Here is a 56,347-nt window from a genome sequence, read left to right as displayed (position 1 = left end):
GTCGCGCCAGTGCAGGCGGATGGTGTCGCATTGTTCGCGGAAGCCGGGATTCTCGTCGCCGCCCAGGGCGGTGAGTAGTCGCGTACCGGTCAGGGGACGCCACAGCGCCGGGCTCAGCGCCGCCGCGCTGCGCGGCGTGAAGCGCGTGGCGTCCATCACCGACGGCACGTCGAGCAGCGGGCGCAGGTCGTACAACGCGCTGATGCAGACGGCGGCTTTCACCTCGGGTTCGGTGGCCAGCAGCATCGCCGCCAGGTGCCCGCCGGCCGAATGGCCGCAGGCGAACAGGCGTCCGGGTGGTGCGTCCCACTGCGCGTGGTGCGCGGCGAGCCAGGCTGCCGCGCTGCGCATCTGCGCGACGATGGTCTCCACGCTCACTGCGGGGCACAGCGCATAGTTGACCACCGCCACCGCGTAGCCGGCGGCAGTGAAGGGCGGTGCGACCAGCGAGGCGTCGTGCTTGTCGAGCGAGCGCCAGTAGCCGCCATGGATGTACATCAGCGTGCCGCGTGGGCGGCCCTCGGGCAGGAACAGGTCGAGGCGCTCGGCCGTGTGCGGCCCGTAGGCGATGTCGAGCCGCGCGCGGGTGCGCTCGCGCACCGCGGCGGACGCGCGTGCCCAGCCGTCGAAGATGTCCTGGTAGTGCGGGACGGCCAGGCGCGCGTTGTAGCGGCGCTCGCCGTCGCCGGCTGCGGGGTTCGGCGGCATGGCGGGTTACGCGCTGGCGCCGATGCGCTCGACCACGGCCCGCAGGTCGGCGCGCACCTTCTCCGGCAGCGCGGCGACCGGCGGGCGCGTCGGCCCGGCGCTGCGGCCCGCGAGCGTCATCGCTTCCTTGATGACGACCGGGAACGAGCCCCAGGCCCAGGCCGCGCGCAGCGGCGCGAAGATGTTCGACACACGCAGCGCCTCGTCGTGGCGGCCGGCGCGCAGCGCGTCGTACATGCGCACCATGAGCTCGGGGAACACGTTGGCGGCGGGCGAGATGGTGCCCTGCGCGCCGTGGAACATCATCGACAGCGCGATGGTGTCGCGGCCCGAGAACAGCAGCGCGGGGCGCGGCGCGGTCAGCAGGTACTCGATGGACTGCGTGAGGTCGCCGCCCGAGTCCTTCATGCCCACGATGTTGTCGGCTGCCTGCATGCAGCGCGCGAGCGTGGCGGGCAGCACATTGACGGCGGTGCGCGGCGGGTTGTTGTAGAGCATCACCGGCAGCCTCGTCGCGCGCGCCACGGCGGTGTAGTGGGCCACCAGCTCGTCCTGCGTGGGCTGCACGAAGTACGGCGTGATCACCAGCGCCAGGTCGGCGCCCAGGGCTTCGGCGGCCTGCGTGAGCGCGATGGCGTCGCGCGTGGTGGCGCCGCCGGTGCCGGCGTACAGCGGCACGCGGCCGTCGATGGCGCGCATCGACAGCTCCAGCAGGCGGATGTGCTCGTCGCGCTCCAGGGCGAAGAACTCGCCCTGGCTGCCGGCGACGGAAATGCCGTGCACGCCGGCGTGGATGTAGCTGTCGATCAGCTCGCCGACGCGGGCTTCGTCGAGCCGGTGGTCGGCGGTGAAAGGCGTGGCCATGGCGGGCACCACGCCGTGGAATTTCGAGAGGTTCAAAGAGAGCTCCGGAAGAAGAACGAAGAGGGGGCGACGGGCGGCGTCAGTCGACGCCCATCAGGTGGCCCAGCTGCACCACGTAGTGGCCGAAGGCGGCCGCTTCCTTGGTGGTGCGCGGGTCGCGCGGGCGCGGCAGGTCGATGCGGATGTCCTCGACGATGCGCCCCGGCCGCTCGGACATCACGAGCACGCGGTCCGAGAGAAAGACGGCCTCCGAGATGCTGTGGGTGATGAGGATCACCGTCTGGCGCATCTCCTGCCACAGGCGCAGCAGCTCGACGTTGAGCTGGTCGCGCGTGAGTGCGTCGAGCGCGCCGAAGGGCTCGTCCAGCAGCAGCACCTGGGGTCGCATCACGAGGATCTGCCCCAGCGCCGCGCGCTGGCGCATGCCGCCCGAGAGTTCGTGCGGGTAGTTGCGGCGGAACTTCTCCAGCTTGAGGATCGGCAGCAGCGCTTCCACGCGTTCGTCGATGTCCTTCTTCGGCAGCTTGCGCACCTCGGCCGCGAGGCGGATGTTGGCTTCCACGGTTTCCCACGGCAGCATGTTGTGGGTCTGAAACACCACGCCCACGTCGTCGGACATCCGCGTCTGCTGGTGGCCGAGCACGCGCACCTCGCCGCCCGCGTCGGGCTGGATCAGCCCGGCCACGATGCGCAGCAGGGTGCTCTTGCCGCAGCCACTGGGCCCGAGGATCGAGACGAACTCGCCGCGCTGCACCGTGAAGTCGACCTGCTCCAGCGCGCGCACGCTGTGGCGCGTGTCGAAGGTCTTGGCGACGCGGCTGACGCCGATCGCTGTGTCGATGGCTCCGGGGGCGCGCACCGTCGCCTCGCCGGTGGCCACAGTCCCAGGCTTCACTTGCGGGCCCCCACCCAGCCGCCTTCGGAGATGTCGAAGACCACGCCGTCGAGGTCGCGGAATTTCATCTCGTAGTACAGGCTCTTCTTGTCGTGCGGCAGGTCCATGAAGAAGGTGCCGCCGTGGTCTTCGATGGCCTTGCGCTGTGCATCGAGGTCGTCGACCCAGAAGCCGAAGTGGTGCGTGCCGATCCAGTCCTTGCCCTTCTCAAGGCCTGCGGCCTCGTCGGTCTTGTAGTTCAGCAGCGCCAGGCAGATGGTGCCGTCCGTGAGGTACACGCCGTCGGCGATGGGCGAGTGCGTGGGTTCGACGATGGTGAGGTCGAAGACCTCGCTGTAGAACTTGGCCGCCTTTTGGGGATCGGGAACGGCAAGGGCGATGTGACGCAGTTTGGCCATGGGGATGTCTCCTGAGTTGAAATCTTTGAAAGGACGAAAGAGAAAGAGGGGTGAAGGCTCAGAGCCCGCGCCACCAGACGCGTTGGGCGGCCAGTTCGACCAGCAGGTACAGCAGGCCGGCGACCACCGAGATCACCACCAGCGCAGCGAACAGGTAGTCGGTGCGCGCGTTGGCATTGGCCTCGAGGATGAGGTGGCCGAGCCCGCGCTCGGAGCCGACGAACTCGCCCACGATCGCGCCGATCACGGCCAGCGGCATGGCCGAGCGCAGCCCGTCCATGATCGACGGCAGGGCCGAAGGCACGTAGAGGCGGCGGAAGGTGGTCCACGACGAGGCGCGGATGGCGCGAAAGTGCTCCACCAGGTGCGCCGGCGTGCCCGCCAGTCCGCCCATCGTGGCGATCACCACCGGGAAGAAGGCGAAGAGAAAGGCCATCAGCACCTTGGAGGTGTCGCCGTAGCCGAACCAGATCACCATGAGCGGCGCCAGCGCGATCTTGGGCAGGCCCTGGAACACCACGATGAGCGGATACAGCGCGCGCCGCACCACCGGGATGGCGTGGATCGCGAGCCCGAGCAGCACGCCGCCGACGGCCGCCAGCGCGAAGCCGGCCAGCACCTCCTGCGTCGTGACCCACGACTGCACGAGCAGGGCCATGCGGTTGGTCCACAGGCTGTCGAGCACCTGCGACAGCGGCGGCAGCAGGTAGCGCTTGATGCCGAACACGTCGACTGATTTTTCCCACAGCAGGCCCAGTGCGAGGAACAGCAGGGCGGGGTCGGTGAAGCGGCGCCACGATTCGGCGCGCGAGGAAGGGGCGGGGTGCATGTGTCTTGTCTCCGGATCTTTTTTATGTGTCGTGTCTTGTCGCGTGGTGGGCGTTCAGCGCTTCGGGTCGTCGCTGTCTTCGCCTTTGGTGTCCTGTGCCGTGCGCGGCCCCCACTCGGGCGGCGGCACCACGAACCGGTCGAAGTGCCATTGGTCGAAGGCCGCGAGGTCGTTCTTCCAGACGCGGGGCGTGTAGGGCTGCGCGGGCGTGATCTGCACCATCTCCGCGTAGAACTCGCAGTAGTTGCCGTCGGGGTCCTTGAACACGAGGAACAGGTTCTCGCCGGGCCCGTGCTTGCCGATGCCGCGCACGATGTCGATGCCCTGCGCCTGCAGGTAGCGCGCGGCGTCCTCGATCTCGACCAGCGAGCCGAGCTGGTAGGCGAAGTGCTCCAGCCCGGGCCGCCCCGGCGTGTAGGTGGCCGCATGCTGCGGGTCGCCGAGCGCAATCTGCGCCAGCGCCAGGTCGTGGTGGTCGTTCCCGCAGCGCAGGAAGGCCATCTGGTCCTCGATGTAGTCGGACACTTCCAGCCCGACGATCTCGGTGTAGAAGCGCACGGAGGCCTTGAGGTCGCGCACGTTGAGCACGACGTGCCCGAGGCGCTGGGGACGGGGGCGTTGAACCATCGGTGTTGCTCCCGCGCTCATGGTGCGAGCAGGTCGTTGGTGTAGGCGTCCTGCGGCTGCACCTTGCCGCCGAGGCCGAAGGCCTTGTCGACGAACTGCACGGTGGCGCGCATGCGGTCATCGCGCAGATGGCCCAGCCCCTTGGCCTTGGCCGCCGGGTCGACCAGCAGGTCGTTCATGTCCTTGATCTGCGCCAGCGCCACGGCGCGGTCGGTGGTGGGAAACATCTTCACCATGAGATCGGCCGCCTGCTCGGGGTTGGCCATGGCGAATTCGAAGCCGCGGTACGACGCACGCAGGAACTTCTTCACCACCTCCGGCCGCTTTTTGATCAGGTCTTCGCTGGCCGCGAAGCCGCTGCCGTAGGCGTCCAGGCCGAAGTCGCTGTACTCGATCCAGCCGAGCGTCACGCCCGCGGCGTTGGCCTGCTTCTGGGTGACAGCGCGGTTGCTTCCGCGCCAGCATTCGGCCAGGTCGACCTTGCCTTCGATCAGCGAGGCGTCGACCACGGCGGGGTCCATGCGCAGCAGGCGGATGCTGTCCTTGGGCTGGCGGTTCAGCTCCAGCCAGGCGGGCACGACGTTGTGCACCGGCGAGGCCGAGCCGCCACCCAGGCGCAGGCCCTTCATGTCGGCCGGCGTCTTGGGCTGGTGGCGCTTGGTGTCGAAGCAGATGCCCGCGGGCCAGCGCGTGTTGATGGCGCCGATCATGCGGATCTTGCCGCCGTTGGCGCGGTTGAGCACCAGGCTGATCGGGTCGACGTAGCCGATTTCGAACTGCCCCTGGTCCAGCTCGTTGGCGGTGCGGTTGCCGCCGTAGCCGCGCACGATGGCGGTGTCCAGGCCCAGCTCGCGGAAGTAGCCCTGCGCCTGCGCGACGATCACGCCCACCGAGCTGCCCTGCGGCAGCCAGGCCATGTTGTAGGTGACCTTCTCCTGGGCGAGCGCGGGCGCCGCGGGCAGCAGCAGCGCGCTGCAACAGGCGATGCCGGTCAGCGCGCGCGCGAGTGCGGCCAATCCTCTGCGGGTGGGTTGCATGTCTTTGTCTCCATACCTTGTTGTTCGTGATTCGAAAGAACGGGGCCGTGGCCCCGCCGTGCGGACGCTCAGACGCGCTCTGCCTGCACTTGATTGGAAAGCCGTCCGATGCCCTCGATGCTCGCCACCAGCCGGTCGCCCGCCTTCAGGTAGATACCCCGACCCATGCCCACGCCGGTCGGCGTGCCGGTGGCGATCACGTCGCCGGGCTCCAGCGTGACGATGGTCGACAGGTAGGCGATCTGCTCGCGCACCGTCCAGATCATGTTGGCCGTGCTGTCCTGCTGCATCGGCTCGTCGTTCACGTCCAGGCGCATCTGCACGGCCTGCGGGTCGGGGATCTGCCAGGCGGGCACCAGCCACGGGCCGATGGGCGCGAAGGTGTCGTGGCACTTGCCCTGGAACCAGTCGTGCTTGAACGGGTAGTCGCCGCGGATGTTGAGGTCGCGCGCCGAGATGTCGTTGACGATCGTGTAGCAGGCCACGGCGTCGAGTGCGTCCTCGACCGACACGCGGCGGCAGCGCTTGCCGATCACGGCGGCGAGTTCGACCTCCCAGTCGAGCTTGCTGGTCTCGGGCGGCATCTGGATCGTCTCGCCGTTGCCGATCACCGTGTTCGAGAGCTTCAGGAACATGTACGGCTTGCTCTGCGACTTGGCCGCCAGCACGGTGCCCATTTCGTTGGCGTGCGAGGCGTAGTTCGAGGCGGCGCAGAAGATGCGGCTCGGCACGAAGGGCGCAGCCACGGCCGCGGCGCCGTCGGCCACCGGCCGGATCGCGCCCGAGGCGGCCAGCGCGGCGGCGATGGGCGTGGCGTCGCGCAGCCAGGCCTGGGCGTTCGCCCAGTCGCGCAGCATGGCTTCGACGCCTTGCGTGACCCAGGTTTCGGGCAGCGGCGGCAGGCCGGCCGCGCGGGCCGCCTCCAGGTCGTACAGCTGGCTGTCGATCACCAGGGCGGGGGCAAGCCCGCCGGCGCGGCGGTAAGTGGCGAGCGCGATCCAAGACATTCGATTGACTCCTCTTTTGTAGGTGGGTTGGAATCCGCGACGGGTGTTTTGCATTCAGTGTCTGCGAATTGTGTGCAATTTTATGTTTTGGTGTTCACGAACGTCAAGGGTTTGTCGCGACATGCCTGAAACGGGCGTACGGACGCATGCCGCGGCCGGCCTGCGCCGGGAGCGGCGGGCCGGGGCGGGCCAGCGGAAACGGGAGGGAGGGAGAGGGCGCGGCAGCCGCGTCAGGCGGCGGCGCTGGAAGACGGGGTGCGGGAGGCGCTGCCGTCGAAGTGCTGCAGCACGTTCATCGCCGAGTTGGCCGCATGGCTGTGCATGGCGGCGGCGGCGGCGTCACCGTCGTGCGCCAGCAGGGCGGCAACGAGGGCTTCGTGCTCGACATGGGAATGCTGCAGGCGGTTTTCCGTCGTGAAGAAGCCTTGCGAGCGGAAGGGGGCGAGGCGCTGGCGCAGGCTCAGTGCGAGGTCCTGCAGCGTCTTGTTGCGGGCGCCGGCGTAGATCAGCGCGTGGAATTCCTCGTTCAGCGCGGCGTACGCTTTCGCGTCGCCCTCGGCCGCGGCGCGTCCGGCTTGCTGATGAACGAACTCGATGCGCTTGCGCTCCGACGGCGCGGCGCGCAGCGCGCACAGCTTGGCGCACAGGGCTTCCAGTTCGCCGGAGGCTTCGAACAGGCCGTCGAGGTCGGCGGGCGCCATCGTCGCCACCGAGAAGCCGCGGCGCGGCAGGTGCTCGATCAGCCGGGTCGAGGCCAGCTGCCGCAGCGCATCGCGCACCGGGCTGCGCGAGACGCCGAAGCGCGTCGCGATCGTCTGTTCGTCCAGGCGTTCGCCCGGTTGGAAACGGCGCAGCACGATTTCCTCGGCCAGGCGGTCCGAGATGGTCTGGGACAGCGTTTTTCCAGGCTCGTTTTCCATGGTTTGCTTCTTCGGGGGCGTGCCGCCCGCGTGGCGTGGGACGACATATTGTCGACAAAATTTAATTGTCGCATGCAATAACGCCGACCCAAACGCCCCAGGCGGGCGTGCGCCTCAGACCCCCAGCGGCAGGCGCGCGCTGCTCTTGACCTCTTCCATCACCGCATAGGTCCGCGTCTCGCGCACGCCGGGCAGCTGCCACAGCACGGTGCCGGCGAACTCGCGGTAGGCGGCCATGTCGGCCATGCGGGTCTTGAGGAGGTAGTCGAAGCCGCCGGCGACCATGTGGCATTCCATGATCTCGTCGCGCACCTGCACGGCGGCCTTGAACTGGTCGAAGACGTTGGCGGTGGTGCGGTCGAGCAGGACCTCGACGAACACGGTGAAGCCGCGCCCCAGCTTGTAGGGGTCGAGGCGGGCCTCGTAGCCCAGGATGAAGCCGTCGCGCGTGAGGCGCTGCACGCGCGCCAGCACGGCGGTGGGGGACAGCGCGACCGCCTCCGCCAGCTTGAGGTTGGTGATGCGGCCGTCTTCCTGAAGGATCTTCAGCAGGCGCAGATCGATGCGGTCCAGATCAAGCATTCGAGGATTATCCGGCGCGCACATCGATCGGCTGCAAGAAATGCGGCCTATTTGCCACGGCCATAGGAGATAGAACCAAGGAAATGCCGTTGAACTACCCTTTTGCAGTCGTTTGAACTACCGAAAGCCGTGGGTTAGCGCATTCAACGCACCGTGGTCGAGCCCGGTGCGGCAGCCTGGCGGCCCGAGAGCTGGTCGACCAGCGCGCCGTAGGCCGGGCCTTCGCGCAGCTTGGTGTACGCAGCCTGGGCTTCGCGGTAGCCGGGGCGCGACGTGTCGGCGCCGGCTTCGCCCGACTGCTGGGCGGCCAGGCCCGAGCGGATCCACAGCTGCGTGTCGGCGGCCACGGCGGCGCGGCTGTTGGCCGAGACCACGACCGGCTCCTGGCCCATGTTCTCGTTGTAGCCCTGGGTGGGCGCGGTCTTCAGCCACTGCTGGGCATCGGCCGTCACGGCGGCGCGCGTCGTCGACGACGCGAAGGGCGCGGGACGCGGGTCGCCTTCGGCGTAGTTGCCGGCAAAGCTCGGTGCGGCGGCCAGGCCCAGCAGGGCGGCGACGGCGGCGGTGTTCAGAAGGCGGGTGGTGGCAGACAGCTTCATGTTCGTTCACTCCTTGAGGTGGTTGCTTGGTTGGTGAGAACGACTGTACGAAGCGCACCCACGCGACCGATAACGTCTGGATGACGGTTTTGTCATGTGCGTATCCACCTGCATCGGGCCGCGCCGAGAGGGACCGCAAGGGGCCTTCCAACTTCTCTTGCATAACCGCCATCGCGGCATGCATAAGCCATGGCGCGCGGCCCTCAGTCGGAATATCGTTGCGCCCATCCATTCCAACCAAGGGAATCTTCCATGAACGAGAAACTCTCCTTCGTCAATCCGACGGCCAACAGCCCCTGGGGCACCTACCTGTCGCAGGTCGATCGCGTCGTGCCGTACCTCGGCCCGCTGGCGCGCTGGGTCGAAACCCTCAAGCGCCCCAAGCGCGCGCTGATCGTCGACGTGCCGATCGAGATGGACAACGGCACCATCGCCCACTTCGAGGGCTACCGCGTGCAGCACAACATGAGCCGCGGCCCAGGCAAGGGCGGCGTGCGCTTCCACCCCGACGTCACGCTGGAAGAAGTGATGGCGCTGTCGGCCTGGATGACCATCAAGACCGCTGCCGTCAACCTGCCGTACGGCGGTGCCAAGGGCGGCATCCGCGTCGACCCGAAGAAGCTGTCGCTGCAAGAACTCGAGAAGGTCACGCGCCGCTACACCAGCGAGATCGGCATCATCATCGGCCCGCACACCGACATCCCCGCGCCCGACGTGAACACCAACGCGCAGATCATGGCGTGGATGATGGACACCTACTCGATGAACGTCGGCGGCACCGCCACCGGCGTGGTCACCGGCAAGCCGCTGCACCTGGGCGGATCGCTGGGCCGCGTGAAGGCCACCGGCCGCGGCGTGTTCGTCACCGGCCGTGAAGCGGCCCGCCGCCTGGGCATGGACCTGCGCGGCGCGCGCATCGCGGTGCAGGGCTTCGGCAACGTGGGCTCGGTCGCGGCCGAACTCTTCGTCGAGGCGGGCGCCAAGATCGTCGCGGTGCAGGACCACACCGGCACCATCGTGAACACCAACGGCCTCGATCTGACCCAGCTGGTGCCCATCTCGCGCACCGACGGCGTGGTCGGCTTCAAGGCCGGCGGCGACATCGTGCCGAATGAAGACTTCTGGGACGTGGCCTGCGACATCCTGATCCCGGCCGCCCTCGAAGGCCAGCTCACGGCCGAACGCGCCAAGAAGACCACCGCCAAGCTGGTGCTCGAAGGCGCCAACGGCCCGACGGTGCCCGAGGCCGACGACATCCTGGCCGAGCGCGGCGTGCTGGTCGTGCCCGACGTGATCTGCAACGCCGGCGGCGTGACGGTCTCGTACTTCGAATGGGTGCAGGACTTCTCGTCCTTCTTCTGGGACGAGGACGAGATCAACGTGCGCCTCGACCGCATCATGATGAACGCGCTCAACCAGATCTGGGACACGGCCGACAAGCACAAGATCCCGCTGCGCACTGCCACCTACGCGGTGGCCTGCGAGCGCATCCTGATGGCGCGCCAGGAACGCGGTCTGTACCCCTGACGCGATCTCCGGGGCTTGCAGGGCCTTTCGGGAACCCCCGGCCTGCCGGGGGCTCGAAGCGAAGCCGCCGGTTGGTTAGCATCCGGTGTCCTTCCCGCCCTGCCATGCCCCAGACCTCTTCTGCCGCTTTATTCGCTTCGCCGGCCCGCGTGCCGGCGTTTCTGTTCCCGGGCCTGCTGTCGGCCCTGTTGCTGGCCGGCTGCGGCAGCTTCGGCACGCGCCAGACCTACGAGCCCGAAGACTTCGACTCGACCACCACCCACACGCGCAACTACGCCGCCAGCGAGGCCCAGACCTGCGAGGCGGCGCGCCGTGCGCTGCTGAGCCAGGGCTACATGGTCACGGCCGCCAACGCCGACCTGGTGACCGCGCGCAAGAGCTTCCAGCCCGCGGCCGAGACGCACGTCGAGGTCGAGTTCCGCGTGGTCTGCGCGCGGGAAGGGGGCGCGGGCAGCGCCTCGGCCGGCCGCAGCACCGTGGCCTTCGCGACCGCGCTGCAGGACCGCTACGGCCTGAAGAAGGGCAGCAACTCGGCCAGCCTGGGCGTGGGCGCCATCGGCTCGCTCTCGCTGCCCTTCGGCGGCAGCAACGAAGCGATGGTCAAGGTGGCGAGCCAGACGCTCACCGACGAGCGTTTCTACGACCGCTTCTTCACGCTGGTCGAGCGCTTCCTGCAGGGCGGCGGCCCCGACATGCCGGCCGATGCTGAGGACGCACCGAAGCCCGCCACGCGCCCCGCCGCCACCACCTTCCCGGTGGCGCCGTCGCCGAACCGCGGCTGAACAGGCTCGGCAGTCAGCGCACCAGCGTCGACTTGCCGAACAGGCTCTCGATCAGCTCCACCGCCACCTCGGCCGTCTGGTTGCGCACGTCGAGCGCGGGGTTGAGTTCCACCACGTCGACCGAGCCGAGCCGGCCGGTGTCGGCGATCATTTCCATGCACAGCTGCATCTCGCGGTAGGTCGGCCCGCCGCGCACGCCCGTGCCCACGCCGGGCGCGTCGGCCGGGTCGAGGCAATCGAGGTCGAAGCTCACGTGCAGGTGGGTGTCTTCGTCCACGTCCTGCAGCGCTTCGGTCATGGTGGTGCGCATGCCGTTCTCGTCGATGTGGCGCATGTCGAACACGTGCAGGGCGAGCGTGCGGATCGCTTCCTTCTCGTCGGCATCGACGCTGCGGATGCCGATGAAGCGGATGGCGTCGTGCGCCAGCGCCGCGGGCTCGCCGCTCCAGCCCGTGAGGTCCGCCGGCCCGTGGCCCAGCAGGCACGACACCGGCATGCCGTGCAGGTTGCCGCTGGGGCTCGTGGTCTCGGTGTTGACGTCGGAGTGCGCGTCGAGCCACAGCACGCGCAGCTTCTTGCCGCGTTTTCGCGCATGCCAGGCCACGGCGCTGATGGAGCCGATCGCCAGGCAGTGGTCACCGCCCAGCATCACCGGCACGTGGCCGGCGCCCAGCGCGGTGTCGACGGCGGCGTAGACCGAACGGTTCCACGCGATCACCTCGGTGAGGTGGCGCAGCCCGTTGGCCGGTGGTGCCCACGGCGTGGCCGGGCCCGCGAGGTTGCCGCGGTCGAGCACCGTGAAGCCCTGGCCCGCCAGCGCCTCGGCCAGGCCGGCCACGCGCAGCGCGTCGGGGCCCATGCCCGCGCCGCGCACGCTGGCGCCGATGTCGGTCGGCGCGCCGATCAGTTCGAGGGTGGTAGCGGCGGTGCTGCTGCTGTTCATGTCGGTCTCCCGATGTGGTGCCAGAGGTAGGCGTAGCCGAGCGCATCCATGAAGGCGGACGCCTTGTTGTCCGCGGCGGCGCTGTGGCCGCCTTCCATGTTCTCGTAGAAGCTGCTGTCGTGCCCCTGCGCGAGCAGCTTCGCGTGCATCTTGCGCGCATGCACCGGCCCCACGCGGTCGTCGCGCGTGGAGGTGGTGAAAAGGGCGGGCGGGTAGGGCGTGCCGGCCTGTGCGTTCTCGTAGGGCGAGAAGGTCCGGATGAACTCCCACTCGTCGGGCAGTTCCGGGTCGCCGTACTCCGCGATCCAAGAGGCGCCGGCCGACAGCTGCGTGTAGCGCTTCATGTCGAGCAGCGCCACCTCGCTCACGATGGCGCCGTACAGCTGCGGGTACAGCGTGAGCATGTTGCCCATGAGCAGGCCGCCGTTGCTGCCGCCCATGGCGCCCAGGTGCGCGGGCGAGGTGATGCCGCGCGCGAACAGGTCCTGCGACACGGCCGCGAAGTCTTCGCAGGTGCGCAGCCGGTTCTCCTGCAGCGCGGCCTGGTGCCAGCGCGGGCCGTACTCGCCGCCGCCGCGGATGTTCGCCACCACGTACACGCCGCCGCGTTCGAGCCAGGCGCGGCCGATGCCGCCGCTGTAGCTTGGCTCCAGCGAGATCTCGAAGCCGCCGTAGGCGTACTGCAGCGTGGGGTTGGTGCCGTCGGCCACGAGGTCTTTCGCGGCGATCTCGAAGTAGGGCACGCGCGTGCCGTCCGCCGAGGTCGCGAAATGCTGGCTCACGCGAAAGCGCGAGGCGTCGAAGAAGCCGGGGCTGTGCTTCAGCGGCTGCGGCTCGCCCTGGCCGAGGGTGCCGATGTACAGCGTGGTCGGCTGCAGGAAGCCGCTCACGGTCAGGAAGTAGTCGTCGCTCTCGGTCTCGTCGATGCCGCCGGCCGCCACGCACGAGAGCGCGGGCGCGCCGCCCAGGCTGTCGCGCGCCCAGTCGCCCAGGCCGTCCGCCGGCGGCGTGAGCACCTCCAGCCGGTTCACCACGTCGTGCATCACGTTGAGGATGAGGTGGTGGCGCGTCCACGAGTAGTCGTCGAGCGCGGTGGTGTCGTCGGGCTCGAACAGCAGCGTGAGCTCGCGCGCGCCGGCCATGTAGTCGTCGAAGCGCGCGGCCAGCAGCGAGCCGGCGGTGTAGGTGCGGCCGGCCACGGTCCAGTCTTCGCGCGGCTCGATCAGCAGCCACTCGCGCGTGACGCCGGTGTTGGCGTCGTCGGGCACGTCGATCTTGGCCAGCGTGCCGTCGGGCGCGCGCAGCCAGGTCTCGCTGTCGTAGAAGTCGATCTGGCGCGAGACGAAGTCGCGCTCGAAGCCGGGCGTGTGGTCGCTCCAGGCGCTCACCGACATGTCTTCGTGCGCACCTTCGTACACGGTGACGGCTTCGGCCAGCGGCGTGCCGCGTTGCCACTCCTTCACCAGGCGCGGGTAGCTCGAGCTGGTCATGGAGCCGGGGCCGAAATCGGTGCCCACGTACAGGTGATCGATGTCTTTCCAGGTGACGTAGTTCTTCGCCTCGGGCAGCGCGAAGCCGCCTTCGACGAACGTCATGCTCACGAGGTCGAACTCGCGCACCACGTCGGCATCGGCGCCGCCGCGCGACAGCGAGATCAGGCAGCGTTCGTACGCGGGCTCCAGGCAGTCGGCGCCGTGCCAAACCCAGTTCTCGCCGTCCTGCGCGGCCAGCGCGTCGAGGTCGAGCACGGTCTCCCACGCGGGCTCGGGCGTGCGGTACTGGTCGAGCGTGGTGCGGCGCCACAGGCCCTTGGGGTGCGCCTTGTCGCGCCAGAAGTTGTAGTACAGCGCACCGATCTTGCTGACCATCGGAATGCGCGCGTCCGAGTCGAGCACCTCCAGCAGGCCCTGCTCGATCGACTGGAAGGCCGGCGACTGCGCATAGGTGTGAACGGCATGTGCATTCTGCTGGCGAGCCCAGTCCAGAGCGGCTTCGCCGTCGATGTCTTCGAGCCAGAGATGGGGGTCTTCGTTGTGCGCAGAGGTCATGCGGCACAGTGTACGAAGCCCCCGTGAATGCGGCGGCCTGTGAGCAGTTGTTGCTGCATTCGAGGCGCGTCGATTTTTTCATTACATGTGGATGCGCGCCCCGGCCATCCTTGGGGCAAACCCCTGTCCCGGGCGTGCCTTCCCCCGGTGGAAACACTGAAGAAGCGAAGGCCCACGAACGCGATGCCCACGGTATCCTGCCGGACGGCGCATGCCCCAACGAGGAGAACCACACATGAAACACCTGAGCGGTCTTGATGCCACCTTCCTGCACCTGGAAACCCCCGAGATGCCGATGCACGTGGGCTCCCTCAACGTGCTGGACCTGCCCAAGGGCTACAAGGGCGACTTCTACGAAGACGCCAAGGCCTTCATGGCCAGCCGCATCCACCTGGCCGACGTGTTCACGCGCAAGCTCGCGCTGATGCCCTTCGACATGACCAATCCGGTGTGGGTCGAGGACGACGACATCGACCTCGACTACCACGTGCGCCACATCACGCTGCCCAAGCCCGGCACCAACCGCCAGCTGCAGCAGTACGTGGCACGGCTGCACTCCACGCTCATGGACCGCAGCCGGCCGATGTGGGAGTTCTTCATCATCGACGGCCTCAAGAGCGGCCAGGTGGCGCTGTACACCAAGGTGCACCACGCGGGCATCGACGGGCAGGCCGGCGTCGAGCTGGGCAAGGCCATCTTCGACCTCGAGGCCACGGGCCGCGTGATCAAGCCGCCGCGTGCGCGCCCGCGCAGCAACGGCTACCAGCTGGGCATGGCCGAGCTCGCCACGGCGGCGCTGCGCAACACGGCGCAGCAGTACGTGAAGCTCTTCAAGATGGCGCCGGCCATCGCGCGCGCCATCGGCGGCCTGGCCCAGCCCGACGAGAAGGCGGCCGACAAGGCCGCCGCCACCGCGCCGAAGAAGTTCAACCTCTTCGCGCCGCGCACCTCGCTGAACGTGTCGATCACCAACCAGCGCACCTTCGCCGGGCGCACCATCTCGCTGGCCGAGACCAAGTACATCGCCAAGCACTTCGGCGTGTCGCTCAACGACGTGGTGCTGGCCACCGTGGCCGGCGCGCTGCGCCACTACCTGGCCGACAACAACGAGCTGCCGGCCAAGCCGCTGGTGGCCGGCGTGCCCGTGAGCCTGCGCGAGGCCGGCGACCAGACGGCCAACAACCAGGCCAGCATGATCCTCGTGAGCCTGGCCACCGACATCACCGATCCGCTGCAGCGGCTGAAGGCGATCAACGCCTCGTCGAATTCCTCGAAGTCGACGATGAACCGCTTCAAGGCCGTGATCCTGGACGACTTCCCGACCTTCGCCGCGCCCTGGCTGGTGTCGGGCATCGCGTCGATGGTGGGGCGCTCGGGCATCGTCAACCTGCTGCCGCCGGCGGCCAACGTGGCTGTCTCGAACGTGGCGGGCGCGCCGTTCCCGATGTACTTCGCGGGGGCGCTGGTCACCTGCTACTACCCGGTGTCGATCGCCAGCCACGGCACCGCGCTCAACGTCACCGTGCAAAGCTACAACGGCCGCATGGACTACGGCCTGATCGCCTGCCGCCGCGCCGTGCCCGACATCACCGAGATCGGCGACTACCTGCTGGCCGAGCACAAGCTGCTGATGGAGCTGACACAGAAGCACCCGGCCGTCTCCGGCGCGCCGGCCACACCGCCCAAGCCCGTGGCCGCCCCCGCGCCGGAAGCGGACGAAGAGGCCCAGGCCGCTGCACCGGCCCGCAAGCCGGCCGCGCGCAAGAAGGCGCCGGTGAAGGCCGTCGCCGCCAAGAAGACGGCGCAGAAGGCCCCGGCCAAGGCCGCGCCGGTCAAGGCGGCAGCGAAGAAAGCCCCTGCGAAGAAGGCTGCGGCGAAGAAGGCCGCACCCCGGCCCGCGGCCCGCAAGGCCGCCGCATCGCCGCGCGCCGCTGCGGCATGATCGACAGGGCCGGCCCGGCCTGGACAAAAAATTGGGGCAGTTGGACTAGTTTTCCGACCGTTCTAGTTTTTCAGGCCTAGGCCCTGCGGAAGATGATTGGCCCATCGCGATTCCCCGCGAGCCATTCAACTTCAAGGAAATCTCACATGTCCACGCAAACCAACATCGCTTCCGCCGCCATCCACGTCGTCGGCCAGTACAACGACGCCGGCAAGACCCTGGTCGGTGCCTACCGCACCGGCGTGCAACGCCTGCTGGGCGGTGCCGCTTCGCGCTACAGCGAGTTCCTGGGCAACCGCCAGATCCCGCTGGTGAGCGAGCAGATCAAGGCCAACCTGATCGGCGCGCAAGAGAAGGTGCATGGTTTCCTGTCGAACCGCCTGGACATCGACACCAGCCGCATCGTGAACGTGATGGACCGCGTCGCCGCCGGCACCACCAGCGGCATCGAAACCGTCGCCAACCGCGTCGCCCAGATCGAATCGCCCGCTGCCACCACTGTGCTGAACGCTCTGTCGGCCGTGAACCAGCCCTTCGCCACCGTGTCGGTGCAGATCGCTGACCGCATCGTCGCCGGCACCAAGCAGATCGAAGCCCGTGTGAGCGGCACCGAAGAAGCCGCCCCCGTGCGCACCGTGAAGGCCAAGGTCGCTGCGGCCAAGAAGCCGGTTCGCCGCGCTGCCCGCAAGGCGGCCTGATCCCGGGGCGCTGAGCGCGCCCTTTTCATTCCTTACGCCCCTGGAGCACCCACCGCATGGCGACCCGTCCCGATGACACTGCAAAGTTGAAGAAGAGGGCGGCGCCTGCCAAGAAGGCTCCGGCGGCGAAGAAGAAGGCCGCGCCCCGCAAGGCGGCGCCGGCTGCGAAAGCACCGCCCGCAGACACCGCTGCGGCCGGCACCAACAAGGCCGAAGCGCTGCTGCGCGCCGGCCTCAAGGCGCTGGACAACGTGCGCAACGATGTCGCCAAGCGCCAGGCCAACGTGATCGAAGGCCTGCTCGGCATCGGGCACGGCAAGGCCGACGTGGCCGGTGCCAAGGCCGCGCTGACGCGCGGCTTTCCCAGCCTGGACACCTTCGGCATCCGCAAGTTCGAGGACGTGTTCGACCAGCGTGTCGCCACCGCCCTGCAACGCCTGGGCATGCCCAGCGCCGACGAGGTGCAGGCCCTGCGCGACGAGGTGGCGCAGTTGCGCGAACGCCTCGCCAGACTCGAGAAACCGTCCAGTTCAAGTGGCTCCGGCGGCAAGCGCTGAGCGGCACACAACGCACGCAACACGCCGCTTGTGGCCAGCTCCAACACCACGCGCGATCGTATCCTGCAGACCAGCCTTGCGCTGTTCAACGCGGAAGGTCTTCCGGCCGTGTCCACGCACAAGATCGCGGCCGAGCTCGGCATGAGCCCGGGCAACCTGCACTACCACTTCAAGGCCAAGCAGCTGATCGTCGAATGGCTGTTCCGGCGCTTCGAGCAGCGGCTCGAGGTGCTCAACGGCTCGTCGGCCTCCATCACCGCCATCGACGACCTGTGGCTGGCGCTGCACCTGCGCTTCGAGGCCATCGACGAGTACCGCTTCATCTATCGCGACATGGCCTTCCTGGCCAGCGAGTACCCGGCCCTGGGGCAGCGCGCCCAGGCCATGACCGCGCAGAACCTGCTGGCGGCCCAGACGCTGTGCGAAGGGCTGGTGGCTTCGGGCGTGATCGAGACCAGCGCCGAGCAGGCGCGCATCCTCGCGCTGCAGATGGTCTTCACCACCACCTGCTGGCTCTCGTTCGAGCGGCTGGTGCCGGGGCGCGACGCGCTGGCGCAGGCCGACCCCGGTTTGGCGGCTTTCTACACACTCACGCTGGTTTCTCCGTATGTTTCCAGCGAATCGAGGGCTTATCTTGATTACCTGAGGGGCAAATACCTCGGATAAATGAAGTTGTCGTCCGACGGGGCATGCAACTTCGCACCCCCATCGTCGTCCTACAGAAGAAAGAAACAGAAAGGAAGCCGCCATCATGACCACCGCCACCCACGAACCCATCGCTCCGCCGTCGCGCCTGCTCTTGCTGGCCGAAGCGCGCGCCCTCTGGGAAACCGGCGCCGGCCTCGCCATGTGGCCGCTGCTGCAGCTCGCGCCGCGCGGCGACGGGCACCCCGTGCTCGTGCTGCCGGGCCTGGTGGCCAGCGACATGTCCACGCTGCTGCTGCGCCGCTACCTGTGCAGCCGTGGCTACGACGCGCACGGCTGGGGCCAGGGCCGCAACCTGGGCCCACGCGCCGGCGTCGAGGACGGCATGGTCGACCTGCTCAAGACCCTGGCCGACAAGAGCGGCCAGAAGGTCAGCGTGATCGGCTGGAGCCTGGGCGGCGTGTATGCGCGGCTGCTGGCCTCGGCGCAGAAGGACCTCATCCGCAACGTGATCACGCTCGGCAGCCCGTTCTCGGGCAGCCCGCGCGCCACCAACGCCTGGCGCGTGTACGAAGGCGTGAGCGGCCAGAGCTCGCACGACCCGCGCCGCATGAAGTTCGTCGAACCCACGCCGCCCGTGCCCACGACCTCGATCTTCAGCCGCACCGACGGTGTCGTGGCGTGGCGTTGCAGCCTCGAGAAGACCGGCCCGCAGTCCGAGAACATCGAGGTGGTGGCAAGCCACCTGGGGCTCGGCGCGCACCCGGCCGTGCTCTATGCGGTGGCCGACCGGCTGGCGCAGCCCGAGGGCGAATGGAAGCCGTTCAACCGCGGCATGCTCGGGCCGCTGGTGTACCCGGACCCGGATCGCAACGTCTGACCTGAGGCGAACACTCCCAACAAAAAAAGACCGGCGAATGCCGGTCTTCTTCTTTGGGGCTACAGACTGGGTTCTTCAGGCCCCGGCCCACACGTCGAGCACATAGCGCTGCTCGGCAATCATCTTGTCCATCCACGCCGCGCTGTCCTGCCCGTGCTCGCGCGCGAGGTCGCTGAGCGTGCGCCGCACGTCGGGCTCCATGCGCGAGCCGTCGCCGCACACGTACACCACGGCACCGGCTTCGAGCAGCTTCCACACGGCCGCGCCCTGTTCGCGGATCAGGTCCTGCACGTAGACCTTGCGGTCGCCGGCGCGCGAGAAGGCCGTGTGCAGCTTCATCAGGCCGCGGTGCGACCAGGCCTGCAGCTCTTCGGCGTAGATGAAGTCCTGCTCGGGATGGCGGCAGCCGAAGAACAGCATCGCCTCGCCCAGCGCGTCGCCGCGTTCGACCTGCGCCGCGCGCGCCTGCAGGAAGCCGCGGAACGGTGCCAGGCCGGTGCCCGGGCCGATCATGATGAGCGGCCGGTTTGCGTCCTCCGGCAGGCGGAAGCCCTCGGCCGTGGTCTCGCGGATCACGCCGTGCACCGTGTCGCCGGCCTCGGCGCGCGCCAGGAAGTTGGAGCACACGCCCTCGAAGGTGCCGTTGCCCGACAGCGCGGGCGCGCTCACCACGCCCACCGTCACGCTGCAGCGCCCCGGCGTCATCGTCGGCGACGAGGAGATCGAGTAGTAGCGCGGCGACAGCGGCGACAGCATTTCCAGGAACACCGCGAACGGCACCTGGCAGGCACGGTGCTCCTCGAGCAGCTCCAGCAGCGACTTGCGCTTGTGCAGAACCTCGGCCTTGTACGCGGCCTGCGAGGCCTCGTCGCTGCCCGACAGCGCCTGCAGCTTGGGCTTGGTGAAGGGGCACTCGGTGTGCGCCGCGAGCGTGGCGATCTGCTTGCGCGTGGCCACGTCCTGCAGCTCGACGTAGTCGCCCAGCAGGCGATCGACCGCGATGACCTGGTCGACCGGCAGCGCCGCCTTGCGGCCCGGCACGGCCGACAGGCGCACGTGCGCCGAGCGGTCGAAGCCGAAGCGCGCCATCGCGCGCTCGACCTGCGCCGGGCTGTTGCGCGGCACCACGCTCAGGTGGTCGCCGGGCACGTAGTTCACGCCCTCGGGCAGCATCAGCTCGACGTGGCGCGTGGAGCGTCCGGCCTCTCCGTTGGCGCCGGCGCTTTGCAGTTCGCGGTTCTCGATCACGCGCAGCGGCACGGCGCCCAGCGCATCGACCAGTGCGTTCTTCTGCGGCGGCGGCAGCTCTTCGAGCGTGTACAGCGGCTCGGCCTCGGCCGGCGTGTCGGCGCCGTTCTTGATGTCGAAGGTCTTCACCAGCGCGGGCCACAGCGCGTCGCTCCAGTCCTGGAAGGCGCCGTCCATGTCCTCGCGCGCATCGCCTTCGCCGCGCGCGTGCACGCGCGCGGCGCCCAAGGCTTCCAACCGTTCGTCGATGCGGCGCGGCACCGCCTGGTAGGTGGCGGCCCAGTCGGTGTTGCCGCAGCCGAAGACACTGAAGCGCACGCCGTTGAGCGAGTCGTCGGCCTTGTCGAGCCAGCGGTGGAACTCCGCCGCGTTGTCGGGCGCCACGCCGTTGTAAGAGGCGCAGACGATGGCCACCGCGCCGCTGGCCGGCAGCCGCTCGGCATAGTCGTCGAGCGAGGCCAGCTGGGTCGAGAAGCCGCGCAGCTCGCCGGCCTCGGCCAGCTGGCGCGCCAGGTCTTCGGCGGTGCCGAGGTTGGAGCCCTGCAGCACCAGCAGCGAGGTGCCGTGGCGCGCCGCCTGCGGCTTGCGCGCGGCGGGCTTGGCCGGCGTGTCGGGCGTGGCCGCCGCTTCCACGGTGCCGCGCGGGCGCGAGGCCGGGTCGCGCAGCAGCGCCTTGATCTTGAAGTTCTCGGGCTTGATCGTCAGCGCTTCCTTGATCTTGAGCTTGTAGCCCGTGTGATCGACGAGGTTGAAGCGCTGCAGGATCATGCCCAGCGTGAGCACCGCTTCCTGCAGGGCGAACTGCCGCCCGATGCAGGCGCGCTGGCCGTTGCCGAAGGGCTTGAAGGCGTTCACCGGACGCTCGCGCTCGGCTTCGCGGCTGAAGTGGTCGGGGTTGAACTGGTCGGCGTCCTCGCCCCAGATGCCCTTGTCACGGTGCAGCGCGAGCGCATGCATGATGACCATGTTGTTCTTCTTGATCGTGTACTGGCCGCCGATCTTGGTGTCTTCCTTCGCGCGCATCGAGATCGCGGGCGCGGTCGGGTACAGGCGCAGCGACTCCTTCAGCACCTGCATCACGTACTGCAGGCGGTTGACCTGCGCGTAGGTGGGCTTTTGCGTGGTGTCGCCGCCGAACACGCTGTCGACCTCGGCCTGCGCCTTGGCCATCGCCTCGGGGTTGTTCAGCAGGAAGTAGATGGCGAACGAGAGCAGGCCGCTGGTGGTCTCGTGGCCCGCGATAAGGAATTCGATGCACTCGTCGCGGATCATCTTGTCGGTGAGCTTCTCGCCGCTCTTCTTGTCCACGCCCGCGATCATGTAGCTCAGGAGGTCGGGCTTGGTGGCGATGTCGGCACCGCTCGCGCGCCGCTCCTCGATGATGTCTTCCACCATCTTGTGCATGTAGCGGATGTCCTTGCGCTGCTGTGCCAGCTCCTTCTTGAGCATCAGCTCCTCGAGCGGAATGCCGCGCCGGTTCTGCACCGTCTCCAGCGTGCGCACCATCGCATCGACGAAAGGATGGAAGCCCTCGCGGTAGAACGAGTTGAAGCGGTAGCCGAAGCCGCACAGGCCGATGGTGTCGAGCGTGAGCGCGGTCATGTCGCGCACCACGTCCACCTCTTCATCGAAGTTGAGGCGCTCCCACTTGGTGACCAGCTGCCCCGCGATGTCCAGCATCATCGGGTGGTAGGCCTGCATCGCGCGCTGGCTGAAGTTGGCCAAGAGGATGTTGTGCGGCTTCGACCACGTCTCCTCGTGCGTGTCGGACGTGAACAGGCCGTGCGACGCGGCGCGCAGCCGGCGCAGCGCGCCGCGCGTGCTCTTGTCGAAGCGCGGCTCTTCGCACAGTTCGTCGACCAGCGCGGGCGACGACACCACGATCACCGGCATGCCCGGCATGTCGAGCCAGTAGATGCCGCCGAGGTCCTGCGCGATCTTCCACATGTCGAGCACCGGCGAGTCGGAGCCGATGGACAGCAGATTGCCGACGAAGGGTTTCTTCGCCGGATGGGGGATCGGATGGAGCGAGTTCTTTCCTGCCATGGTGTACCTTGTTGTGCCTTCGGTATGGACCCGCTTCGGATGTCCGGGATGCGAATCCGGAGTATCCCGATGGCACAGGGGGTGGGCAGGACGGGGTTTCCCTAGGAAACAATTGCGCGGCGCAGGGGGCGATCACGCCGTCAGCGTGATCGCTATTCACAGTGGCCCGGGCAGGTCCCCCGAAAGAACTCAGTCAGGGTCGGACCATCTTGCAGTCGGTGCCTTGCGCCAGCTCGTTCCCGGTATAGACCGCATCGGTGCGGAAGCCGTAGTTGGTGCCTTCCCAGCCCGTCTTCACCGCCTTGCCGTCCACCGGCGCGATGGTGTTCACCACCTGCGGCAGCAGCAGCTGGTGGTCTTCGCCGCGCATGCGCACCGGGCCCACCACCGAGTCGAAGCTCAGGTCTTCGAGGGCGCGCGCCACCTTCACCGTGTCGGCGCTGCCGGCCTTGGCGATGGCGGCGGCCAGCAGGCGCGGCGTCAGGTCGATGCGAGGCGCAAGGAAGTCCTTGCCGGTCTTGGCCTTGTAGGCCTTGGCCAGCGCGTCGACCTTCGGCGTGTCGGCCTGGCCCGGGTGCCATTCGGCCACCCAGGTGAGTTGCCCCGTCTTGGCCTGCGACACGGCGGTGACGGTGCCCGGCACCGAGCCCGCGCTGTGGTTGAAGTAGCGCAGGTTGTAGCCCGCGTCGCCCGCGGCCTTCTGCAGCAGCGTCATGTCCTGGCCCCAGTTGCCGGTGATGACCGAGTCGGCGCCGCTTTGCTTGATGTTGGCGATGTAGGGCGCGAAGTCCTTCACGCGGCCGATCGGGTGCAGCGTCTCGCCGACGAACTGGATGTCGGGGCGCGCCAGGCCCACCAGCTGGCGGCCGTAGCTGGCCCACTGCTTGCCGTGGGCATAGTCTTGGTTCAGCAGGTAGACCTTCTTCACGTCCGGCGTCTTCTTGATGTAGTTGGCCAGCGCCTTCATCTTCATCGCCGTGTTGGCCTCGGTCTGGAAGTGCCAGAAGCTGCAGCCCTTGCCCGTCATCTCGGGGTCGATCGACGAGTGGTTCAGCACGATCAGCTCCTTGCCCGGGTTGCGCTGATTCCAGCGCGCCACCGCGAGCACCAGCGCCGTGACCACCGACGAGCCCGAGCCGCCCGTGACGATCGCCTTGGCGCCCTGGTCGATCGCCGCCTGCAGCGCGCTCTGGCTTTCCTGCGCCGAGAGCTTGCTGTCGAACTGCAGCAGCTGCAGCTTCATGCCGCCGAGCACGCCGCCCTTGGCGTTGATGTCCTCGATGGCGTACTGCGTGTGCATGAGCATCAGCTCGCCCACGTTGGCGAACGGCCCCGACAGCGGATCGATGTAGGCGATCTTGTAGGTCGGCTGCGGGGCCTGCGCCTGCGCCGCGGTGCCGGCGATGGCAAACAAAGAGGCAAGGGCGATCCGCGCCAGGGGCGCATGCGTGAGCTTCATGGGTGTCTCCGGAGGGTGTGTGAAAGGCGGAATCAGTTCTTCGCGCGCAGCCCGATCACGCGGCTGGCCAGCTTCGTGAGCTGCTCCACCACCTCGTCGGGCGAGAGACGCCCGTTGGGGCGGTACCAGCTGTAGAGAAAGCCCGGCAGGCTGCAGGCCGCGAGCGCGGTGATCTTGGTCTCGTCGAAGTCGAGGTCGCCGTCGCGCCGGGCTTCTTCGAGCAGCGGGCACAGCAGGTCATAGAAGTGATGTGCGAGCTTCTTCTGCGCTTCGAGGTATTCGGGGCGGTACACCTGCGGCTCGCGGTACGCGAAGAAGGCCACCGGGTGGTGCGCGATGGTGGCGCGGATCAGCCCCTCGATGCCTTCCATCACCTTCTCGCTCGCGCGGCGCGGGTCGGTGGCGGCGAAGTCGAGCGCGGTGAAACAGTCGACCGCGGGGCGCCACGACAGCGTCTCGAAGATCTCCTGCTTGTCGCGGAAGTAGTAGTACACGAAGGGCTTGGTCACGCCCAGCTCGCGCACGATCTGCGCCATGGTCGTGTTGGCGTAGCCCTGCGCAGCAAACAGCTGCGCCGCCGCCTGCAGGATGCGCTCGCGCTGCAGGTCGGTGCCCTGCGTGGCCGCGCGCTGGCGGCCCGTGCCCTGCGGCAGGTGCGGCTGTGCCGTGTGCGTGGCAGAGGGTTTGTTCGGTGTCGCGGAAGTTATACCCATGGGTAGGATTGTTCGTGCACCATGCCGCATTGGCAAGCGCCGGCCCTGCGCAGGCGGCTATCGATAACCCTGAGAAAGTGACGCCATGGAGACAACGCCCGCCACCCCCACACGTCTGAAAGAGCTGCCGCCGCGCGTGCAGCAGCCCCTGCACGCCTACCTGCGCGACCACGCACGCACGCGCGGCGACGCCACCGCCTGCCTCTGGTACGGCCAGGCCCTGAGCTGGGCCGAGCTCGACCGCGCGAGCGACGCCTTCGCCGCGCGCCTGCAGGCCCTGGGCGTGGCCAAGGGCGAACCCGTGGTGCTGTTCCTCAACAACTGCCCGCAGTACCTGGTGGCGCACTTCGGCATCCAGAAGATCGGCGCCATCGTCTGCCCGAGCGGGCCGCTCAACAAGGAGCACGAGCTGGCCTACCAGGTCAACGACCTGAAGGCGCGCGTGATCGTCGCGGCCGCGCCGCTCGTGCCGGTGGTGCGCAAGGTGCAGGCCGAGAGTGCGCTCGCGCATGTGTTCGTGGTGCACTACGCCGACCTGCTGCCCGCCGAGCCCACGCTCGACCTGCCGGCCGAACTGGCCGCCGAGCGCAGGGCCGAACGCACCGTGCCCGAAGGCTGCGAAGACTTCCTTGCCGTGATGCGCAGCGGCGCCACGCCGCAGCCCGTCGCCATCGACATGGACGACATCGCGCTCATGACCTACACCTCGGGCACCACCGGGCTGCCCAAGGGGGCGATGCTCAGCTACGGCAACGCGCTCTTCAAGACGCGCGCCGCGGCCGACTGCAACGGCGTGGGGCCTGGCGACGTGCTGCTGTCGATCGCACCGCTGTACCACATCGCCGGCATGCTCATGGGCGTCAACGTGCCCGTGCTCAGCGGCGCGGCCTCGGTGCTGATGCACCGCTTCGATCCGCGCGCCGTGCTGCAGGCCATCGACCGCTACCACGTCAGCTGGTGGTACAGCATCGCGCCGATGAACGTGGCCTGCATGCAGGTGCCTGACATCGCCCGCTTCGACCTGTCGAGCCTGAAGATGAACCCGGTGACCAGCTTCGGCATCGCCTTCACCGAGCCGCTGGCCGCGCAGTGGCGCTCGCACGCCAACCACTGCAGCTCGTTCGAGGCCGCCTACGGCCTGAGCGAAACCCACACCTGCGACACCTACACGCCGCACGTGGCGCCGCGCTGGGGCACGCAGGGCGTGCCGGTGCCGGGCGTGACCATCCGCATCATCGACACCGAGACCCAGGCCGACATGCCCACGGGCGAGGTCGGCGAGATCGTGCTCACCAGCGCCGGCTCGTTCAAGGGCTACTGGAACAAGCCCGAGGCCACGGCCGCCACGCTGCGCAACGGCTGGGTGCACACGGGCGACATGGGCAAGCTCGACGCCGACGGCTACCTCACCTTCATCGGCCGCTTCAAGGAAATGATCAAGGTCTCGGGCTACAGCGTGTTCCCCGAAGAGGTCGAGACCATCCTCATCAAGCACCCGGCGGTGGCGCAGGCGGCGGTCATCGCGCAGCCTGACCCCGAGAAGGGCGAGGTCGTGAAGGCCTTCATCGTGCGCAAGCCCGGCGCCGCGCTCGAAGCCGACGCGCTCGTGGCCTGGGCGCGCGAGAACATGGCGAGCTACAAGGCGCCGCGCGCCGTGAGCTTCATCGATGCATTGCCGACCACCGGCGCGGGCAAGGTGCTGCGCCGCCTGCTCAAAGACAAGACCTGAAAGGCTTCTTCGCGTGTTTTCCAAAGTTCTGATTGCCAACCGCGGCGAGATCGCCGTGCGCCTGGTGCGCGCGCTGCGCGACCTGGGCATCGCCAGCGTGGCGGTGCACGCGCGCGACGATGCCGCTGCGCTGCATGTGCAGCTGGCCGATGTGGCGGTGGCGCTCGACGCGACCGGCCCTTCGGCCTACCTCGACGTGGCTGCGTTGATCGCGGTGGCGAAGGCGCAAGGCTGCGATGCGGTGCATCCCGGCTACGGCTTCCTCAGCGAGCGCGCCGACTTCGCACAGGCCTGCGCCGACGCGGGCCTGGTCTTCATCGGTCCCACGCCCGAGCAGCTGGGCCTGTTCGGCGACAAGGCCCGCGCCCGCGAACTGGCCGCGCAATGCGACGTGCCCGTGATGCCCGGCAGCGCCGGCGCGGTGACGCTCGCGCAGGCCCAGGCCTTCTTCGCCGAGCAGCACGCGCAGGGCGCGGGCGTGATGGTGAAAGCCATCGGCGGCGGCGGCGGGCGTGGCATGCGTGCGGTGCTGAACGCCGACGAGTTGCCCGAGGCGCATGCGCGCTGCATGTCCGAAGCCAAGGCGGCGTTCGGCATCGAGGGTGTGTACGTCGAGCGCCTGATGCGCAATGCGCGGCACATCGAGGTGCAGGTGCTCGGCGACGGCAGCGCCGTGGCCAGCCTCGGCGAGCGCGAGTGCACGCTGCAGCGCCGCTTCCAGAAGCTGGTCGAAATCGCGCCCAGCCCCTCGCTGCCCGAGCCGCTGCGCGCGCAGGTCACGCAGGCCGCGCTGCGCATGGCCAAGGCCGTGGGCTATCGCGGTCTCGGCACCTTTGAATTCCTGGTCGATGCCGCATCGACCACCTTGCCTTTCGTCTTCATCGAAGCGAACCCGCGCCTGCAGGTCGAGCACACGGTGACCGAGGCCGTGACGGGGCTGGACCTCGTGCAGCTGCAGATCGCCGTCGCGTCGGGCGACACGCTGGACGCGCTCGGCGTGGAGGCTGGCCGCACGGCACCGCAGCGCGGCTTCGCGGTGCAGTGGCGCATCAACGCCGAGACGCTCGACGCGCAAGGTAACGCACGCCCCGCGGGCGGCACGCTCGCGCGCTTCGACCTGCCCGCCGGCCCCGGCGTGCGCGTCGACACGCACGGCTACGCGGGCCTGGCGCCTTCGCCGCACTACGACACGCTGCTGGCCAAGCTCATCGTGCATTCGCCGTCGTCGCGTTTCGCGGACGTGCTGCGCCGCTCGCTGCGCGCGCTCGATGAATGCCACATCGACGGCATCGCCACCAACCTGCCGCTGCTGTGCGCCATTGCCGCGCGGCCCGAGTTCGCGACGCAGGCCGTGCACACGCGTTTCGTGGAAGCGCACCTGGGCGATCTGCTCGCCGACGCGAAGGCGTTCGAGAAGCACACGAAGAAGGTGACCGCGCCCGCCGCCGCGAGCGCGCCGGTGCCGGACGAGGCAGACGACGACGGCCTCACCGTCAAGGCGCCGATGCCCGCGAAGCTGGTCCAGTTCGAGGTCGCGGTGGGCGACGTGCTGCCCGCCGGCGCACAGCTCGGCGTGCTCGAGGCCATGAAGATGGAGCACCTGCTGCACGCGCCCGTGGCCGGCCGTGTGCTGGCGCTGCTGGCTGCGCCCGGCGACTACCTCGTCGAAGGCCAGTCGCTGGTGCGGCTGGAGGCCGTCGACGCGCAGGGCGTCGAAGCGCAGGCGCGCGTCGCGCACGACCTCGACGCGATCCGCCCCGACCTGCAGAAGGTCATCGACCGTCATGCGCCCACGCTCGATGCGAACCGCAAGGCGGCCGTCGACAAGCGGCATGCGCAGGGCGGTCGCACCGCGCGCGAGAACATCGCCGACCTGTGCGACATGGCCGGCGACCCGGGCAACTTCATCGAGTACGGCGCACTCGCCATCGCCGCGCAGACGCGCCGCCGCACGCTCGAAGACCTCATCGCCAACACGCCGGCCGACGGCATGGTGACCGGCCTGGGCAGCGTCAACGCGAAGCAGTTCGGCCCCGAGAAATCGCGCTGCGCCGTGCTCGCGTACGACTACACCGTGCTGGCCGGCACGCAGGGCATGCGCAACCACCACAAGACCGACCGGCTGCTCGCGGTGGCGCACCAGCTCAAGCTGCCGGTGGTGCTGTTCGCCGAAGGCGGGGGCGGGCGGCCGGGCGACACTGACATGCCGATCGTCGCGGGCCTGAACAACCACACCTTCAGCCAGTTCGCAGCGCTGTCGGGCAAGGTGCCGGTGGTCGGCATCGTGCATGGCCGCTGCTTCGCGGGCAACGCGGCGCTGCTGGGCTGCGCCGACGTGATCATTGCGACCAAGGGCAGCAACATCGGCATGAGCGGCCCCGCGATGATCGAAGGCGGCGGCCTGGGCACCTTCGCGCCCGAGCAGATCGGGCCGAGCAGCGTGCAGTCGCGCAACGGCGTGATCGACATCCTGGTGGAAGACGAAGCCGCGGCCGTGGCGGCTGCGAAGCAGTACCTGTCGTACTTCCAGGGTCCGGTGAGCGACTGGCAGTGCGCCGATCCGCGCACGCTGCGCCATGTGGTGCCCGAGAACCGCCTGCGCGTGTACGACGTGCGCGCCGCGATGCGCGGCGTGGCCGACACCGGCTCGTTGCTCGAACTGCGCGCGGGCTTCGGCGCGGGCATCGTCACGGCGCTGGCGCGCATCGAGGGCAAGCCGGTTGGCCTGATGGCGAACAACCCGCACCACCTGGGCGGCGCGATCGACGTGGAGGCGGCCGACAAATCCGCACGCTTCATGCAACTGTGCAATGCCCACGGGTTACCGATCGTGTCGTTGTGCGACACGCCCGGCTTCATGGTCGGGCCCGAGGTCGAGGCGCAGGCGCAGGTGCGCCACGTGTGCCGCATGTTCATGGTGGCCTCGCATCTGCGCGTGCCTTTCTTTGCGGTGGTGCTGCGCAAGGGCTACGGCCTGGGCGCGCAGGCCATGACCGCCGGCGGCTTCGATGCGCCCGTGTTCACCGTGGCCTGGCCCACCGGCGAGTTCGGCGCGATGGGCCTCGAAGGCGCGGTGCGACTGGGTTTTCGCAAGGAGCTCGCGGCCGCGCCCGAGGGCGCGGAACGCGACGCGCTCTTCAAGCAGCTGGTGGCGCAGCAGTACGCGAACGGCGAGGCGATCCACATGGCGCAGACGCTGGAGATCGACGCGGTGATCGACCCGGCCGACACGCGCACCTGGCTGGTGCGCGGCTTGGCCTCGGCGACGCGGCCGGCCGAGGCGGTCTCGGCGTACGTCGACACTTGGTAACGCAGGCTTAGACCTCGTCACCTGCGCGGGCAAGGCGGCTCCGTACACTGGGCCGCTTTTGCACGCATGAAGCTTCCTGCCCGCTGGCGCGTCCGTTTGCGCGACGCCGCCTTTTCCCCTGCACACTGGATGGCCGTTCTCGGCCTTGCGGTGCTGCTCGTGGGCGTGCAGGCGGTGTGGGCGGAGAAGGTCGAGCAGGCGGCACGCCAGCCGGCCGAAGCGCGCTGGGTGGCGAGCTGGGCCGTGGCGGTGCTCGACTTCGCCGAGCTGGACGCGAACCCCGCCACGGCCGCCATCGGCGGACCGGGCGACCATGTGTTCCGCGGCCAGACCTTGCGCCAGATGATGCGCCCGACGATCGACGGCGAGCGCATCCGCGTGCGGGTGTCGAACCGCTTCGGCAAGACGCCGCTGCGCATCGCCGCGGCCACCGTGGCACTGGGCACGGGCGGCGACGCCATCTCGCCGGCCTCGTTGCGCACGCTGCGTTTCGGAGGCCGCGCCACCGTCACCGTGGCGCCGGGCGCGGAAGCATGGAGCGACGGCGTGGCGCTGAACGTTGCGGCGGGCCAGGCCGTGGCCGTGAGCCTTTTTCTCGACCGCGCGACACCGTTCGCCACGATGTACCTGCTGTCCAGCGACACGGGCTGGCTGGCGCAAGGCAACGCCGTCTCGGCGCCCCGGCTGTCGAAGGCGGTGGCGCTGCCGATGAGCCACATCGTGACCGGGCTCGACGTGCTCACCGCCAGGCCGGTGCGCACCGTGGTGGCCTTCGGCGATTCGATCACCGCGGGCGGCGGCGAGTCGGGCGATGGCGCCTACCCCGACATGCTCGCCACGCGGTTGCGTGACAGTCCGCAGGCCGCGCACGCGGTGTCGGTGATCAACGCCGGCATCGGCGGCAATCGGCTGCTGGTGAACGGCATCGGCCCCGACGGCCTGTCGCGCTTTGCGCGCGACGCGCTGGGCCAGAGCGGCGTGACGCACGTCATCGTGCTGCTGGGCACCAACGACATCGGCCGCGCCATCTTCGCGGGCATCCCCGGCCTGAAGGTGCCGCCGCACGACGTGCCCACGGCCGAGCGTGTCACCGAGGGCCTGGGGCAGCTCGTCAAGCAGGCGCGCGCCAAGGGCGTGAAGGTGCTGCTGGGCACCGTGCCGCCCTTCGGCAACACGATCTACGGCACCGACGCCAACGAGGCCATGCGCGAGGCCGTGAACCGCTGGGTGCGCAGCCGCCAGGACGTCGATGGCGTGGTCGACTTCGATGCCGTGCTGCGCGACCCGGCCGCGCCGCGTCAGCTGAATCCGACATTCGACAGCGGCGATCACCTGCATCCCAACCGCGCCGGCCACGCGGCCATGGCCGCGGCCATCGACCTGCGCGAATTGCAGGAGTAAAGCGCGTCCGCGGCAGCGAAACAGCTCTACACAAGATTTCGCGCAGCGCTTACAGGCGCTTCACACGGTCCCGGCAGCATGAAGGCTCCTCCAACAACCATGGGGCTTTCTCATGAAAACACTCGCAGTCGCTCTTTCCATCGGTGCCGCTTCGCTGCTGTCGGTGGGCGCCCTGACCGTTCCCACGGCCGCGCAGGCGCAGGCGGTGATCACCATCCAGGGGCCGCCGCCCCCGCCGCGCTACGAGCGCATGCCGCCGCCGCGTCGCGGCTATGTGTGGTCGCCGGGTCACTATGAGTGGCGTGGCGGTCGCCATGTGTGGGTGCGCGGCATGTACGTGCGTGCCCGCCCGGGCTATGCCTACCGCGCGCCGGAATGGCGCGAGAACAATGGCCGCTGGGAATACAACCGCGGCCGCTGGGACCGCGACGGCGACGGCGTGCCGAACCGCCAGGACCGGCGTCCGGACAACCCGTATCGCAATTGATCGATAGAGAGCGCGCGGCGCGCGCCCGGGGCTAGCGGATGCTCACCAGCTCGAGCACTTCGCTGACCTGGAACGCGCCGCCGCTCGCACCGCCGCGCGTCTGCACTTCGAAGCGGACGACGCGGCCCAGCTCCGGCGAGAACCACACGCTGGCGCGGTAGGTCCCGTACTGGTTGCCACTCCAGGCGCCCGCGTTCGCGAAGCGCTGGGTGTGGCCGCGGTAGTCGATCTTCACCACCTTCATCTCGCGGCCGTTGACCGGCAGCATGGCGGCGTCGTCCACCACGTGGGCGCGCAGGTCCATCTTGATGCGCGTGCCGCCCATGGTGGCGTCGTATTCCGTGGCCCAGGCGGCGTCCTGTTCCAGGGTCGGCCGGGCCCAGCCGCCCGGCGGCATGACGCTGTCGAACTCGCCGGCCACGGCCGTCGTGACGCCGATCACCTCGCCGCCCGGCTTCTCGATCCAGCCTCCGTTGTTGAAGCTGAGCCGTTCGTCCGAGGTGGTGGCCGTGTCTGCGCGGTAGATCACCTTGCGGTAGGTGTTGGTGAGCCGGTCGTGCAGCTGGTACTCCACGATGCTCGGGCGCTGCAGCGACACGCTGGCCGGCGCGGGCTGCGAGGCCAGGCGCTCAATGGCCCGCTGGCCGCGCGTCGGCAGTTCCGCGATCCATGCGGCCGGCATGGCGAGGGTGGCCGGGGCCGATCCGGCGACCAGTCCCACCAAGCGGCCTTGCGCATCGAACAGGCCGGCACCGGCCAGGCCCGCCTCGGTCGGCGTGGCCAGTTGCAGCGACTCGAGCGCGCCCGCGGCGTTGCGGCGCACGCCGCCGAGCATGGAAATGCCGAGCGTGAGTTCGCGCCCGCGCGGCGATCCGATGACGTACAGCGGCATCCCGACCTGCAACGCCCCCGCGGGCACGACGCCCAGCGTCGGCGACACGAGGTTGGCGATGCGCAGCTGGCACAGGTCGCGTTCGACGTCCGGGTGCTCCAGCACGGCGCCGTAGCTCACGTTGTCGCGGCGCAGCGCCACGGCGCTGGCCTTGGCCAGCAGCTTGCAGCTGGTGACGGCCGTGCCCGGGCCGGTGGCGACCGCGCTGCCGGTGGCCAGGACCTTGCCCTGGGCGTCGCTGGCCTGCACCACCCAGACGCTGGGCGAGACGCGCGCGAACAGCGCGTCGGGCGCCAGCGGGGCGCTGCCGGCGCGGGCGTCCTGGGCGAAGGTGGCGGGCGCTGCCAGAGCGGCAGCAAGGGCGAAAAGCGGAAGCTGCAGGCGCATCTGGGAGCGGCGATGGAGTGGGTTAGCGGAACACGACCGTGCGGTGGCCGTTCAGCAGCACGCGGTGTTCGCTGTGCCATTTCACGGCGCGGGCCAGCACCTGGCTTTCGGTGTCGCGGCCGCGGGCCGTGAGGTCTTCGACCGTGTCGGTGTGGTCGGCGCGGGCCACGTCCTGCTCGATGATCGGGCCTTCGTCGAGGTCGGCCGTCACGTAGTGGGCGGTGGCGCCGATCAGCTTCACGCCGCGGTCATGTGCCTGGTAGTAAGGCTTGGCGCCCTTGAAGCTGGGCAGGAACGAGTGGTGGATGTTGATCGCGCGGCCGGCCAGGCTCTTGCACAGGTCGTTGCTCAGGATCTGCATGTAGCGCGCGAGCACCACGAGTTCGGCGCCTTCGGCCTCGATGATCTCCAGCTGCTTCGCCTCGGCCTGCGCCTTGGTCGCGGCCGTCACCGGGATGTGGTGGAAGGGCACGTTGTAGCTGGCGGCCAGCTGGTAGAAGTCGCGGTGGTTCGAGATGATGGCGCGCACGTCGATCGACAGCAGGCCGCTCTTCCAGCGGAACAGCAGGTCGTTCAGGCAGTGGCCTTCCTTGCTGACCAGGATCACGGTCTTCATCGGGTCGGCGGCGGCGTGCAGCTGCAGGCTCATGCCGAAACCGGTGGCGAAGGCCTTCAGCTCCTCGCGCAGCACGGCTTCGCTGTGGTCACCGCAGGCGAAGCGCACGCGCATGAAGAACAGGCCGGTGCCGTGGTCGTTGTATTGGGCGGCCTCTTCGATGTTGGCGCCGCGCTCGAGCAGGAAGCCCGACACGGCGTGCACGATGCCCGTCCGGTCGGGACAGGAGAGGTTCAGGATGTAGGCAGGCGTAGTGGTCGTCATCAGGGGCAGGATTGTGGCAGGGGTGCCAGAATCGCGATTTTCCCTCCCCACATAACCGCAGGAGCGAGACATGGCCTTCCAGGACTTCAACATGGACAACCAGTGGTTGCCCTTCACGCCCAACCGCCATTTCAAGAAGGACCCGCGGGTGTTCGTGGCGGCGGACGGCATGACGTTCACCACGCACGACGGCAAGAAGGTGGTCGACGGCATCTCCTCGCTGTGGTGCGTGGGCGCGGGCCACAACCGCAAGCCGATCAACGAGGCGATCAAGAAGCAGCTGGACACGCTGGACTACGCCACCGCCTTCCAGGTCAGCAACGACAAGGCCTTCAAGGCGGCCGAGATGATCGCCGCGCTGGCTCCGGGCGACCTGAACAAGGTGCTGTTCTGCAACTCGGGCTCCGAGGCCGCCGACACCTCGATGAAGGTGGCGCTGGCCTACCACCGCGCGCGCGGCGAAGGCCACCGCAACGTGTTCATCGGCCGCGAGAAGGGCTATCACGGCGTGGGCTTCGGCGGCATGTCGGTGGGCGGCATCCCGGGCAACCGCAAGGTGTTCGGCTCGGCCTTTTTGCCGCGCGTGGACCACATGCGCTTCATCCACGACCCGGTGAACCACGCCTACATCCACAACCAGGAGCCGGTGTGGACCGAAGACCCGCTGGTCGAGCTCGAAACCCGCATCCTGCCGCTGCACGACCCGAGCAACGTGGCCGCGATCATCGTGGAGCCGGTGGCCGGTTCGGCCGGCTGGTACCTGCCGCCGCAGGGCTACCTGAAGCGCCTGCGCGAGATCTGCGACAAGCACGGCATCCTGCTGATCTTCGACGAGGTCATCACCGGCTTCGGGCGCATGGGCACCAACTTCGCGTCGGACTATTTCGGCGTCGTGCCCGACATGCTGAACTTCGCCAAGTGCGTGACCAACGGCGTGATTCCGCTGGGTGGCGTGATCTGCCGCGACAAGCTCTACGACGCGATGATGAAGACCGACGCGCCCGAGCACGTGGTCGAGTTCTTCCACGGCTACACCTACTCGGGCCACCCGGTGGCCTGCGCCGCCGCCATTGCCACGCTCGACCTGTTCAAGGAAGAAAACCTGTTCGCGCGCGCCGGCGAAATGGGCAAGGTGCTGGGCGATGCCTTCCACAGCACCTTCAAGGGCCTGCCGAACGTGGTGGGCATCCGCAGCCTGGGCCTGGCGGCGGCCGTGGAGCTCGCGCCCATCGCCGGGTCGCCGGGCAAGCGCGCCTACGAGGTGTTTCTCGACTGCTTCCACAAGGGCGCGCTGGTGCGGCCCGCGGGTGACGTGCTGGTGATCGCGCCGCCCTACATCGTCGAGAAGCAGCACATCGACACGCTGGTCAACACGCTGGCGGATTCGATCAGGAAGTTCGCCTGAGCACGCCCGCGCAGTAGTCCACCGGCGGCAGCGCCGGCGTGCGCCAGGTGGCGTCGTAGGCGTCGGTGTCGTCCTCGGCCGGGCCGCCGGCCTGCAGGTGGACCGTCTTCACCGACACGTCGGTCGGCAGGTGCTGCGGCACGCCCAGCACCTTGGTGACGTGGCCCGCGCCGGCGATCAGCAGCACCGTCTTGCCCGGCTGCCGGGCCTTCACCAGCGCCTGCGCCATGGCGCGGTCGCGCCCGACCTGGATGCGCGTCATGGGGCCGATCTGCGATTCGGGCAGCAGCTTGCAGTGGCCCTCGCGCACGGCCTCCTGCTGCGCGGCGTAGGCCTCGCCGTTGAGCTGCACGTCGAGCGAGACGTCGGCCATCGCGTCCTTCATGCGCGCACGCGGCAGGTTGGCGCCGACCACCGGCACGCCGGCGCGCACGGCCGTCATCACCGTGGGGCCGTAGCGCGTCCAGGGCCAGGCCTTGTCGTTCCAGCCGAGGGCGGTCTGCACTTGCGCATCGGTCGCGGTGGCAGGCAGGCGGGCGCTGCTGCGGCCTTCCTCGGCCATCTCGAGCGCCAGCGCGGCGAGCTGGCCGCGCTCGGCCAAGGCCTGCACGGTCTCGCGTTCGAGGGCGTGGTGTTCGGGGGCGTCGTGCTGCTCGCCGAGCAGCAGCGCGTCGGCCGGCAGCAGGGCCGCCACACGGCGCGCGACGGGCGCCTCGGCGGACAGCGCGGCGCAGCCGGCGAGCAGGGCGGCGGCGACCAGGGGCGCGAGGAACCGGGAAGCACGGGAAGGGCGAGGAGGCATCCCGCCATACTATGCCCGGCGCCCTGCACCGGGCTGTCGTCCTTTTCCGCTGCTTTCTCTGCCCGTGTCCTTTCGTTTTCCCCTTCGCGTGCTGGCCACGCTGCTGCTGGCGCTGGCCGCCGCACTCGCCTGTGTCGCCCTGCACACCCCGCTGCCCTGGATGATCGGCCCGCTGTTCGCGGTGTCGCTGGCCTCGATCGCGGGCCAGCCGACCGCCAGCCACACGCCGCTGCGCAACCTGGGGCAGTGGGTCATCGGCACCGCGCTGGGCCTGTATTTCACGCCGCAGGTGGTGACGCTGGTGGCCGGCGTGTGGTGGGCGATCCTGCTGGCCATCGGCTGGGCGCTGCTGCTGGGTTGGGGGTTCGGGCGCTGGCTGCACCGCGTGCATGCGGCGCGAATGCCGCATGTGCCGGCGAAATCCATGAGAGCCACGACTTACTTCGCGGGCGCCATCGGCGGGGCTTCGGAGATGACGCTGCTGGCCGAATCGGCCGGTGCGCGCACCGACCTGGTGGCCGCCGCGCACAGCCTGCGGCTGATGGTGGTGACGGTGACGATCCCGTTCGCGATGCAGTGGAGCGGGCTGCACGGCCTGGAGATCAACCCGCCGGGCATGCGCGAGGTGAACCCGGCCGGGCTGGCCTTGCTGGCGCTGGCCACCGGCTTGGGCGGGCTCGTGATGCGGGCGCTGGGCCGCACCAACCCGTGGTTCATGGGGCCGCTGCTGGTGGCGATGGGCTTCACGGTCGCGGGGCAGTCGCTGTCGGCGGTGCCGACCTGGCTGTCGAACACCGCGCAGCTGGTGATTGCCGTGAGCCTGGGCGTGCGCTTCAGCCGCGAGTTCCTGCACACGGCGCCGCGCTGGCTCGGCTCGGTGGCGCTGGGCACGGTCGGCATGCTGGTGCTGTGCGCCGGCGCGGCCTGGCTGCTGGCGGGGGCGACCGGGCTGCATCCGGCCACGATGATCCTGGGCACCTCGCCCGGCGGCATCGCCGAGATGTCGATCACGGCCAAGGTGCTGCAGCTGGGCGTGCCGGTGGTCACGGCCTTCCAGGTGTGCCGGCTGGTGGCGGTGCTGCTGATCGTGGGGCCGATGTACCGCTGGACCGAGCGCCGGGGGGCCTAGGCAAAGAAAAAGCGCCCCGCGGGGCGCTTGTTTCGTTCGGGAGGCTCAGGCCGCTCAGTGCACCAGCACCGGCGTGTGCGCCAGCTCGGCGTAGCCCTCGAGCGTGTCCTCGACCTCTTCCTGCGTGGGCGTGTTGAGCTGCCAGGCGGCGATCTGCTGCTGGAACAGTTCGGCCCAGGAGCCGTCGAGGTAGACCTCTTTGCCCGATCGCTTGTCCACGATCTCGAAGCCGTGGCGTTCCAGCACGGGGCCGTTGGGCGTCGTGCTGGGCTCGTCGCCGTCGTTCGGCTGCACGTGCACGACGACGAAGGACTCGGAGTCGTAAAGCATGTTCATGGCGGGCCCTGTGAGGATGTCGATGGCGTTCATGAGGGTTAGATAGCAATCAACGCGCCAGTTTCAAGAACAGTTGTCGTCGCGCCGTTGATATGTGAGTCTTTTTGCCTCAATTGGCGGGCGCTTCGGGTAGGGGTTTGCGCAATTGGGCGTCAGCAAAGTCGCCGTTTGCCTCGGTCTGGCGGATGCGCACGGGCAGGTAGCCGTAGCGCGGCGCCAGCCAGAGCTCCAGTTTCCGGTCGAAATCCTTGCGGGGCGTGCGGGTGAGCTTGCGCGTGGTGAAGTCGCCGGCCGGCAGGCTCAGCTGTTCCTCGTCGCCGACCTCGAAGACCCACACGTCGCCGTCGCGCACGCCCACCGTCTGCACCGAGATTCGGGTGCCGGCCGGGTAGCGCGCCGGGCTGGCCGCCAGCAGGCCGCCCAGCTGCATCATGACGCTCATGCGGTCCTGCGCGCCGGGCTGCAGGGGCACCGACGGCGCGTTGTTGCTGAAGATGATCTGCCCCTGGTCGCGCGCGAAATGCGAGGCGACCTCGGCCTTGCGGCTTTCCGAATAGCGCTCGGGCTCCAGGCCCGAGGGGCCGATCTTGCCGGTGCTGTGCCAGTTCAGCAGGGTGAAGAACACCGCCTTGAGCGTGAGCCGCCCGTCGTAGCGGCTGCCGTCCTGCAGCCAGACCAGCTCGCCGAACACGCCGCGCTGCGGGGAGGCGCCTTTCTGGCCCGTGGCCTCGAAATCGAGCGTGACCGAGCCCGGAATCCGCAGCGCCTGGGTGCCGGCGATGGTGCCCGAGGCGCCGCTGCCGGCCGTGGTCGTGCCGCCCTGCGTGCCACCGGCCGTGGTGCCCGTGGCGGCGGCCGGGGCGCTGGCGGGTGTCTCGGGGGCGGTTGCTCCTGAATCTGTAGCGGCTTGCGCGGTCTGGTCGGGCGTTTCGGGAGGAGGTGTCTGGGCCGGCGCGTCCGGCACGGGGGCCGGGGCCGGCTTGGGCTTGGGCACCGACGCCTCGCGCGGACGCCGGGGCTTGGCCGGTGGCGGCGGCTTGGCCGCGACCGGCGCGGCGGCCGGTGCCGCGGGGGCCTCCGCCGCGGGCGGCGCGATCACGATCGTGCGCGTGATGAACTTGCTGGCCAGCGGCGAGGGCTCCGGCCCGATGGCCATCGGCGCCAGCCCGAGCAGCAGCAGGTGCGCCAGCGCCACCGCCAGCGTCAGCCCCGCGAGCGCGCGCCAGGACGGGGGCCCGGGCAGGCCCAGGGACAGCGGTGGGGGCGCGACGTGCGTCGACATGGGTGTGTGGAGTGGGTTGCGGCGCCGAGGTTCACGAAGTCCACTCGGTACACTGCCGCCCGTTCAACCAGTTTAGTGGGCGCGGCGCCGCGCCCTTTTTCTTGCTCACGCCCGCACCATGAAACTCGCCACCCTGAAGGACGGCTCGCGCGACGGCCAGTTGGTCGTCGTCTCGCGCGACCTCACGCTCGCCCACTACGCCACCGGCATCGCGAGCCGCTTGCAGCAGGTGCTGGACGACTGGGGCTTCATGAGCCCGCAGCTGCAGGACCTGTACGACGCCCTCAACCACGGCCGCGCGCGCCACGCCTTTCCCTTCGACCCCGCCCAGTGCATGGCGCCGCTGCCGCGCGCCTACCAGTGGGCCGACGGCTCGGCCTACCTGAACCACGTCGAGCTGGTGCGCCAGGCGCGCAACGCCGAAGTGCCCGAGAGCTTCTACACCGACCCCCTCATGTACCAGGGCGGCAGCGACGACTTCCTGGGCCCGGTCGACGACGTGATCGTGCCCAGCGAGGCCATGGGCATCGACTTCGAGGCCGAGATCGCCGTCGTCACCGGCGACGTGAAGATGGGGTCCACGCCCGAGCAGGCGCTGGACGGTATCCGCCTCGTGATGCTGGCCAACGACGTGAGCCTGCGCAACCTCATCCCGGCCGAGCTGGCCAAGGGCTTCGGCTTCTTCCAGAGCAAGCCCGCCACCGCCTTCAGCCCCGTGGCCGTCACGCTCGACGAGCTCGGCGAGGCCTGGCAGGACGGGCGCGTGCACCTGGCGCTGCAAAGCAGCTGGAACGGCCGCAAGGTCGGCCTGTGCGACGCCGGCCCCGAGATGACCTTCCACTTCGGCCAGCTCATCGCCCACATCGCCAAGACCCGCAACGTGCGCGCCGGCAGCATCGTGGGCAGCGGCACCGTGAGCAACAAGGGCGTCGAGAAGAACGGTCGCATGGAATGGCCCAAGGGCTACTCGTGCATCGCCGAGAAGCGCTGCATCGAGACCATCCAGGACGGCGCGCCCGCCACCGACTTCATGAAGTTCGGTGACACCATCCGCATCGAGATGAAGGGGCTGGACGGGCGCTCGCTGTTCGGCGCGATCGACCAGGAGATCGTGTCGACGGCGGGGCGGCCGGTGGAGGCGCCGGTGTCGCTCACCAAGCCGCAGGCCGGAACCGACACCGGCACCGCGCCCGAACCCGCCGCCGAAGGCTGACGCAGGCCCTGTCGGGGTTTCTCCCCGTTCGGCTGGCCGGAAGCCCCCGTTCCGCAAAGCCCAACCCTGCGCGGCGGGCGCTGCCTAGGATGCAGCGATCCGTTCACTGCAAGGAGACAGGTCCATGGGCATGCCGAAGCTGGCGGGGCGCGCGTTGTGCGCATGGGTGGGGATGGGCATGGCGCTGGCCGGGCAGGCCGCCGCCCAGAAGCTCAGCGACGACAAGGTGCGCGTGGGCGTGCTGTCGGACATGTCGGGCCTGTACGCCGACACCGCGGGGCGCGGCTCGGTCGAGGCCGCGCGCATGGCCATCGAGGACTTCGGCGGCAAAGTGCTCGGGCGGCCCATCGAACTGGTCTCGGGCGACCACCAGAACAAGGCCGACATCGGCGCCTCGCTGGCACGCACCTGGTACGACCGCGACGGCGTCGACGCCATCTTCGACATGAACAACTCGGCCGTCGCGCTGTCGGTGGTCAACCTGGCGCGCGAGCGGCAGAAGCTCTCGATCAACACCGGCGGCGCCTCGGTGGCGCTCACCAACGAAGCCTGCGCGCCGACCTCGGTCCACTACACCTACGACACCTACGCGCTGGCCAACGGCGCCGCCCAGGGCGTGAGCCGCCAGGGCGGCAAGACCTGGTACCTGATCGGCGTGGACTACGCCTTCGGCAAGGCCATGGCCGCCAACATGACCGAGTTCGTCGGCGAGCTGCAGGGCAAGGTGATCGGCAGCGTGTTCCACCCGCTCAACGCGAGCGACTTCTCGTCGTACGTGCTGCAGGCGCAGGCCTCGGGGGCCGACACCATCGCGCTGGCCAACGCCACCAGCGACACGGTCAATGCCGTCAAGGCGGCGCGGCAGTTCGGCGTGTCGCCCAAGCAGCGCGTGGTGCCGATGCTGATGTTCATCAACGACGTGCATGCGCTGGGCCTGGCGCAGGCGCAGGGCATGACCTTCGCCACCGGCTTCTACTGGGACCGCACGCCCGAGTCGCGGGCCTGGGCGCGGCGCTATTTCGAGCGCATGAAGAAGATGCCCTCGATGATCCAGGCCGGCGCCTACTCGGCGGTCACGCACTACCTGAAGGCGGTGCAGGCCGCGGGCACCGACGACGGCGCCACCGTGGCCGCGAAGATGAAGGCGATGCCGGTGAACGACTTCTTCGCGCAGGGCGGCACGATCCGCGCCGACGGCCGCATGGTGCACGACATGTACCTGGTGAGCGTGAAGAAGCCCGCCGAGTCGAAGTACCCGTGGGACTACTACACGGTGCTGTCCACGATCCCCGGCGACAAGGCCTTCCAGCCCTTGTCCAAGAGCAAGTGCCCGCTGGTTGCCGCAGCGAAGTCCTGATCGCCTGACCGAACCCAAGGAGACCCCATGAAAGTCCGTGCCGCCGTCCTGCAGCGCCTCGGCGCCCCCGCGCCCTATGCCCAGAGCCGACCGCTCGAGATCGAGGAGGTCGAGCTGGCGCCGCCCGGCCCCGGCGAGGTGCTGGTGCGCATCGCGGCCGCGGGACTGTGCCACTCGGACCTGTCGATCCTCAACGGCGACCGGCCGCGCCGCACGCCGATCGTGCTGGGTCACGAAGCGGCCGGCGTGGTCGAGGCGCTGGGCGAGGGCGTGACCGACCTGGCGCCGGGCGACCACGTGATCCTGGTCTTCGTGCCGAGCTGCGGCCATTGCGCGCCGTGCGCCGAGGGCCGGCCCGCGCTGTGCGAGCCCGGCGGCGCGGCCAACGTGGCGGGCACGCTGCTGGGCGGCGCGCGGCGGCTGTCGTACCGCGGCGAGCCGATGGACCACTTCGTGGGCGTGTCGGCCTTTGCCGAGTACGCGACGGTGTCGCGCCGCTCGCTGCACAAGATCGACCGCGAGTTGCCGATGGAAATTGCTGCCATGTTCGGCTGCGCGGTGGTGACGGGCGTCGGCGCCGTGGTCAACACCTCGCAGGTGCGGCCGGGCCAGACCGTGGCCGTGGTCGGTCTCGGCGGCGTGGGGCTGGCCGCGCTCATGGGCGCGCTGGCGGCGGGCGCCGCGCGCGTGATCGCGGTCGACCTGGCGCAGGACAAGCTCGATTTCGCCCTCGCACTGGGCGCCACCGACAGCGTGAACGCCAGCGACCCCGACGCGGCCAAGCGGCTGCGCGACATGACCGAGGGCGGCGTCGACCATGCGCTCGAGATGGTGGGCTCGGCCAAGGCGCTGGAGTTCGCCTACAAGGTCACGCGCCGCGGCGGCACCACCGTGACCGTGGGCCTGCCCGCCGCCATCCAGACGCTGAACACGCCGGTCTGGCACCTCGTGGCCGAGGAGCGCACGCTCAAGGGCAGCTACCTCGGCAGCTGCGTGCCGCGGCGCGACCTGGGGCGCTTCATCGCGCTGTACCGCCAGGGCAAGCTGCCCGTGGACCGGCTGCTCACCGGGCGCCTGAAGCTCGAGGAGATCAACGAGGGCTTCGACCGCCTGCAGCGCGGCGAGGCCATCCGGCAGATCGTCACGATGCCGTGACGGCCGCGGGCATCGCGCCCCGCAGCAACTCCTTCTGCGTCCGAATCCCCAACCGCCGGAACGCCCGGTACTGATGCGTGCGTACCGTGCTGAGCTCCACGCCCAGCACGCGCGCCGTTTCCTTCGCCGTGCGGCCCGCCATCAGGTGGCCGATCACCTCGCGTTCGCGCAGGCTCAGCGTCAGGAGCCGTGAGGCGAGGGTGGGCGCGGCCGACTCGTGCACGGCCGCCGCGCTGCGGCTGTGCGCGCTGGCGGCGTCGGCCAGCAGCGTCGCGTGGGCGGCGATGACGCCGAAGTCGGTCTCGCCGAACTCGGGCTGCGCCAGGCTGCGGTAGAAGCTCACGGCCACGCGCTGGCCGCTCGGGCGCAGCAGCAGCACCGAGCTGCGCTCGCGGATGCCCACGTCGCCGTAGCAGGCGGCGCGGTAGGCGGGGTCGGCCACCTCGTCGCCGTGCTGGTGGCCCATCCACAGCTGCGCGCGCTTGGGCAGCTTGCGCGCGGCCAGCCAAGCCATGTGGGGGTCGAGCCGGTCGAAGCGCTGTGCCACGTAGCGCTCGGCGGTGCGCTCGGCCGTGTGGCCGTAGCTGCTGGCGGCCGACACGGTCTCGATGCGGCCGGTGGCGTCGACGCCGAACACGGTGCAGAAGGTGACGGGCATCACGCGGTGCATCGCCGCCAGGCAACTGGCGGCCAGGTGCGGCGTGCCGATGCCCGCCAGCACGTCGCCGACGACGGCCGCCGACAGTCGGGCGTCGGCGGCGGGGTGGAGGCGCCAGCGTTTCATGGGTTTCGAAGGAAGACTAGGGTAAATACCTCCTACGAAGTTATGACATTGGCGCGGGCGGTGCATCGGGACAATCCCGTTCCATGACCACCACCCGTACCGCCGACGCCGCCACCGGCCCCGTGCCGCCGCCAGCCAGCGCGACCGCGCTGCCGCCTTCGGTCGGCGCCTTTCACTACACGCGCTTCGCGCCCCGGCTGCCGTCGCTCGGCGCCGACGGCATGGAGCCCGGCCGCCACCCCGTCGTGATCGCGGGCGGCGGCCCGGTGGGCATGGCGCTGGCGCTGGGGCTCGCCAACCACGGCGTGCGCTGCGTGGTGCTCGAGGCCGACGACACGGTCTGCGTGGGCAGCCGCGCGGCCTGCATCTCGCGCCGCAGCCTGGAGATCGTCGAGCGCCTGGGCGCGCTGCCGGCGTTCATGGGCAAGGGCCTGCCGTGGAGCGTGGGGCGCAGCTTCTACAAGACGGCCGAGGTGTTCCGCTTCGAGATGCCGCAGGCCGCGCAGCAGAAGCTGCCGCCGATGATCAACCTGGAGCAGTACTACATCGAGCAGTACCTGCTGGACGAGATCGAGCGCCGCAACGCCGCGACGCCGGGGCTCGTCGACATCCGCTGGGGCACCGAGCTCACCGCGCTCGCGCAGGACGAGGACGGCGAGGGCGTGACGCTCGACGTGCGCAACGCCGAGGGCGCCTACCGCCTGCGCGGCCAGTGGCTCGCGGCCTGCGACGGCGGCCAGAGCTTCGTGCGCAAGTCGCTCGGGCTGGCGCTGGAAGGCACGGGCTACGAAGGCCGCTACGTGATCATCGACATCGAGCTGCACAGCGGCCACCCGACCGAGCGCCGCGCCTGGTTCGACCCACCGTGGAACCCCGGCTCGACCGTGCTGATGCACCGCCAGCCCGACGACATCTGGCGCATCGACTACCAGCTGCGCGCCGGCCAGAGCACCGAAGACGCGCTGCAGCCCGCGGCGGTGGCCGAGTTCGTGCAGCGCCACCTCGACGCCATCGGCGAAGGCCACCTGCCGTGGAAGACGGTGTGGACCTCGGTCTACCGCGCCGGCGCGATGACGCTCGACAGCTACCGCCACGGCCGCGTCGTGTTCGCGGGCAACGCGGCGCATGCGATGCCGATCTTCGGCGTGCGCGGGCTCAACTCGGGCTTCGACGACGCCGACAACCTGGCCTGGAAGCTGGCCTTCGTGGCCCAGGGCCTGTCGGGCCCGACGCTGCTGGATTCGTACTCGCAGGAGCGCATCGCGGCCTTCCACATCAACGCCGAGAGCGCGATGCGCAGCACCGAGTTCATGTCGCCGCCCTCGCGCGGCTTCGACCTGCTGCGCGAGGCGGCGCTGTCGCTGTCCGAAGCGCACCGCGGCATCGCGCAACTCATCAACCCGCGCCAGACGCAGGCTGTGCGCTACGACGGTTCGGCGCTGTCGAGCACGGGCGATGCGCTGCCGGCCGGCCCGCTGCCGGGCGAGGCGATGCCCGAGCAGCCGCTCGCGCAGGGCCATCTCACCGACTGGATCGGCCCGGTGTTCACGCTGCTGGTGCTGCGGCCGGACCTGGCGCCGCTGCCCGACGCCGACATCGCGCAGGCCCGGCAAGGCGCCGTGCCTTTCGCGGTGCGCGCCATCGCCAGTCTGGGCAACAGCGACGGCGCCGATGCGCAAGCGTCCCCCGCGGTCTTCGCCGCGCTCGGCGCCGGCGACGGCGCCGTCTACCTGCTGCGCCCCGACGGCCACGTGGCCGCGCGCTGGCACCGCCTGCCGGCCGGCGCGCTGCCCGCCGCGCTGGCGCGCGCGGCCGTCGCCACTTCACAGGACATTCCCGCATGACGCCCCCCGCCCCCTCGCTCCATCCCGACGCCCGCGACCGCCTGTACGCCGAGTGCGCGCGCGCCATCACCGAGGCCGGTGCCGAACGCGAATCGCTGTTCCTCGCGCGGCTCGCGCTGCTGCTGTTCGAGCAGGTCGGCGACGAGGCGCGCTGCCGCGCCGCGCTGGCCGACGCGTTGCGCGCGCTGCCCGTACCATCGCTGTCCGCTTCCGAACAAAAAACAGGAGATTGACCTCATGGATCGCCGCACCCTTCTCGCCACGCTCGCCTCCGGCGCCGCCGTGGCCGCAGCTCCCTTCGCCCACGCACAGGACTACCCCGCGCAGCTCATCAAGTGGGTCGTGCCGTACCCCGCGGGCGGCGGCACCGACGTGATCGCGCGCGTGCTGGCCGAGGCCATGCGCCAGACGCTGGGCCAGCAGATCGTGGTCGACAACCGCCCCGGCGCGTCGACCAACATCGGCGCCGACCTGGTCGCCAAGAGCAAGCCCGACGGCTACACGGTGCTCTCGGCCGACAACGCCGTGCTGGCCTTCAACGAGCACCTGTTCAGCAAGCTGCCGTTCAACCCCGAGAAAGACTTCACCTACATCGGCGCCATCGGCAAGTTCCCGCTCGCGCTGGTCGTGCACCCGGACTTCCCGGCCAAGACCTTCAAGGAGTTCCTGGCCTACGTGAAGGCCAACCCCGGCAAGGTCAACTACGCGTCGCCCGGCAACGGCTCGCCGCACCACCTGGCGATGGAAATGTTCAAGGCGCGCACCGGCACCTTCATCACCCACATCCCGTACCGCGGCGCGGCGCCGGCCATGGCCGACGTGATGGGCGGCCAGGTGCCGTGCATGTTCCTGGACCTGGCCTCGGGCCTGCCGATCATGCAGGGCAACAAGGTGCGCGTGCTGGCCATCGGCTCGGGCGCGCGCAGCAAGCGCCTGCCCGACGTGCCGACGCTGGCCGAAGTGGGCGTGCCCAACACCGAGGTGTTCGCGTTCCAGGGCATCCTGGGCCCGGCCGGCCTGCCGGCTGCCGTGGTGAACAAGCTCAACAGCGACCTGAACAAGGCCTTCAGCACGCCGGCCGTGCAAAAGCGCTTCGACGACTTCGGCATGGAAGCGATGCCCGGCACGCCGGCGCAGTTCGCGGCGCTGTCGCGCGCGGAGTCGAAGCGCTGGGGCCCGATCATCAAGCAGGCCGGCATCAAGCTGGACTGATGCCGCCGGGGGCGTTCACCTCAACGGGTGAATGCCTTTCTGGAGCCGTCTTCGAAGACTTCGTCGTCGCGCTGCAGCTCGCCGTTCTCGTCCCAGCTGCGTTCGCGCGTCACGCGGCCCTTGTCGTCGAAGCTCGACTCGGCCAGCAGCTCGCCCTTTTCATTGAAGCGCTGGTGCGTGCCCACGGGCACCTGCCGGCCGCGCCCCGGCGCGAGGTAGCGGCCCTGCGCGGCGCGCTGGCCGCTGTCGTAGAACTCGGTCACGTCGACCGTGCGCTCGCTGCCGGCGCCGCTGTAGACGGCCTTGCTGCGCGGCTGGCCGTTGAGGTGGTAGCTGTCGTCGCTCAGGGGCTCGCCCGCGGCGTTCCAGCGCTGGTCGCGCACCAGCGAGCCGCGGTCGGAGAACTCCTGCTCGCGCTGGCGGATCGACGAGCGCCCGACCAGCAGCCACACGGTTTCGCGCCGCTTCACGCCCTCGGACGAAAAACTGCGCTCCACGCGCCGGTTGCCGGTGGTCTCGTCGACCACCGACGGCTTGCCGTTGTCGTAGAACTCCTGCGTGCGCACGCGCTTGCCCGCCTGGTACGAGAGCTTCGAGCGCAGGGTACCGCGCGCGTCGAACAGGTCGACGTTCGAGGGCCCGCCCGTGAAGCCGCACAGCTTGGCATCGTCGGCCACCGGCGCCAGCACCGGCGCCTCGGCGCAGCGCAGCATCGACATCTGGCCGCGCTCGGTGAACTCGACCATGGCGCGCTCGGTGCCGCGGTCGGGGTAGAAGGTGGCGCGCCGCAGCTGGCCGCCCGGGTAGAAGCTGCGCACCAGGCCGCGCTCCTGGCCGTCGTCGTACGTGGCGTCGCGCAGCACCTGGCCGCCGGGCGCGAACTCGCGCGCGCGGCCGTGCATGTTGCCCTTGGCGTTGATGGTGTGCTCGCGCGCGAGCTTGCCCTTTTCATAGAAGCGCACCAGGCCCATGAAGACGCCGTTCTGCACCTGCTGCTCGCGCTGGAGCTCGCCGGTGCCGCGGTCCTTGCAGCGCATCAGGCCGGTCTTGCCGGCGGTGCTGTTGCCGTCGGCGGGGCTCACGCGCTGGCCGTTGAGCTCGCACTCCTGCTGCGCATGGGCCGTCGGGGTACCCAGCAGCGCGGCCAATGCGATCGCGGCCGGGCCGAGGAGGGACGCGGCCGCCCGGGGCGCCCGAAGAGCGGGAACGGGCGGGCGCAGGGTCACTTGTCGTAGAGCGTGTCGAGCGAACGGAAACCCTTGACCTCGATCGGGTTGCCGAAGGGGTCGCAGAAGAACATCGTCCACTGCTCGCCCGGCTGGCCTTCGAAGCGCACCTGCGGCTTCAGCACGAACTCGGTGCCGGCGGCTTCGAGGCGCCCGGCCAGCGCCTGCCAGTCGGGCAGCGCGAGCACGATGCCGAAGTGCGGCATGGGCACCATCGCGTCGCCGACGCGGCCGGTGCGGGTGGTGGCGAAGGGCTCGCCCAGGTGCAGCGAGATCTGGTGGCCGAAGAAGTCGAAGTCGACCCAGGTGTCGGTGCTGCGGCCTTCGGCGCAGCCCAGCACGTCGCCGTAGAAGCGGCGAGCGCCGTCCAGGTCGAGCACGTGGAAGGCAAGGTGAAAGATGCTTTGCATGGTTTTGGATTATGGGCAGCGGTGCTGTGAGAATGCCGGACTTTCTTTCAATCATGGAGCTCGCCTTGCGGATACTCCGAGCCCTCGTCGCACCGCTGCGCCTGCTGTCGCGCGGCACCGACCGGCCGGCGCCCCAGCGCCTTCTTGCACGTCTGACCCGCCAGGCCTTCGCGGCAGTCGGTGGTTGTTTCATCGCGGTGGCCGCACATGCCGCCGCCTGCCCGCCCTCGGCCATCGCGAGCCTGGAGAAGCCCGGCATCGGCCTGCGCAACGGCATCGACCGCGGCCTGCTGTGGCGCATCGAGCGCGACGGCCGCACCTCGTGGCTCTATGGCACCCTGCACCTGGGGCGCGGCGAATGGGTGCGTCCCGGCCCCACCGTGCAGAAGGCGCTGGCGCAAAGCGACACGCTCGCACTCGAGCTCGACTCGCGCGACGACGCCACGGTGCGCGCCCTGAGCCAGCCGGCCGACCCGGCCGCGGTGGCGCGCGTGCTCAGCGGCGAACGCGCCCGCCGGCTCGAGCGCCAGAACGCCGAGGCCTGCGTGTCGCCGGGCTCGACCGCCCGGCTGCCGCCCATCCTGCAGGTGACGGCGCTGACCGCGCTGGCGGCGCGCGCCGACGGGCTGTATGCGGAGTTCGGCGTCGACGAGACGCTGGCCGTCTCGGCCCGCAACAGCAACAAGCCGATCGTCGCGCTCGAGAACGCGGCCGACCAGCTGCGCTGGCTCACCGGCGGTTCCGAAGCCGAAGAGGCCGAGCAGATCGACGCCATGCTCGACGAGCTCGAATCGGGCCGGCTGCGCGGCCAGCTCAAGACGCTGGCCGATGTCTGGGCGCGCAGCGACGCGGCCCGGCTGGCGCGCTACGCCGAGTGGTGCGAGTGCCTGAACACGCCGGCCGAGCAGCGCCTCATGAAGCGCCTGCTCGACGACCGCAACCCCGGGCTGGCCGACGGCATCGAGCGCCTGCATGCGGGCGGGCGCAGCGCCTTCGCCGCGGTCGGCGCGCTGCACATGGTCGGCGCGCAGGGCCTGCCCACGCTGATGGCGGCGCGCGGCTTTCGCGTCACGCCGGTGCTCACCGAGGCGCAGGCGCAGCAGGCGCTGCCGATGCCGGCGCTCGCCGCGCCCGAGCCGCCGGCCCGCAAGGCGGTGCGCGGTAGCAAGAACGTCAAGGGACAGAAGGCGGCGAAGGGCACGGGCCAGAAGGCCGCCGCCGCGAAGGGCGGGGCCAAGCCGGCGTCCAAGGCCGCTGCCGCGCCCAAGGGCAAGGCCGCACCCCGTGCCGCCCCCAAGGCCGCGAACAGCAAAGTGCGCCGATAATCGCGACCGCCATGCACACGTTGCGCCCCCACCCCCGCCTGATCGGCCGCCTCGGCCGGTGGGTGCTGCTGTGGTTCGTGCTGTCGCTGGGCGTGGCGGTGGCGTCGCCGGTGGTGCATCCGCAGGCGATGGAACTGGTGTGTTCCGGCGCCGGCACCATCAAGGTGGTGGTGCACACCGAAGACGGCGTGCAGGACATGGGCGCCACGCACATGGACTGCCCGCTGTGCGTGCTGACCGGCGCACCGCCCCCGCCGCCCGTGGCCGCCGCGTTCGATGCGCCCCTGCCACTGGGGCGCGTGCTTCAACCCATTCCCGCCGCGCGCCATGCCGCGGCCACGGCCGCGCCGCTGCCGGCCCGTGGGCCTCCGCGTTCCGCCTGAGCGATCAGCAACAGCGCTGTCTGTCGGTGCACCCCAGGTGCGCGCAGGCAGTCCCTTTGGCTTGAAGTTCGTGGAGCCGGTTCCCCATGAAGCAGCACTCCCGCGCCTTGGCGATCGCCATGGCATTTCCCTTCAGCGCGCCGGTGTGGGCGCAGCACCAAACGCCGCCGGACGTTGATCCGCCCGAGGCCGGCGCTGCGGCCGCCCCGGGCCGCACGCTCGGCACCGTCACCATCAGCGGTGGCCGGCCGACCTCGCTGCCGACGCAGATCCCCACCACCATCGAAGGCGTGACTGCCGAGCAGATCGCCGAGACGGTCAACGCGACCGACGCCGAAGACGCGCTCAAGTACCTGCCGAGCCTGCTGGTGCGCAAGCGCTACATCGGCGATTTCAACCACGCGGTGCTCGCCACGCGCGCCTCGGGCACGGGCAACAGCGCGCGTGCGATGGTCTACGCCGACGGCATCATGCTGTCGAACCCGCTGGGCAACGGCGCCACCTTCGCGCCGCGCTGGGGCATGGTGTCGCCCGACGAGATCGAGCGCGTCGACGTGCTCTACGGCCCGTTCTCGGCCGCCTACCCGGGCAACTCGGTGGGCGCCGTGGTTGACTACGTGACGCGCATGCCCACGCAGCTCGAGGCGCACGTCAAGCTCAGCGGCTTCACCTCGAACTTCGACCTGTACAACAGCCATTCGTCGCCGGGCGGCCAGCAGCTGGACCTGTCGTTGGGCAGCCGCAGCGGCGACTGGTCGTGGTGGCTCGGCGCCTCGCGCACCCACAGCAAGGGGCAGTCGCTGTCGTTCGCCAACCGGCTCGTGAGCGCCGGCACGGTGGGCAGCGCGGGCACGCCCGTCACCGGCGCGGTGCTCGGGCTGAACCCGTCGAACCAGCCGTGGTGGCTGCTGGGCGGCATCACCGCCTACGACACCACTCAGGAGCAGGCCAAGCTCAAGCTGGCCTACGACTTCTCGCCCACGGTGCGCGCCACCTACACGCTGGGCGCCTGGCACAACACCACGCACGGCAGCACCGACACCTACCTGCGCGATGCGCTCGGCCAGCCGGTGTACGGCGGGCGCGTGAACCTCGGCGGACGCACCTACAACCTCGACGCACCGGCGGCGGCCTTCGCGCCGACCGAGACGGCGCTCACGCACTACATGCACGGCCTCTCGGTGAAGAGCCACACGGGCGGCGTGTTCGACTGGGAGGTGGCGGCGAGCCTGTTCGACTACGCGAAGGACACCTCGCGCACGCCGACCGCGCCTTTGCCGGGCGCGTTCTACGGCGGCCCCGGCCGCACCACCGACATGGGCGGCACCGGCTGGCACACCTTCAAGGCCGCGGGCACCTGGCGGCCCACCGGCTCGGCCGAAGGCGTGGGCGCGCACGTGGTCGACTTCGGCGTCCAGCAGGACACCGCGCGGCTGCGCAGCGCCATCGGCAACACGCGCGACTGGATCGGCGGGCCGGCCGTGTCGCCGTTCTCCGCCTTCAACGGCAACACGCGACTGCGCTCGCTCTACGTGCAGGACACCTGGCGCTTCGCCAAAGACTGGAAGACCACGCTGGGCCTGCGCCATGAGCGCTGGGAGGCGTACGGCGGCCAGCTCGGCAACGCGGCGCGGCTGCTCGACTTCGCGCCGCGCAAGAACAGCTTCGTCTCGCCCAAGGCCGCGCTCGCCTGGCAGGCCACGCCCGACTGGCACTTCAAGGCCTCGGTCGGCCGCGCCGTGCGCATGCCCACCGTGAGCGAGCTCTACCAGGGCTCGATCGAGGGCAACCGCATCGTCAACACCAACCCCGAGCTGCGCCCCGAGCGCTCGTGGACCGCCGAGCTGAGCGCCGAGCGCGACCTCAAGCGCTGGGGCGTCGACGGCGTGCTGCGCACCACGCTGTTCTTCGAGCACACGAAGGACGCGCTCTACACCCAGGCGCTCAGCAACCTCGTGAGCACCGTGCAGAACGTCGACGCCATCCGCACGCGCGGGCTGGAGGTAGCGATCAACACGGTCGACGCGGGCATCCAGGGGCTGGACCTGGGCGGCAGCCTCACGCTGACCGATTCGAAGATCACCGCCAACCGCGGCTTCCCGGCCAGCGTGGGGCGCGACCAGCCGCGCGTGCCCAAGGTGCGCGCCTCGCTGCTCGCCACCTACCGGCCCGACGCGAAGTGGAGCTACACCGTCGGCGCGCGCTACAGCGGGCGGCAGTACGGCACGCTCGACAACAGCGACCCGAACGGCATGGCCTTCATGGGCTTCTCGAAGTTCTTCGTGGTCGATGCGCGCATCCGCTACCGCATCGACCGCCAGTGGAGCGCCGCCGTCGGCATCGACAACCTGAACAACCGCACCTACTGGGCCTTCCACCCGTACCCGCAACGCACCTTCGTGGCCGAACTGAAGTTCGACCTCTGACCCTCACTTTTTCCTCTCCAAGGACACCCGCCATGACGAAGCTTTCGACCCCTACGTTCCACATCCTCGCCGCCTGCGCCCTGCTGGCCGGTGCCGGCGCCGCCGGCGCCCACGTGAGCCTGCCCCCGGGCGGCGCGACCGTCGGCAGCGAGTACAACGCCGCCTTCCGCGTCGGCCACGCCTGCGAAGGCGCCAAGGCCACCACCGGCCTCGCGGTGCGCCTGCCCAAGGGCTTCGTGCTCACCGACGCGCAGGCGCGCAAGGGCTGGAAGCTCGACGCGCCCAAGGCCGGCAGCGCCGAAGGCGAAGTGCGCTGGACGGCAGAGACGCCGCAGAACGCGCTGCCCGGCAGTGAGCGCGGCGAGTTCGTGCTGCGCGGCAAGGTGCCCGCCACGCCGGGCCCGCTGTGGTTCAAGGTGCGCCAGGACTGCGACGTCGGCAGCGTCGACTGGGCCGAAGTGCCCGCCGCGGGCAGCACCACGGCCGGCCTGAAGAAGCCCGCGGCCAAGCTCGACGTGGTGGCGCAGGGCGTGGCCACGGTCGACGTGCGTGACGCCTGGGTGCGCCAGTCGGTGCCGGGCCAGAGCGGCACGGGCGCCTTCATGAAGCTCACCGCGCCCACGGGCACGAAGCTGGTCGGCATCTCGACGCCCGCCGCCGGCGTGGCCGAGGTGCACGAGATGAAGATGGAAGGCGACACCATGCGCATGCGCGAACTCGCGGGCGGCCTCGAGCTGCCGGCCGGCAAGACCGTCGAGCTCAAGCCCGGCGGCTACCACGTGATGCTGATGGACCTGAAGGGCGCCATGACCAAGGGCGCGACCGTGCCCATGACCCTGAAGTTCGAGGACGCCAAGGGCGCGAAGACGACGCTGGAGCTGAAGCTGCCGGTCGGTGCGCCCGAAGGCGCCGCTGCTGCCGCGCCCGCGGCGGGCGGTGCGCACCAGCACAAGCACTGACCCCGACGGGGTCTGGCCGGACCGTCAGAGCAGCTGGTCCGGCGCCAGCGGTCCGAACAGCCGCAGCAGGAAGCGCAGCGTGGCGCTCGCGTCGGGCTCGGTGTCCGTGTCCTGCAGGCCGCTGCCTTCGGGCGCGTGCCACACCAGCGTGCCTTTTGCGAGCTCGACATGCCAGGCGCGCTCGCGCATGCCGCGCTCGATCTGCTCGGCCGCCATGCGCGAGAGTTCGCCGCTGCGGATCAGCAGCGCGATCTCGGTGTTCTGCAGCTGCGAGCGCAGGTCCAGGTTCATCGAGCCGACCACCAGCAGCCGGCCGTCCATCACCAGCACCTTGGAGTGCAGCATCGCGCGCGATTCGCCGCTGACGCTGCCCGCGCCGCTGCCGCCCGAGGAGCCGAACACGTTGCCGAAGTCGGCCTGTTCGCTGCGCAGCTCGTACAGCTCCACGCCGGCGGCGAGCAGCGCCTTGCGGTGGCGCGCATAGCCGACGTGGGCAATGGGCGCGTCGTTCGAGGCCAGTGAATTCGTCAGCACCCGGATGCGCACGCCCCGCGCGCGCGCCGCGGCAAAGGCCTGCTGCATGTCGGGGCCGGGCACGAAGTAGGGCGAGATGATCAGCAGGTCGGTGCGCGCCTGGCCGATCAGGTGCAGCAGGCCTTCGACCACCGTGTCGCCGCTGGAGGCCAGGTCGGCCAGCGCGGTGGCGCTGCGCGAGGGCAGCTCGGGCCGGCTCACCACGAGGTCGGGGTTGCGCACCGCGCCGGGGCCGCTGTCGGCCGGAATCTTGCCGGGCGCATCGGCCAGCATCAGGGCCGGTGCCCAGACGAAGGCGGCACTGCGCAGGTCGAGCGGTTTCTCGTCCCAGGCGCGGGCGCGTTGCTCGGCCGTGGGCGCCGCGCCGGGGCGGGGCTTGTCGTCGGCCGGCTCCGAACGGTTGCGGGCCTCGGCCGCTTCATCGTCGAGTTCCTTGTCGATCCGGCGGGCGCGCTCACGGATGTGCTGGAACTCTTCGCGCGAGACCAGCGACTGCACGGGGTAGGCGCGCTCGTTGTTCCAGTAGCTGTCGAAGCTGCGCGAGAGGTCCTGCACGATCGGGCCGGCCGCCAGCACGTCGACGTCGACGAAGTTGCCGGTGATGGCATTGCCGAAGTAGGCGTCACCCAGGTTGCGCCCGCCCGTCACGCCCATCACGTTGTCGGCCAGGAACAGCTTGTTGTGCATGCGTTGCTGGATGCGCGAGACCTCGCCGATGGCGTTGAGCATGCGGTTGAAGCCGGTGCCGCGCGAACCCGCGAGCGGGTTGAACAGCCGCATCTCGATGTTCGGGATGAAGGCCAGGCCGAGCACCAGCGCGTCGCGGCCGATGGTGTGGAAGTCGTCCAGCAGGATGCGCACCCGCACGCCGCGCTCGGCCGCCGCGCGCAGCCCGCGCACCAGCCGGCCGGTGCTGGCGTCGGCGTGGATGGCGTAGTACTGCAGGTCCAGCGTCTTCTGCGCGTTCTCGATCAGTGCGAGCCGGCTGCCATAGGCCGCCTGCGGGCCGCCCAGCAGCAGGAAGCCGGAGTCGAAGCGTGCCTTGTCGGCGTTGCGGCGCTCCCGCAGCAGCGTGGCCAGCGCCGTGCCGTCGGGCGAGGTGAGCGCGGTCGAGACGGGGCGGTCCACGTCCTTCGGCAACTGCGCGCAGGCGCCGAGCACCATGAGGGCCAGCAGCGCGACGCTGCGGCGGACCAACGCGTGGAAGGAAGGAGAAGGCATGCGGCGGGGTCTTTCCGGGAGCAGGGGAAGGCGGTGCCGCATGTATAGCCGAGTTGGCGTCCGTCGTGGGTGGGACGGACGGCCAACCGACGCAGGAAGACGGCGCTCAGCGCCCGGCGCCGAGCTCTTCCTGGCGCTCCAGCGCGGCGAGCAGCTCGTCGTCGATCTTCGCGTGGCGCTCGCTCAGCTCGACCGCGCGCGAGGCGTCGCTCGCGTAGATGGCGCCGCCGTCGAGCTCGAGCATTTCGCTGATGCGCTTCTGCTCGGTTTCGAGGGCTTCGATCTGCGCGGGCAGGGCTTCGAGTTCGCGCTGCTCCTTGTAGGAGAGCTTCTTGCGAGGCCCGCCCGTGGGGGCTGCGGCGGGTGCAGCCGCGGGCGCCGGGGCCGGTGCGGTGGCTGGAGGCGGTGGCGCCGACGCGAGGCGCTGCTCGGCGATCTCGCGTGCGCGCTTGGACTGGATCAGCCAGTCTTCCACGCTGCCCTCGTACTCGCGCCAGCGGCCGTCGCCCTCGAAGGCGATCGTGCTGGTCACCACGTTGTCGAGGAAGGTGCGGTCGTGGCTCACGAGGAACACGGTGCCGTCGTAGTCCTGCAGCAGGCCTTCGAGCAGTTCGAGCGTGTCGATGTCCAGGTCGTTGGTCGGCTCGTCGAGCACCAGCACGTTGGCCGGTCGCGCGAACAGGCGCGCCAGCAGCAGGCGGTTGCGTTCGCCGCCGCTGAGCGAGCGCACGGGGGAGTTGGCGCGCGCGGGCGAGAACAGGAAGTCCGACAGGTAGCTCTTGACGTGCTTCTTCTGGCTGCCGATTTCGATCCACTCGCTGCCGGGGCTGATGAAGTCTTCGAGCGTGGCGTCGAGGTCGAGCTTGTCGCGCATCTGGTCGAAGTACGCCACCTGCTGGTTGGTGCCGCGACGGATCTTGCCGCTGTCGGGTTCGAGTTCGCCCAGGATCAGCTTGAGCAGCGTCGTCTTGCCGGCGCCGTTCGGGCCCAGCAGGCCGATCTTGTCGCCGCGCAGGATGGTGCCGCTGAAACCGCGGATCACGGTCTTCTCGCCGAAGGACTTGGTGGCCTCGGTGAGCTCGGCCACGATCTTGCCGCTGGACTGGCCCGAGGCCACGTCCATGTTGACGCTGCCCTGCACCTCGCGGCGCGCGGCGCGGCTGGCGCGCAGTTCCTGCAGCCGCGTGATGCGGCTCTGGCTGCGCGTGCGGCGGGCTTCGACGCCCTTGCGGATCCAGATTTCTTCCTGCGCGAGCAGCTTGTCGGCCTTGGCGCTGATGATCGCTTCCTGGGCGAGCTGCTCTTCCTTCTGGACGAGGTACTGCTCGAAGTTGCCCGGGTAGGAACCCAGCTTGCCCCGGTCGAGCTCCACGATGCGGGTGGCGACGCGGTTCAGGAAGCTGCGGTCGTGGGTGATGGTGACGACGCTGCCCTTGAAGTCGATCAGCAACTGCTCCAGCCACTCGATGGAGTCGAGGTCCAGGTGGTTGGTGGGTTCATCCAATAGAAGGACGTCCGGCGCGGCCACCAGGGCCTGGGCCAGCGCGACCCGCTTGCGCGTGCCGCCCGAGAGCGAGCCGACGCGCGCGTTGCGGTCGAGGTGGAGGCGGTGCAGCGTTTCTTCGACACGCTGCTCCCAGTTCCAGGCGTCGTAGGCTTCGATCTTGGACTGCAGGGCGTCCAGGTCGAGCCCGTCCGCACCGGAGAGGTACAGGTCGCGGATGGCGATGACTTCGCCCAGGCCCTGGCTGGCAGCGGTGAAGACGTCCGCATCCATGTCGAGCGCGGGTTCCTGCGCCACATAGGCCACACGCAGGTTCTGCTGCAGCTGGAGCGTGCCGTCGTCGGGCTTTTCCAGCCCGCCCAGTATCTTGAGCATCGACGACTTGCCGGCGCCATTGCGGCCGATCAGGCCGATGCGTTCCGATTCGAGAAGAGAGAAGTCCGCATGATCCAGCAGCGGGACGTGACCGAACGCGAGCTGCGCGTCGAGGAGTGTGATGAGTGCCATGTGGCACGGATTATCGGAGGGGCGGGTGACGGCGCTTGGCGGCTGGGGAAGAAGGCTTCTTTGTGGCTCTCTATATAGAAGGGACTGGCGTCCCCTGGGAGAGACGCCGGCAGTCAGGTAAGAGGCGTGAAGCGGGCGGCGAGCGGGGCGGCAAAGGTCTTCTTCAAGTTTCTTTCGGCTTGGCTTGCACGAGCCGAAATCTGTCATATACTCGCGGGCTTCGCTGCTGAATACCTCTGGTGTTTGAAGCGACTGGAGCTCTCAGGAGTGCTGGTTGTGGGTGGTGAAGAAAG

Annotated in this window: 49 protein-coding genes (1 of these 49 cut by a window edge); 23 read left to right on the top strand and 26 right to left on the bottom strand. The window is 69.7% G+C overall.

What is annotated here, in order from left to right; all coding sequences use genetic code 11:
• The 11 genes from AC07SQ_RS21400 to AC07SQ_RS21350 form a co-directional block, all read right to left on the bottom strand.
• On the bottom strand, nucleotides 1-708 hold the 5' portion of the coding sequence (locus tag AC07SQ_RS21400) for an alpha/beta hydrolase (protein ID WP_495272772.1). Its footprint begins 135 nt before the window's first position; 708 of the gene's 843 nt are visible here — the first part of the coding sequence; it begins with the start codon at nucleotides 706-708; its stop codon lies off the left edge, out of view.
• A gap of 6 nt (nucleotides 709-714) precedes the next feature.
• The gene (gene dapA / locus AC07SQ_RS21395; protein WP_495272771.1) at nucleotides 715-1,608 is read right to left on the bottom strand and encodes a 4-hydroxy-tetrahydrodipicolinate synthase; all 894 of its coding nucleotides are present in this window, start codon (nucleotides 1,606-1,608) and stop codon (nucleotides 715-717) included.
• A 43-nt stretch (nucleotides 1,609-1,651) separates the two neighbouring features.
• Complete coding sequence (locus AC07SQ_RS21390; protein WP_495272770.1) at nucleotides 1,652-2,431, bottom strand: ABC transporter ATP-binding protein; 780 nt, start codon at nucleotides 2,429-2,431, stop codon at nucleotides 1,652-1,654.
• A gap of 32 nt (nucleotides 2,432-2,463) precedes the next feature.
• Nucleotides 2,464-2,865, bottom strand: coding sequence for a VOC family protein (locus AC07SQ_RS21385; RefSeq protein WP_070063818.1), 402 nt, complete (start codon nucleotides 2,863-2,865; stop codon nucleotides 2,464-2,466).
• Nucleotides 2,866-2,923: 58 nt separating this feature from the next.
• Nucleotides 2,924-3,694 (bottom strand): ABC transporter permease, encoded by a 771-nt coding sequence (locus AC07SQ_RS21380; RefSeq protein ID WP_095950087.1) that lies wholly within the window; start codon nucleotides 3,692-3,694, stop codon nucleotides 2,924-2,926.
• 54 nt (nucleotides 3,695-3,748) lie between these two features.
• The gene (locus AC07SQ_RS21375) at nucleotides 3,749-4,321 is read right to left on the bottom strand and encodes a VOC family protein (protein ID WP_495272769.1); all 573 of its coding nucleotides are present in this window, start codon (nucleotides 4,319-4,321) and stop codon (nucleotides 3,749-3,751) included.
• A gap of 17 nt (nucleotides 4,322-4,338) precedes the next feature.
• Nucleotides 4,339-5,358, bottom strand: a complete 1,020-nt coding sequence (locus tag AC07SQ_RS21370) for an ABC transporter substrate-binding protein (RefSeq protein WP_495272768.1) — start codon at nucleotides 5,356-5,358, stop codon at nucleotides 4,339-4,341.
• A 68-nt stretch (nucleotides 5,359-5,426) separates the two neighbouring features.
• Nucleotides 5,427-6,365, bottom strand: a complete 939-nt coding sequence (locus AC07SQ_RS21365; protein ID WP_495272767.1) for a fumarylacetoacetate hydrolase family protein — start codon at nucleotides 6,363-6,365, stop codon at nucleotides 5,427-5,429.
• Between the two features lie 230 nt (nucleotides 6,366-6,595).
• Nucleotides 6,596-7,285, bottom strand: a complete 690-nt coding sequence (locus AC07SQ_RS21360) for a GntR family transcriptional regulator (protein ID WP_099793338.1) — start codon at nucleotides 7,283-7,285, stop codon at nucleotides 6,596-6,598.
• Nucleotides 7,286-7,399: 114 nt separating this feature from the next.
• Complete coding sequence (locus AC07SQ_RS21355) at nucleotides 7,400-7,867, bottom strand: Lrp/AsnC ligand binding domain-containing protein (protein ID WP_062478450.1); 468 nt, start codon at nucleotides 7,865-7,867, stop codon at nucleotides 7,400-7,402.
• A 143-nt stretch (nucleotides 7,868-8,010) separates the two neighbouring features.
• Nucleotides 8,011-8,466: a hypothetical protein gene (locus AC07SQ_RS21350; RefSeq protein ID WP_095950083.1), complete on the bottom strand. Its 456-nt coding sequence runs from the start codon at nucleotides 8,464-8,466 to the stop codon at nucleotides 8,011-8,013.
• 252 nt (nucleotides 8,467-8,718) lie between these two features.
• Here AC07SQ_RS21350 and AC07SQ_RS21345 point away from each other — a divergent pair, with 252 nt between their 5' ends.
• Both AC07SQ_RS21345 and AC07SQ_RS21340 read left to right on the top strand, forming a co-directional pair.
• The gene (locus AC07SQ_RS21345) at nucleotides 8,719-9,993 is read left to right on the top strand and encodes a Glu/Leu/Phe/Val family dehydrogenase (RefSeq protein ID WP_062478443.1); all 1,275 of its coding nucleotides are present in this window, start codon (nucleotides 8,719-8,721) and stop codon (nucleotides 9,991-9,993) included.
• Between the two features lie 104 nt (nucleotides 9,994-10,097).
• Nucleotides 10,098-10,775, top strand: coding sequence for a DUF2242 domain-containing protein (locus AC07SQ_RS21340; protein ID WP_495272766.1), 678 nt, complete (start codon nucleotides 10,098-10,100; stop codon nucleotides 10,773-10,775).
• Nucleotides 10,776-10,788: 13 nt separating this feature from the next.
• Here AC07SQ_RS21340 and rocF read toward each other — a convergent pair whose 3' ends face one another.
• Both rocF and AC07SQ_RS21330 read right to left on the bottom strand, forming a co-directional pair.
• Entirely contained in the window at nucleotides 10,789-11,718 is a 930-nt protein-coding gene (gene rocF / locus AC07SQ_RS21335) for an arginase (protein WP_495272765.1), read from the bottom strand.
• Entirely contained in the window at nucleotides 11,715-13,766 is a 2,052-nt protein-coding gene (locus AC07SQ_RS21330) for a prolyl oligopeptidase family serine peptidase (protein WP_495272764.1), read from the bottom strand. Before AC07SQ_RS21330 ends, rocF begins: the two co-directional genes overlap by 4 nt.
• Nucleotides 13,767-14,001: 235 nt before the next feature.
• On the opposite strand from AC07SQ_RS21330, the gene AC07SQ_RS21325 reads away from it, so the two are divergent.
• From AC07SQ_RS21325 to AC07SQ_RS21305, 5 genes are all read left to right on the top strand, one after another.
• Nucleotides 14,002-15,708, top strand: a complete 1,707-nt coding sequence (locus tag AC07SQ_RS21325) for a WS/DGAT/MGAT family O-acyltransferase (RefSeq protein ID WP_070063828.1) — start codon at nucleotides 14,002-14,004, stop codon at nucleotides 15,706-15,708.
• Nucleotides 15,709-15,854: 146 nt separating this feature from the next.
• Nucleotides 15,855-16,406, top strand: coding sequence for a hypothetical protein (locus tag AC07SQ_RS21320; protein WP_487847370.1), 552 nt, complete (start codon nucleotides 15,855-15,857; stop codon nucleotides 16,404-16,406).
• Nucleotides 16,407-16,492: 86 nt separating this feature from the next.
• Complete coding sequence (locus AC07SQ_RS21315) at nucleotides 16,493-16,963, top strand: phasin family protein (protein ID WP_495272763.1); 471 nt, start codon at nucleotides 16,493-16,495, stop codon at nucleotides 16,961-16,963.
• Nucleotides 16,964-16,993: 30 nt separating this feature from the next.
• Nucleotides 16,994-17,629: a TetR/AcrR family transcriptional regulator gene (locus tag AC07SQ_RS21310; protein ID WP_062478422.1), complete on the top strand. Its 636-nt coding sequence runs from the start codon at nucleotides 16,994-16,996 to the stop codon at nucleotides 17,627-17,629.
• Between the two features lie 85 nt (nucleotides 17,630-17,714).
• Entirely contained in the window at nucleotides 17,715-18,488 is a 774-nt protein-coding gene (locus tag AC07SQ_RS21305; RefSeq protein ID WP_095746971.1) for an esterase/lipase family protein, read from the top strand.
• 75 nt (nucleotides 18,489-18,563) lie between these two features.
• On the opposite strand, the gene AC07SQ_RS21300 is transcribed toward AC07SQ_RS21305, so the two are convergent.
• From AC07SQ_RS21300 to AC07SQ_RS21290, 3 genes are all read right to left on the bottom strand, one after another.
• Complete coding sequence (locus AC07SQ_RS21300) at nucleotides 18,564-21,782, bottom strand: bifunctional cytochrome P450/NADPH--P450 reductase (RefSeq protein ID WP_495272762.1); 3,219 nt, start codon at nucleotides 21,780-21,782, stop codon at nucleotides 18,564-18,566.
• Between the two features lie 193 nt (nucleotides 21,783-21,975).
• Nucleotides 21,976-23,241: a branched-chain amino acid ABC transporter substrate-binding protein gene (locus AC07SQ_RS21295; protein WP_095746969.1), complete on the bottom strand. Its 1,266-nt coding sequence runs from the start codon at nucleotides 23,239-23,241 to the stop codon at nucleotides 21,976-21,978.
• 32 nt (nucleotides 23,242-23,273) lie between these two features.
• Nucleotides 23,274-23,954: a TetR/AcrR family transcriptional regulator gene (locus AC07SQ_RS21290; protein ID WP_495272761.1), complete on the bottom strand. Its 681-nt coding sequence runs from the start codon at nucleotides 23,952-23,954 to the stop codon at nucleotides 23,274-23,276.
• A gap of 85 nt (nucleotides 23,955-24,039) precedes the next feature.
• On the opposite strand from AC07SQ_RS21290, the gene AC07SQ_RS21285 reads away from it, so the two are divergent.
• The 4 genes from AC07SQ_RS21285 to AC07SQ_RS21270 all read left to right on the top strand — a co-directional run bounded on the left by AC07SQ_RS21285 (nucleotide 24,040) and on the right by AC07SQ_RS21270 (nucleotide 30,881).
• A complete protein-coding gene (locus AC07SQ_RS21285) occupies nucleotides 24,040-25,683 on the top strand; it encodes an AMP-binding protein (protein WP_495272760.1) in 1,644 nt (547 codons plus the stop codon).
• Nucleotides 25,684-25,696: 13 nt separating this feature from the next.
• The gene (locus AC07SQ_RS21280; RefSeq protein WP_495272759.1) at nucleotides 25,697-28,993 is read left to right on the top strand and encodes a carboxyl transferase domain-containing protein; all 3,297 of its coding nucleotides are present in this window, start codon (nucleotides 25,697-25,699) and stop codon (nucleotides 28,991-28,993) included.
• 129 nt (nucleotides 28,994-29,122) lie between these two features.
• A complete protein-coding gene (locus AC07SQ_RS21275) occupies nucleotides 29,123-30,394 on the top strand; it encodes a GDSL-type esterase/lipase family protein (protein ID WP_495272758.1) in 1,272 nt (423 codons plus the stop codon).
• Between the two features lie 112 nt (nucleotides 30,395-30,506).
• Complete coding sequence (locus tag AC07SQ_RS21270; RefSeq protein WP_070063838.1) at nucleotides 30,507-30,881, top strand: YXWGXW repeat-containing protein; 375 nt, start codon at nucleotides 30,507-30,509, stop codon at nucleotides 30,879-30,881.
• A 31-nt stretch (nucleotides 30,882-30,912) separates the two neighbouring features.
• Here the strand turns inward: AC07SQ_RS21270 and AC07SQ_RS21265 are convergent, their stop codons facing one another.
• Together AC07SQ_RS21265 and purU are read right to left on the bottom strand one after the other, a co-directional pair.
• Complete coding sequence (locus AC07SQ_RS21265) at nucleotides 30,913-32,160, bottom strand: S1 family peptidase (RefSeq protein WP_495272757.1); 1,248 nt, start codon at nucleotides 32,158-32,160, stop codon at nucleotides 30,913-30,915.
• Nucleotides 32,161-32,182: 22 nt separating this feature from the next.
• Entirely contained in the window at nucleotides 32,183-33,040 is an 858-nt protein-coding gene (gene purU / locus AC07SQ_RS21260; RefSeq protein ID WP_062478396.1) for a formyltetrahydrofolate deformylase, read from the bottom strand.
• A gap of 70 nt (nucleotides 33,041-33,110) precedes the next feature.
• Between purU and aptA the strand changes: the two genes are divergently transcribed.
• Entirely contained in the window at nucleotides 33,111-34,445 is a 1,335-nt protein-coding gene (gene aptA, locus AC07SQ_RS21255; RefSeq protein ID WP_495272756.1) for an omega-aminotransferase AptA, read from the top strand.
• Here the strand turns inward: aptA and AC07SQ_RS21250 are convergent.
• Entirely contained in the window at nucleotides 34,429-35,247 is an 819-nt protein-coding gene (locus AC07SQ_RS21250; protein WP_495272755.1) for a ChaN family lipoprotein, read from the bottom strand. The two genes, aptA and AC07SQ_RS21250, sit on opposite strands and share 17 nt — an antisense overlap.
• Before the next feature lie 64 nt (nucleotides 35,248-35,311).
• Here AC07SQ_RS21250 and AC07SQ_RS21245 point away from each other — a divergent pair, with 64 nt between their 5' ends.
• The gene (locus AC07SQ_RS21245; RefSeq protein WP_495272754.1) at nucleotides 35,312-36,376 is read left to right on the top strand and encodes an AbrB family transcriptional regulator; all 1,065 of its coding nucleotides are present in this window, start codon (nucleotides 35,312-35,314) and stop codon (nucleotides 36,374-36,376) included.
• Nucleotides 36,377-36,430: 54 nt separating this feature from the next.
• On the opposite strand, the gene AC07SQ_RS21240 is transcribed toward AC07SQ_RS21245, so the two are convergent.
• Both AC07SQ_RS21240 and AC07SQ_RS21235 read right to left on the bottom strand, forming a co-directional pair.
• A complete protein-coding gene (locus AC07SQ_RS21240; protein WP_062478455.1) occupies nucleotides 36,431-36,712 on the bottom strand; it encodes a BTH_I0359 family protein in 282 nt (93 codons plus the stop codon).
• Between the two features lie 109 nt (nucleotides 36,713-36,821).
• Nucleotides 36,822-37,994 (bottom strand): DUF3108 domain-containing protein, encoded by a 1,173-nt coding sequence (locus AC07SQ_RS21235; protein WP_495272753.1) that lies wholly within the window; start codon nucleotides 37,992-37,994, stop codon nucleotides 36,822-36,824.
• A 118-nt stretch (nucleotides 37,995-38,112) separates the two neighbouring features.
• Between AC07SQ_RS21235 and AC07SQ_RS21230 the strand changes: the two genes are divergently transcribed.
• From AC07SQ_RS21230 to AC07SQ_RS21220, 3 genes are all read left to right on the top strand, one after another.
• On the top strand, nucleotides 38,113-39,207 hold the full coding sequence (locus tag AC07SQ_RS21230) for a fumarylacetoacetate hydrolase family protein (RefSeq protein ID WP_139701322.1): 1,095 nt from the start codon (nucleotides 38,113-38,115) through the stop codon (nucleotides 39,205-39,207).
• Between the two features lie 172 nt (nucleotides 39,208-39,379).
• Nucleotides 39,380-40,564 (top strand): ABC transporter substrate-binding protein, encoded by a 1,185-nt coding sequence (locus AC07SQ_RS21225; protein ID WP_492737567.1) that lies wholly within the window; start codon nucleotides 39,380-39,382, stop codon nucleotides 40,562-40,564.
• A 27-nt stretch (nucleotides 40,565-40,591) separates the two neighbouring features.
• Entirely contained in the window at nucleotides 40,592-41,719 is a 1,128-nt protein-coding gene (locus AC07SQ_RS21220) for a zinc-dependent alcohol dehydrogenase family protein (RefSeq protein WP_495272752.1), read from the top strand.
• On the opposite strand, the gene AC07SQ_RS21215 is transcribed toward AC07SQ_RS21220, so the two are convergent.
• Complete coding sequence (locus tag AC07SQ_RS21215; protein WP_495272751.1) at nucleotides 41,706-42,503, bottom strand: helix-turn-helix transcriptional regulator; 798 nt, start codon at nucleotides 42,501-42,503, stop codon at nucleotides 41,706-41,708. The genes AC07SQ_RS21220 and AC07SQ_RS21215 overlap by 14 nt on opposite strands.
• 83 nt (nucleotides 42,504-42,586) lie before the next feature.
• On the opposite strand from AC07SQ_RS21215, the gene AC07SQ_RS21210 reads away from it, so the two are divergent.
• From AC07SQ_RS21210 to AC07SQ_RS21200, 3 genes are read left to right on the top strand one after another with little or no spacing between them, the layout of a single operon-like run.
• Nucleotides 42,587-44,347 (top strand): FAD-dependent monooxygenase, encoded by a 1,761-nt coding sequence (locus AC07SQ_RS21210; protein WP_495272750.1) that lies wholly within the window; start codon nucleotides 42,587-42,589, stop codon nucleotides 44,345-44,347.
• On the top strand, nucleotides 44,344-44,580 hold the full coding sequence (locus tag AC07SQ_RS21205) for a hypothetical protein (protein ID WP_495272749.1): 237 nt from the start codon (nucleotides 44,344-44,346) through the stop codon (nucleotides 44,578-44,580). Before AC07SQ_RS21210 ends, AC07SQ_RS21205 begins: the two co-directional genes overlap by 4 nt.
• Before the next feature lie 4 nt (nucleotides 44,581-44,584).
• Nucleotides 44,585-45,559, top strand: a complete 975-nt coding sequence (locus AC07SQ_RS21200; RefSeq protein WP_062482864.1) for a Bug family tripartite tricarboxylate transporter substrate binding protein — start codon at nucleotides 44,585-44,587, stop codon at nucleotides 45,557-45,559.
• A gap of 20 nt (nucleotides 45,560-45,579) precedes the next feature.
• On the opposite strand, the gene AC07SQ_RS21195 is transcribed toward AC07SQ_RS21200, so the two are convergent.
• Complete coding sequence (locus tag AC07SQ_RS21195; RefSeq protein WP_495276210.1) at nucleotides 45,580-46,779, bottom strand: toxin-antitoxin system YwqK family antitoxin; 1,200 nt, start codon at nucleotides 46,777-46,779, stop codon at nucleotides 45,580-45,582.
• A gap of 2 nt (nucleotides 46,780-46,781) precedes the next feature.
• On the bottom strand, nucleotides 46,782-47,195 hold the full coding sequence (locus AC07SQ_RS21190) for a VOC family protein (protein ID WP_495272747.1): 414 nt from the start codon (nucleotides 47,193-47,195) through the stop codon (nucleotides 46,782-46,784).
• 65 nt (nucleotides 47,196-47,260) lie between these two features.
• On the opposite strand from AC07SQ_RS21190, the gene AC07SQ_RS21185 reads away from it, so the two are divergent.
• The 4 genes from AC07SQ_RS21185 (at nucleotide 47,261) to AC07SQ_RS21170 (ending at nucleotide 52,288) form a co-directional block, all read left to right on the top strand.
• On the top strand, nucleotides 47,261-48,520 hold the full coding sequence (locus AC07SQ_RS21185; RefSeq protein ID WP_495272746.1) for a TraB/GumN family protein: 1,260 nt from the start codon (nucleotides 47,261-47,263) through the stop codon (nucleotides 48,518-48,520).
• An 11-nt stretch (nucleotides 48,521-48,531) separates the two neighbouring features.
• A complete protein-coding gene (locus tag AC07SQ_RS21180; protein ID WP_070063852.1) occupies nucleotides 48,532-48,903 on the top strand; it encodes a DUF2946 family protein in 372 nt (123 codons plus the stop codon).
• 86 nt (nucleotides 48,904-48,989) lie between these two features.
• On the top strand, nucleotides 48,990-51,329 hold the full coding sequence (locus AC07SQ_RS21175) for a TonB-dependent receptor (protein ID WP_495272745.1): 2,340 nt from the start codon (nucleotides 48,990-48,992) through the stop codon (nucleotides 51,327-51,329).
• A gap of 32 nt (nucleotides 51,330-51,361) precedes the next feature.
• Nucleotides 51,362-52,288, top strand: coding sequence for a copper chaperone PCu(A)C domain-containing protein (locus tag AC07SQ_RS21170; RefSeq protein WP_070063854.1), 927 nt, complete (start codon nucleotides 51,362-51,364; stop codon nucleotides 52,286-52,288).
• A 24-nt stretch (nucleotides 52,289-52,312) separates the two neighbouring features.
• Here the strand turns inward: AC07SQ_RS21170 and AC07SQ_RS21165 are convergent, their stop codons facing one another.
• A complete protein-coding gene (locus AC07SQ_RS21165; RefSeq protein ID WP_495272744.1) occupies nucleotides 52,313-54,043 on the bottom strand; it encodes a phospholipase D family protein in 1,731 nt (576 codons plus the stop codon).
• A 106-nt stretch (nucleotides 54,044-54,149) separates the two neighbouring features.
• Nucleotides 54,150-56,054 carry an ATP-binding cassette domain-containing protein gene (locus AC07SQ_RS21160; protein ID WP_495272743.1) on the bottom strand — a complete coding sequence of 635 codons (1,905 nt, stop codon included), beginning with the start codon at nucleotides 56,052-56,054 and terminating at the stop codon, nucleotides 54,150-54,152.
• Nucleotides 56,055-56,347: the final 293 nt, after the last annotated feature.

Source organism: Variovorax sp. GW821-FHT06D12 (assembly GCF_059419205.1).
This window is presented reverse-complemented; position numbering and strand designations above follow the sequence as displayed.

Coding starts and splice junctions, on each gene's coding strand:
- AC07SQ_RS21355 (WP_062478450.1), bottom strand. CDS start 7,867: ATGCTTGATCTGGACCGCATCGATCTGCGCCTGCTGAAGATCCTTCAG.
- AC07SQ_RS21175 (WP_495272745.1), top strand. CDS start 48,990: ATGAAGCAGCACTCCCGCGCCTTGGCGATCGCCATGGCATTTCCCTTC.
- AC07SQ_RS21305 (WP_095746971.1), top strand. CDS start 17,715: ATGACCACCGCCACCCACGAACCCATCGCTCCGCCGTCGCGCCTGCTC.
- AC07SQ_RS21340 (WP_495272766.1), top strand. CDS start 10,098: ATGCCCCAGACCTCTTCTGCCGCTTTATTCGCTTCGCCGGCCCGCGTG.
- AC07SQ_RS21320 (WP_487847370.1), top strand. CDS start 15,855: ATGTCCACGCAAACCAACATCGCTTCCGCCGCCATCCACGTCGTCGGC.
- AC07SQ_RS21170 (WP_070063854.1), top strand. CDS start 51,362: ATGACGAAGCTTTCGACCCCTACGTTCCACATCCTCGCCGCCTGCGCC.
- AC07SQ_RS21205 (WP_495272749.1), top strand. CDS start 44,344: ATGACGCCCCCCGCCCCCTCGCTCCATCCCGACGCCCGCGACCGCCTG.
- AC07SQ_RS21235 (WP_495272753.1), bottom strand. CDS start 37,994: ATGTCGACGCACGTCGCGCCCCCACCGCTGTCCCTGGGCCTGCCCGGG.
- AC07SQ_RS21385 (WP_070063818.1), bottom strand. CDS start 2,865: ATGGCCAAACTGCGTCACATCGCCCTTGCCGTTCCCGATCCCCAAAAG.
- AC07SQ_RS21240 (WP_062478455.1), bottom strand. CDS start 36,712: ATGAACATGCTTTACGACTCCGAGTCCTTCGTCGTCGTGCACGTGCAG.
- AC07SQ_RS21325 (WP_070063828.1), top strand. CDS start 14,002: ATGAAACACCTGAGCGGTCTTGATGCCACCTTCCTGCACCTGGAAACC.
- AC07SQ_RS21375 (WP_495272769.1), bottom strand. CDS start 4,321: ATGGTTCAACGCCCCCGTCCCCAGCGCCTCGGGCACGTCGTGCTCAAC.
- AC07SQ_RS21250 (WP_495272755.1), bottom strand. CDS start 35,247: ATGCCTCCTCGCCCTTCCCGTGCTTCCCGGTTCCTCGCGCCCCTGGTC.
- AC07SQ_RS21285 (WP_495272760.1), top strand. CDS start 24,040: ATGGAGACAACGCCCGCCACCCCCACACGTCTGAAAGAGCTGCCGCCG.
- AC07SQ_RS21345 (WP_062478443.1), top strand. CDS start 8,719: ATGAACGAGAAACTCTCCTTCGTCAATCCGACGGCCAACAGCCCCTGG.
- AC07SQ_RS21220 (WP_495272752.1), top strand. CDS start 40,592: ATGAAAGTCCGTGCCGCCGTCCTGCAGCGCCTCGGCGCCCCCGCGCCC.
- AC07SQ_RS21265 (WP_495272757.1), bottom strand. CDS start 32,160: ATGCGCCTGCAGCTTCCGCTTTTCGCCCTTGCTGCCGCTCTGGCAGCG.
- AC07SQ_RS21290 (WP_495272761.1), bottom strand. CDS start 23,954: ATGGGTATAACTTCCGCGACACCGAACAAACCCTCTGCCACGCACACG.
- AC07SQ_RS21165 (WP_495272744.1), bottom strand. CDS start 54,043: ATGCCTTCTCCTTCCTTCCACGCGTTGGTCCGCCGCAGCGTCGCGCTG.
- AC07SQ_RS21275 (WP_495272758.1), top strand. CDS start 29,123: ATGGCCGTTCTCGGCCTTGCGGTGCTGCTCGTGGGCGTGCAGGCGGTG.
- AC07SQ_RS21330 (WP_495272764.1), bottom strand. CDS start 13,766: ATGACCTCTGCGCACAACGAAGACCCCCATCTCTGGCTCGAAGACATC.
- AC07SQ_RS21200 (WP_062482864.1), top strand. CDS start 44,585: ATGGATCGCCGCACCCTTCTCGCCACGCTCGCCTCCGGCGCCGCCGTG.
- AC07SQ_RS21300 (WP_495272762.1), bottom strand. CDS start 21,782: ATGGCAGGAAAGAACTCGCTCCATCCGATCCCCCATCCGGCGAAGAAA.
- AC07SQ_RS21190 (WP_495272747.1), bottom strand. CDS start 47,195: ATGCAAAGCATCTTTCACCTTGCCTTCCACGTGCTCGACCTGGACGGC.
- AC07SQ_RS21180 (WP_070063852.1), top strand. CDS start 48,532: ATGCACACGTTGCGCCCCCACCCCCGCCTGATCGGCCGCCTCGGCCGG.
- AC07SQ_RS21270 (WP_070063838.1), top strand. CDS start 30,507: ATGAAAACACTCGCAGTCGCTCTTTCCATCGGTGCCGCTTCGCTGCTG.
- rocF (WP_495272765.1), bottom strand. CDS start 11,718: ATGAACAGCAGCAGCACCGCCGCTACCACCCTCGAACTGATCGGCGCG.
- purU (WP_062478396.1), bottom strand. CDS start 33,040: ATGACGACCACTACGCCTGCCTACATCCTGAACCTCTCCTGTCCCGAC.
- AC07SQ_RS21230 (WP_139701322.1), top strand. CDS start 38,113: ATGAAACTCGCCACCCTGAAGGACGGCTCGCGCGACGGCCAGTTGGTC.
- AC07SQ_RS21210 (WP_495272750.1), top strand. CDS start 42,587: ATGACCACCACCCGTACCGCCGACGCCGCCACCGGCCCCGTGCCGCCG.
- AC07SQ_RS21215 (WP_495272751.1), bottom strand. CDS start 42,503: ATGAAACGCTGGCGCCTCCACCCCGCCGCCGACGCCCGACTGTCGGCG.
- AC07SQ_RS21370 (WP_495272768.1), bottom strand. CDS start 5,358: ATGCAACCCACCCGCAGAGGATTGGCCGCACTCGCGCGCGCGCTGACC.
- AC07SQ_RS21365 (WP_495272767.1), bottom strand. CDS start 6,365: ATGTCTTGGATCGCGCTCGCCACTTACCGCCGCGCCGGCGGGCTTGCC.
- AC07SQ_RS21225 (WP_492737567.1), top strand. CDS start 39,380: ATGGGCATGGCGCTGGCCGGGCAGGCCGCCGCCCAGAAGCTCAGCGAC.
- AC07SQ_RS21160 (WP_495272743.1), bottom strand. CDS start 56,054: ATGGCACTCATCACACTCCTCGACGCGCAGCTCGCGTTCGGTCACGTC.
- AC07SQ_RS21360 (WP_099793338.1), bottom strand. CDS start 7,285: ATGGAAAACGAGCCTGGAAAAACGCTGTCCCAGACCATCTCGGACCGC.
- AC07SQ_RS21295 (WP_095746969.1), bottom strand. CDS start 23,241: ATGAAGCTCACGCATGCGCCCCTGGCGCGGATCGCCCTTGCCTCTTTG.
- AC07SQ_RS21350 (WP_095950083.1), bottom strand. CDS start 8,466: ATGAAGCTGTCTGCCACCACCCGCCTTCTGAACACCGCCGCCGTCGCC.
- aptA (WP_495272756.1), top strand. CDS start 33,111: ATGGCCTTCCAGGACTTCAACATGGACAACCAGTGGTTGCCCTTCACG.
- AC07SQ_RS21380 (WP_095950087.1), bottom strand. CDS start 3,694: ATGCACCCCGCCCCTTCCTCGCGCGCCGAATCGTGGCGCCGCTTCACC.